This window comes from Curtobacterium sp. PhB191, from assembly GCF_004346515.1.
In the GTDB taxonomy this organism is placed as follows: domain Bacteria; phylum Actinomycetota; class Actinomycetes; order Actinomycetales; family Microbacteriaceae; genus Curtobacterium.
This window is the reverse complement of the sequence record NZ_SMBV01000002.1, coordinates 115344-169940: the sequence shown is the minus strand read 5'-3', so window position 1 is coordinate 169940 and position 54597 is coordinate 115344. Positions and strand designations below refer to the sequence as shown.

The 54597-nt window shown below is 69.5% G+C and carries 60 protein-coding genes (2 of these 60 running past the window's edge); 23 read left to right on the top strand and 37 right to left on the bottom strand.

Features of this window, described 5'->3' with window-relative positions:
- The 3 genes from EDF48_RS04015 to EDF48_RS04005 form a co-directional block, all read right to left on the bottom strand.
- Nucleotides 1–1028, bottom strand: the 5' portion of a protein-coding gene (locus EDF48_RS04015) for an aminotransferase class I/II-fold pyridoxal phosphate-dependent enzyme (protein WP_243648879.1). 160 nt of this gene lie to the left of the window's left edge; 1028 of the gene's 1188 nt are visible here — the first part of the coding sequence; its start codon is at nt 1026–1028; its stop codon lies off the left edge, out of view.
- 129 nt (nt 1029–1157) lie between these two features.
- Nucleotides 1158–2408, bottom strand: coding sequence for a DUF4041 domain-containing protein (locus EDF48_RS04010; protein WP_243692371.1), 1251 nt, complete (start codon nt 2406–2408; stop codon nt 1158–1160).
- Nucleotides 2409–2524: 116 nt separating this feature from the next.
- Nucleotides 2525–3793 carry a hypothetical protein gene (locus EDF48_RS04005; RefSeq protein WP_243698027.1) on the bottom strand — a complete coding sequence of 423 codons (1269 nt, stop codon included), beginning with the start codon at nt 3791–3793 and terminating at the stop codon, nt 2525–2527.
- Between the two features lie 161 nt (nt 3794–3954).
- On the opposite strand from EDF48_RS04005, the gene EDF48_RS04000 reads away from it, so the two are divergent.
- On the top strand, nt 3955–4731 hold the full coding sequence (locus EDF48_RS04000) for an isocitrate lyase/phosphoenolpyruvate mutase family protein (protein ID WP_131878300.1): 777 nt from the start codon (nt 3955–3957) through the stop codon (nt 4729–4731).
- An 83-nt stretch (nt 4732–4814) separates the two neighbouring features.
- On the opposite strand, the gene EDF48_RS03995 is transcribed toward EDF48_RS04000, so the two are convergent.
- Together EDF48_RS03995 and EDF48_RS03990 are read right to left on the bottom strand one after the other, a co-directional pair.
- Entirely contained in the window at nt 4815–6659 is a 1845-nt protein-coding gene (locus EDF48_RS03995; RefSeq protein WP_131878298.1) for an amidase family protein, read from the bottom strand.
- Nucleotides 6656–7483, bottom strand: a complete 828-nt coding sequence (locus EDF48_RS03990) for a hypothetical protein (RefSeq protein WP_131878296.1) — start codon at nt 7481–7483, stop codon at nt 6656–6658. The genes EDF48_RS03995 and EDF48_RS03990 overlap by 4 nt, the downstream gene beginning before the upstream one ends.
- A 137-nt stretch (nt 7484–7620) precedes the next feature.
- Between EDF48_RS03990 and EDF48_RS03985 the strand changes: the two genes are divergently transcribed.
- Nucleotides 7621–8232, top strand: coding sequence for an HD domain-containing protein (locus EDF48_RS03985; RefSeq protein WP_131878294.1), 612 nt, complete (start codon nt 7621–7623; stop codon nt 8230–8232).
- Nucleotides 8233–8505: 273 nt separating this feature from the next.
- A complete protein-coding gene (locus EDF48_RS03980) occupies nt 8506–8793 on the top strand; it encodes a hypothetical protein (RefSeq protein WP_131878292.1) in 288 nt (95 codons plus the stop codon).
- A 78-nt stretch (nt 8794–8871) separates the two neighbouring features.
- On the opposite strand, the gene EDF48_RS03975 is transcribed toward EDF48_RS03980, so the two are convergent.
- Together EDF48_RS03975 and EDF48_RS03970 are read right to left on the bottom strand one after the other, a co-directional pair.
- The gene (locus EDF48_RS03975; RefSeq protein WP_131878291.1) at nt 8872–9189 is read right to left on the bottom strand and encodes a hypothetical protein; all 318 of its coding nucleotides are present in this window, start codon (nt 9187–9189) and stop codon (nt 8872–8874) included.
- Nucleotides 9190–9467: 278 nt separating this feature from the next.
- Nucleotides 9468–9932 (bottom strand): phage tail protein, encoded by a 465-nt coding sequence (locus EDF48_RS03970; protein ID WP_123294134.1) that lies wholly within the window; start codon nt 9930–9932, stop codon nt 9468–9470.
- Between the two features lie 87 nt (nt 9933–10019).
- On the opposite strand from EDF48_RS03970, the gene EDF48_RS03965 reads away from it, so the two are divergent.
- Nucleotides 10020–10499 (top strand): XRE family transcriptional regulator, encoded by a 480-nt coding sequence (locus EDF48_RS03965; protein ID WP_243698026.1) that lies wholly within the window; start codon nt 10020–10022, stop codon nt 10497–10499.
- Nucleotides 10500–10529: 30 nt separating this feature from the next.
- On the opposite strand, the gene EDF48_RS03960 is transcribed toward EDF48_RS03965, so the two are convergent.
- Nucleotides 10530–10919, bottom strand: coding sequence for a DUF2510 domain-containing protein (locus EDF48_RS03960; RefSeq protein ID WP_131878289.1), 390 nt, complete (start codon nt 10917–10919; stop codon nt 10530–10532).
- 232 nt (nt 10920–11151) lie between these two features.
- Here EDF48_RS03960 and EDF48_RS03955 point away from each other — a divergent pair, with 232 nt between their 5' ends.
- Nucleotides 11152–11385: a helix-turn-helix transcriptional regulator gene (locus EDF48_RS03955; RefSeq protein ID WP_131878287.1), complete on the top strand. Its 234-nt coding sequence runs from the start codon at nt 11152–11154 to the stop codon at nt 11383–11385.
- The gene (locus tag EDF48_RS03950) at nt 11382–11591 is read left to right on the top strand and encodes a hypothetical protein (protein ID WP_131878285.1); all 210 of its coding nucleotides are present in this window, start codon (nt 11382–11384) and stop codon (nt 11589–11591) included. The genes EDF48_RS03955 and EDF48_RS03950 overlap by 4 nt, the downstream gene beginning before the upstream one ends.
- Here the strand turns inward: EDF48_RS03950 and EDF48_RS03945 are convergent.
- From EDF48_RS03945 to EDF48_RS03935, 3 genes are all read right to left on the bottom strand, one after another.
- Entirely contained in the window at nt 11588–12019 is a 432-nt protein-coding gene (locus EDF48_RS03945; RefSeq protein WP_131878283.1) for a hypothetical protein, read from the bottom strand. The two genes, EDF48_RS03950 and EDF48_RS03945, sit on opposite strands and share 4 nt — an antisense overlap.
- Before the next feature lie 32 nt (nt 12020–12051).
- A complete protein-coding gene (locus EDF48_RS03940) occupies nt 12052–12312 on the bottom strand; it encodes a TM2 domain-containing protein (protein WP_131878281.1) in 261 nt (86 codons plus the stop codon).
- A 123-nt stretch (nt 12313–12435) separates the two neighbouring features.
- Complete coding sequence (locus EDF48_RS03935) at nt 12436–12951, bottom strand: hypothetical protein (protein ID WP_131878279.1); 516 nt, start codon at nt 12949–12951, stop codon at nt 12436–12438.
- Between the two features lie 254 nt (nt 12952–13205).
- Here EDF48_RS03935 and EDF48_RS03930 point away from each other — a divergent pair, with 254 nt between their 5' ends.
- Both EDF48_RS03930 and EDF48_RS03925 read left to right on the top strand, forming a co-directional pair.
- Entirely contained in the window at nt 13206–14003 is a 798-nt protein-coding gene (locus EDF48_RS03930; RefSeq protein WP_131878277.1) for a GAF domain-containing protein, read from the top strand.
- Between the two features lie 387 nt (nt 14004–14390).
- On the top strand, nt 14391–14774 hold the full coding sequence (locus EDF48_RS03925) for a tyrosine-type recombinase/integrase (protein WP_131878275.1): 384 nt from the start codon (nt 14391–14393) through the stop codon (nt 14772–14774).
- Nucleotides 14775–14795: 21 nt separating this feature from the next.
- Here EDF48_RS03925 and ychF read toward each other — a convergent pair whose 3' ends face one another.
- Complete coding sequence (gene ychF / locus EDF48_RS03920; protein WP_131878272.1) at nt 14796–15869, bottom strand: redox-regulated ATPase YchF; 1074 nt, start codon at nt 15867–15869, stop codon at nt 14796–14798.
- Nucleotides 15870–16003: 134 nt separating this feature from the next.
- On the opposite strand from ychF, the gene EDF48_RS03915 reads away from it, so the two are divergent.
- From EDF48_RS03915 to EDF48_RS03900, 4 genes are all read left to right on the top strand, one after another.
- Complete coding sequence (locus tag EDF48_RS03915; RefSeq protein ID WP_131878270.1) at nt 16004–16468, top strand: hypothetical protein; 465 nt, start codon at nt 16004–16006, stop codon at nt 16466–16468.
- 64 nt (nt 16469–16532) lie between these two features.
- Nucleotides 16533–17171 carry an exonuclease domain-containing protein gene (locus EDF48_RS03910; RefSeq protein WP_123294211.1) on the top strand — a complete coding sequence of 213 codons (639 nt, stop codon included), beginning with the start codon at nt 16533–16535 and terminating at the stop codon, nt 17169–17171.
- Nucleotides 17172–17245: 74 nt separating this feature from the next.
- Nucleotides 17246–17704, top strand: coding sequence for an SRPBCC family protein (locus EDF48_RS03905; RefSeq protein ID WP_131878268.1), 459 nt, complete (start codon nt 17246–17248; stop codon nt 17702–17704).
- A 95-nt stretch (nt 17705–17799) separates the two neighbouring features.
- A complete protein-coding gene (locus EDF48_RS03900) occupies nt 17800–18558 on the top strand; it encodes a GntR family transcriptional regulator (protein ID WP_123294141.1) in 759 nt (252 codons plus the stop codon).
- Nucleotides 18559–18725: 167 nt separating this feature from the next.
- Here the strand turns inward: EDF48_RS03900 and EDF48_RS03895 are convergent, their stop codons facing one another.
- From EDF48_RS03895 to iolC, 11 genes are all read right to left on the bottom strand, one after another.
- The gene (locus tag EDF48_RS03895; RefSeq protein ID WP_131878266.1) at nt 18726–19133 is read right to left on the bottom strand and encodes a tautomerase family protein; all 408 of its coding nucleotides are present in this window, start codon (nt 19131–19133) and stop codon (nt 18726–18728) included.
- A 123-nt stretch (nt 19134–19256) separates the two neighbouring features.
- The gene (locus EDF48_RS03890) at nt 19257–20450 is read right to left on the bottom strand and encodes a Gfo/Idh/MocA family oxidoreductase (RefSeq protein ID WP_131878264.1); all 1194 of its coding nucleotides are present in this window, start codon (nt 20448–20450) and stop codon (nt 19257–19259) included.
- A gap of 146 nt (nt 20451–20596) precedes the next feature.
- On the bottom strand, nt 20597–21709 hold the full coding sequence (locus EDF48_RS03885; protein WP_123340670.1) for a transaldolase family protein: 1113 nt from the start codon (nt 21707–21709) through the stop codon (nt 20597–20599).
- Entirely contained in the window at nt 21706–22575 is an 870-nt protein-coding gene (locus tag EDF48_RS03880; protein ID WP_123938993.1) for a sugar phosphate isomerase/epimerase family protein, read from the bottom strand. Before EDF48_RS03880 ends, EDF48_RS03885 begins: the two co-directional genes overlap by 4 nt.
- Nucleotides 22576–22578: 3 nt before the next feature.
- A complete protein-coding gene (locus tag EDF48_RS03875; protein WP_131878262.1) occupies nt 22579–23610 on the bottom strand; it encodes a Gfo/Idh/MocA family oxidoreductase in 1032 nt (343 codons plus the stop codon).
- Nucleotides 23611–23660: 50 nt separating this feature from the next.
- Nucleotides 23661–24587 (bottom strand): sugar phosphate isomerase/epimerase, encoded by a 927-nt coding sequence (locus EDF48_RS03870; RefSeq protein WP_131878260.1) that lies wholly within the window; start codon nt 24585–24587, stop codon nt 23661–23663.
- Nucleotides 24588–24637: 50 nt separating this feature from the next.
- On the bottom strand, nt 24638–26545 hold the full coding sequence (gene iolD, locus EDF48_RS03865) for a 3D-(3,5/4)-trihydroxycyclohexane-1,2-dione acylhydrolase (decyclizing) (RefSeq protein ID WP_207913224.1): 1908 nt from the start codon (nt 26543–26545) through the stop codon (nt 24638–24640).
- A 17-nt stretch (nt 26546–26562) separates the two neighbouring features.
- A complete protein-coding gene (iolB, locus tag EDF48_RS03860; RefSeq protein WP_131878256.1) occupies nt 26563–27495 on the bottom strand; it encodes a 5-deoxy-glucuronate isomerase in 933 nt (310 codons plus the stop codon).
- A gap of 8 nt (nt 27496–27503) precedes the next feature.
- Complete coding sequence (locus EDF48_RS03855; RefSeq protein ID WP_173169470.1) at nt 27504–29015, bottom strand: CoA-acylating methylmalonate-semialdehyde dehydrogenase; 1512 nt, start codon at nt 29013–29015, stop codon at nt 27504–27506.
- Nucleotides 29012–29968, bottom strand: a complete 957-nt coding sequence (locus EDF48_RS03850) for a deoxyribose-phosphate aldolase (protein ID WP_207913216.1) — start codon at nt 29966–29968, stop codon at nt 29012–29014. The genes EDF48_RS03855 and EDF48_RS03850 overlap by 4 nt, the downstream gene beginning before the upstream one ends.
- Nucleotides 29961–30992: a 5-dehydro-2-deoxygluconokinase gene (iolC, locus tag EDF48_RS03845; RefSeq protein ID WP_131878254.1), complete on the bottom strand. Its 1032-nt coding sequence runs from the start codon at nt 30990–30992 to the stop codon at nt 29961–29963. The genes EDF48_RS03850 and iolC overlap by 8 nt, the downstream gene beginning before the upstream one ends.
- A 212-nt stretch (nt 30993–31204) precedes the next feature.
- On the opposite strand from iolC, the gene rmuC reads away from it, so the two are divergent.
- Nucleotides 31205–32467 (top strand): DNA recombination protein RmuC, encoded by a 1263-nt coding sequence (gene rmuC, locus EDF48_RS03840; RefSeq protein WP_131878252.1) that lies wholly within the window; start codon nt 31205–31207, stop codon nt 32465–32467.
- A gap of 88 nt (nt 32468–32555) precedes the next feature.
- On the opposite strand, the gene EDF48_RS03835 is transcribed toward rmuC, so the two are convergent.
- From EDF48_RS03835 to glpX, 5 genes are all read right to left on the bottom strand, one after another.
- Entirely contained in the window at nt 32556–33338 is a 783-nt protein-coding gene (locus EDF48_RS03835) for an ankyrin repeat domain-containing protein (RefSeq protein ID WP_165901091.1), read from the bottom strand.
- An 87-nt stretch (nt 33339–33425) separates the two neighbouring features.
- On the bottom strand, nt 33426–33965 hold the full coding sequence (locus tag EDF48_RS03830) for an RNA 2'-phosphotransferase (RefSeq protein WP_131878248.1): 540 nt from the start codon (nt 33963–33965) through the stop codon (nt 33426–33428).
- Nucleotides 33966–33968: 3 nt separating this feature from the next.
- Nucleotides 33969–34334 (bottom strand): SMI1/KNR4 family protein, encoded by a 366-nt coding sequence (locus EDF48_RS03825; protein WP_131878246.1) that lies wholly within the window; start codon nt 34332–34334, stop codon nt 33969–33971.
- 47 nt (nt 34335–34381) lie between these two features.
- Complete coding sequence (locus EDF48_RS03820; RefSeq protein WP_347812763.1) at nt 34382–35905, bottom strand: putative T7SS-secreted protein; 1524 nt, start codon at nt 35903–35905, stop codon at nt 34382–34384.
- A 204-nt stretch (nt 35906–36109) separates the two neighbouring features.
- On the bottom strand, nt 36110–37099 hold the full coding sequence (gene glpX / locus EDF48_RS03815; protein WP_111084799.1) for a class II fructose-bisphosphatase: 990 nt from the start codon (nt 37097–37099) through the stop codon (nt 36110–36112).
- Between the two features lie 159 nt (nt 37100–37258).
- Here glpX and fbaA point away from each other — a divergent pair, with 159 nt between their 5' ends.
- Both fbaA and EDF48_RS03805 read left to right on the top strand, forming a co-directional pair.
- Nucleotides 37259–38287, top strand: coding sequence for a class II fructose-bisphosphate aldolase (gene fbaA / locus EDF48_RS03810; protein WP_123294161.1), 1029 nt, complete (start codon nt 37259–37261; stop codon nt 38285–38287).
- A 93-nt stretch (nt 38288–38380) separates the two neighbouring features.
- A complete protein-coding gene (locus tag EDF48_RS03805) occupies nt 38381–39640 on the top strand; it encodes a M18 family aminopeptidase (RefSeq protein ID WP_131878241.1) in 1260 nt (419 codons plus the stop codon).
- Between the two features lie 224 nt (nt 39641–39864).
- Here the strand turns inward: EDF48_RS03805 and EDF48_RS03800 are convergent, their stop codons facing one another.
- Together EDF48_RS03800 and EDF48_RS03795 are read right to left on the bottom strand one after the other, a co-directional pair.
- Nucleotides 39865–40629 (bottom strand): DUF6264 family protein, encoded by a 765-nt coding sequence (locus EDF48_RS03800; protein WP_123294163.1) that lies wholly within the window; start codon nt 40627–40629, stop codon nt 39865–39867.
- Nucleotides 40626–41684 (bottom strand): 4-hydroxy-3-methylbut-2-enyl diphosphate reductase, encoded by a 1059-nt coding sequence (locus EDF48_RS03795; RefSeq protein WP_131845537.1) that lies wholly within the window; start codon nt 41682–41684, stop codon nt 40626–40628. Before EDF48_RS03795 ends, EDF48_RS03800 begins: the two co-directional genes overlap by 4 nt.
- A 131-nt stretch (nt 41685–41815) precedes the next feature.
- On the opposite strand from EDF48_RS03795, the gene xseA reads away from it, so the two are divergent.
- Entirely contained in the window at nt 41816–43093 is a 1278-nt protein-coding gene (gene xseA, locus EDF48_RS03790; RefSeq protein ID WP_131878239.1) for an exodeoxyribonuclease VII large subunit, read from the top strand.
- Nucleotides 43094–43118: 25 nt separating this feature from the next.
- On the opposite strand, the gene EDF48_RS03785 is transcribed toward xseA, so the two are convergent.
- Nucleotides 43119–43874, bottom strand: a complete 756-nt coding sequence (locus EDF48_RS03785; protein ID WP_131878237.1) for an alpha/beta hydrolase — start codon at nt 43872–43874, stop codon at nt 43119–43121.
- Nucleotides 43875–43955: 81 nt separating this feature from the next.
- Between EDF48_RS03785 and EDF48_RS03780 the strand changes: the two genes are divergently transcribed.
- From EDF48_RS03780 to EDF48_RS03765, 4 genes are all read left to right on the top strand, one after another.
- Entirely contained in the window at nt 43956–44201 is a 246-nt protein-coding gene (locus tag EDF48_RS03780) for an exodeoxyribonuclease VII small subunit (RefSeq protein WP_111084805.1), read from the top strand.
- On the top strand, nt 44198–44833 hold the full coding sequence (locus EDF48_RS03775) for a DUF4245 domain-containing protein (RefSeq protein WP_123340653.1): 636 nt from the start codon (nt 44198–44200) through the stop codon (nt 44831–44833). Before EDF48_RS03780 ends, EDF48_RS03775 begins: the two co-directional genes overlap by 4 nt.
- 76 nt (nt 44834–44909) lie before the next feature.
- Nucleotides 44910–45524: a carbonic anhydrase gene (locus tag EDF48_RS03770; RefSeq protein ID WP_111084807.1), complete on the top strand. Its 615-nt coding sequence runs from the start codon at nt 44910–44912 to the stop codon at nt 45522–45524.
- Between the two features lie 161 nt (nt 45525–45685).
- Complete coding sequence (locus EDF48_RS03765) at nt 45686–47089, top strand: class II fumarate hydratase (RefSeq protein ID WP_123294166.1); 1404 nt, start codon at nt 45686–45688, stop codon at nt 47087–47089.
- A gap of 107 nt (nt 47090–47196) precedes the next feature.
- Here EDF48_RS03765 and EDF48_RS03760 read toward each other — a convergent pair whose 3' ends face one another.
- The 3 genes from EDF48_RS03760 to EDF48_RS03750 form a co-directional block, all read right to left on the bottom strand.
- On the bottom strand, nt 47197–48558 hold the full coding sequence (locus EDF48_RS03760) for a PhoH family protein (protein ID WP_185021053.1): 1362 nt from the start codon (nt 48556–48558) through the stop codon (nt 47197–47199).
- A gap of 335 nt (nt 48559–48893) precedes the next feature.
- Nucleotides 48894–50003, bottom strand: coding sequence for an aminotransferase class V-fold PLP-dependent enzyme (locus EDF48_RS03755; protein ID WP_111084809.1), 1110 nt, complete (start codon nt 50001–50003; stop codon nt 48894–48896).
- Between the two features lie 95 nt (nt 50004–50098).
- Entirely contained in the window at nt 50099–50884 is a 786-nt protein-coding gene (locus EDF48_RS03750) for an isoprenyl transferase (protein WP_173170760.1), read from the bottom strand.
- A gap of 95 nt (nt 50885–50979) precedes the next feature.
- Here EDF48_RS03750 and EDF48_RS03745 point away from each other — a divergent pair, with 95 nt between their 5' ends.
- On the top strand, nt 50980–51687 hold the full coding sequence (locus tag EDF48_RS03745; RefSeq protein ID WP_123294746.1) for a hemolysin III family protein: 708 nt from the start codon (nt 50980–50982) through the stop codon (nt 51685–51687).
- Nucleotides 51688–51811: 124 nt separating this feature from the next.
- On the opposite strand, the gene EDF48_RS03740 is transcribed toward EDF48_RS03745, so the two are convergent.
- Both EDF48_RS03740 and mca read right to left on the bottom strand, forming a co-directional pair.
- Nucleotides 51812–52117, bottom strand: coding sequence for a hypothetical protein (locus tag EDF48_RS03740; protein WP_131878235.1), 306 nt, complete (start codon nt 52115–52117; stop codon nt 51812–51814).
- The gene (gene mca, locus EDF48_RS03735; protein WP_123294744.1) at nt 52114–53004 is read right to left on the bottom strand and encodes a mycothiol conjugate amidase Mca; all 891 of its coding nucleotides are present in this window, start codon (nt 53002–53004) and stop codon (nt 52114–52116) included. Before mca ends, EDF48_RS03740 begins: the two co-directional genes overlap by 4 nt.
- A 23-nt stretch (nt 53005–53027) precedes the next feature.
- Here mca and EDF48_RS03730 point away from each other — a divergent pair, with 23 nt between their 5' ends.
- Both EDF48_RS03730 and greA read left to right on the top strand, forming a co-directional pair.
- The gene (locus tag EDF48_RS03730; RefSeq protein WP_165918729.1) at nt 53028–53528 is read left to right on the top strand and encodes a DUF4307 domain-containing protein; all 501 of its coding nucleotides are present in this window, start codon (nt 53028–53030) and stop codon (nt 53526–53528) included.
- Nucleotides 53529–53599: 71 nt separating this feature from the next.
- Complete coding sequence (gene greA / locus EDF48_RS03725; RefSeq protein WP_111084815.1) at nt 53600–54088, top strand: transcription elongation factor GreA; 489 nt, start codon at nt 53600–53602, stop codon at nt 54086–54088.
- A gap of 146 nt (nt 54089–54234) precedes the next feature.
- Here greA and ilvA read toward each other — a convergent pair whose 3' ends face one another.
- On the bottom strand, nt 54235–54597 hold the 3' end of the coding sequence (gene ilvA / locus EDF48_RS03720) for a threonine ammonia-lyase (protein WP_123340649.1). Its footprint extends 897 nt past the window's final position; only the last 363 of its 1260 coding nucleotides appear in the window; its start codon lies off the right edge, out of view; its stop codon occupies nt 54235–54237.

Below are 54597 nucleotides of genomic sequence, written 5' to 3'. Positions count from 1 at the left end.
TAGGCGTTCTCACGCAGCGGCACGGCCGGGTCGTCGCCGAGCCCGATCCCGCGGAAGTCGAGCCAGGCCAGGTACCCGGCTCGGGGCCGCGTGTAGACGACACCGGGCAGGTGCTCGGCGAGGAGCTTCGCGAGCAGCCGGTCGTTGGCCACGATCCGGGACACCACGTCGTCGAGCCAGGTGGTCCCGACGGTGAACGCGGCGAGGTTCGCGTGCAGCCCGAGGATGCTCGTGCGGCAGGCGACCTCTTCCCACAGGGTGTCGAGGAGTGCGGCGGTCCGGTCGTCACCGGCGACGATGATCGAGCACTTCACGCCCGCGAGGTTCCAGCCCTTGCTCGCCGAGGTCACGCAGACGCTGCGGGCTCCGACGGGCTCGGCGACGGCCGCGAACGGGGTGAACTGCACGCCGGGGTGGGTCAGGGGTGCGTGGATCTCGTCGCTGATGACGAGGACGTCGTACTTCGCCGCGAGTTCGGCGATCGCGAGCAGGTCGGCGCGGTCGTGCACGAGCCCGACGGGGTTGTGCGGGTTGCAGAGCAGGAAGACGCCGACCCCGCTCGCGAACGCCCGCTCGAGTCCCTCGAGGTCGAGTCGGTACTGCCCCCACTGCTCGAGCAGCGGGACCTCTTCCACCTGACATCGGGCCTCGTCGACGAGCTCGAAGAACGGCGGGTACACCGGCGGCGTGATCGCGACGCGACCGCCGTCGGGCAGCGCGAGCCGCAGCGACTCGACGATGCCGACGCTGACGTCGGTGGCCAGGTGGATGCGGGACGGGTCGATCTCCCAGCCCCAGCGGTCGAGCGCGAACTGCGCGAACGCGGGCGCGAGTGGCCCGGGTCCGTCGAGGTAGCCGAGGTCGGACTGCGACACGCGCTCGATCAGGGCCTGCCGGATCTCCGGCGCGACGTCGTGGTCCATCTCGGCGACGAACAGGGGCAGCACGTCGGGCGCGTACCGCGTCCACTTGATGCTCGTACGGACCCCGCGGAGCGTGCCGACCGGGTCCTGCTCGTCGCTCGCCATGCGTCCCAGCATGCACCGACCGGGAGGCCCGGCGCGACTCCCGACGTCATCCCACGTCGTCTTCGGGTGGGCTCGCGGCCGGGAGCCGCCCCGCCTCGGGCCCCAGCGCCTAATGCGAGCCGGCTGGGTTCAGGGGCGAGACGGCCAAGCGCCTACTGACTGCAAGTACTCCGTGGCATCGGCATCCTCCCGGAATTCCAAGAGCGCCCCGACCTTCTGCAAGAGGACCTCGCGCACCTCTGCTGGAGTAGCGAAGAAGAACTCCTTGCGGGAATTGGCCTGATTCAGTGCCCGGGCCGCGAAGTGCCGGTGGAGCTGTGTCTCCAGGGTGACGGCGTCCTCGGAGAAGTAGATCGTGTGCACGTCGAATCGGAACGGCACTGAGGCTCCGCTCAGTTCGCTCACACGATCCAGAGGCTCAAGTCGTCGAGTCAAACCGATCTTGACGACGTCCGGACCGAATGCGCCCCTGTTCGAGATCACGTAGACGTAACCCGCCCGGATGTTGGCAGCACGGAAGTCGTTCTGAGCGATGGCGTCATCGATGGCGAGCAGGCGATGTTCGAGGTCCGCGTCACTCTGCCCACTGCGGTGTAGCTGCGCGAGAGTCTGTTGAATGAGCGCGCGTTCTTTGTCGAGTCGCTCACGCTCGGCGTCGAGCTCCTGCTGAACGCGCCGCTCCTCACGGAGCTGCGCTCGCTCGTCGCGCTCCCGTTCACGCTCTTCCTGCTTCTTCATCAGCCAGTCAGCCGTGAGTTCGATTTCTTCTTCGCGAAGTAAGTGGAACGCGGGAGCGATCCGCATCTCCATCATCGAACCGAGCTTCGCAATGGCATCGCGTGACTTCTCGAGTCGACGCTTCGCTGTCTCCGCATTTCCCGCACGAAGTGATCGGATTGAGTTGTCAGCTTCGGCGTTGTACGCGCGGAGCATCAGCTTTGACAGATCATCGGTCATCTTCCGTCCCTTCGCGAGGGAGTTGTCGAAGGTGAACATGTTCGAGCGTTCGATCGCCCGACCGGAGCGGACGAGACCGGCGATCCGTGCCTCGATGTCCTTCAACCGTTCTTTGTAGGCGGCCGCATCTTCGAGGGGATGATGGTAACGGTAGATACCGACCTCTTGGAGGACCCGCTCATCATCAAGCGGCACAACTTGTTCGTCGGGGCCCGAGTTGAGGGCAGCACGGAGGTCCCGAATCGTGGCTTCGAGCGAATGGATCTTCTCGTCGCGGGAGTCCCCGTCGGCTTTCAGGCGTGCCGAGCGGCGCTCGCGGACAACAGCCGTGCTCGCAGGTTCTGCAGGACTCGGAAGCGAGGGTTGACCGGACGGTGCATGAGCATCTGGCGACGGAGCCGGATCACCTTCTCCGAGCCACAATTCCCACCCCTCAGGAGGGGTGGGCCAGTCGGCGGGAGGGGTCCAAGACGGGGGCGGCGTCCATCCCACCGGCACCGCAGGCCAGCCCGGAGGCGGGTTGAACCGACGTCCAACGTTCACGAGCGGCGCACCCCGCCGGGGTCAACGACGACGAGTCCAGCAGGATTCTTCGAGGTAGCTGCTCCGAGGAGTTCCAGTGTCGCCGACGGCACAACCCCCGTGAGGTCAAACGCCGTGAACTGGTCCCGTGAGGCGCTCACGGCGACGAGCGGAAAGAAGCGATCCAGGCCGGTCGCAGGGTCTTTCGTCGCCGGTCCGACCTGCAGTGCCACCGTCTGGATGATGCCGCGGCGATCTGCTTCGAACACCTCGTGCAGCGTCCGCAGTGCGACCTGCGCCAACGCGTCGCCGTACCGCTCGTTGATGTCTTTCTTCGTTGCGGGGCTGCCGACGATCTCGTCGTTGGCCTTCACCCAGCGATAACTCTTGACGGCCGGGACCGCGTCCGGCGCCGGAGTCACCGCCCGGATGAGCGCCTCGGACGTACTTCCATCGAACTCAGCCTGGTGCGTCACTTCGAAGGCGTCCGGGTACACGGAGTTGGCCAGCACGATGTCGACGTACTCTTCGACAGCCTCGGTAACGCCGTAGCCGAGTCCGGCGATCAGCGCGTCGATCTCACCGTTGTGCTCCGCAACCTCAGCCTCGCCAAGTCGGCATTCAGCGTTGTAGCGCTCTCGCTCAGCGCCGAGGAGTTCCACCCGACGCTGTTCGATCTCGTTGTGCTGCCGGTCCGCTTGAGCCTGCCGTTCAGGCAAGGAGGCACGGAGTGCCTCCCACTCAGCAGACGCGGCCTGGAAACCGGCCCACCACTCTTGCTTCAGCTGATCGTGCTTCTTCTTCTTTCCGAACATCCCCTTCGGGGCCGGCGGTTCCTGCCACACCGGCTGCGGCGGCAGAACAAGGGGAAGCGGACGGGGGCGCGGAATCTCGAGATCTGGGTGCGGGAACGGCGGGTGGTTTGCCGTGCGCTTGAGCTCTTCGAGATCGACGTGGTCGTCAACGTCGAGCGTTGCAGCGAGGAGGCTCGCAATGGCTTCGTTGATCGCTTGGACCTCTGCGTTCAGCTCATCGGCCTCTGCCTTGCGCGCCTCACCGTAGGCAGCCTGCGCCTCGCGTTCGAGGCGCTTTCTTTCCGCGTCAGTGGCGCGAGCGGCAGCAGCATTCGCACGCTCCGCCTGCGCACGAGCGCGCTCCACCGCAGCGACGGCCGCCGCTTGCTGGCGCACTACCGCCGCTTGCTGTCGCTGCGCTCGAGCAGCGTTTGCTTCCGCGACCCGCTGTTGGTGTTGGATCTCCGCGAAGAATCCGCGCTTCCGTGCCACTGGTGGACCTCCCAAGGTGCTGACAACGGAAGCCTATCCATGACTGAAACTTCATCTACGGCATGACGCGAGCTCCTCTCGGTCTCCGCGTTGTCCGGCTGATCGGTCCAGCTTCGCTGACCGCTCGGCGCTGCCCGCCCCGTCGGCCTACTGTCGGTCCCATGAGCACGAGCACCGCCGACAAGGCCACCACCCTCAAACAGCTGCACGAAGCCCCGGAGATCCTCCGCGTCGTGAACGTGTGGGACGCGATCACCGCGAAGGTCGTCACGGACCTGCCGGGCACGAAGGCGATCGCCACCGCCGGGCACTCGATCGCTGCGTCGTACGGGTACGAGGACGGCGGGATGCCCCTCGACCTCGCGCTGTCGGGCGCCGCGGTCGTGGCCGCCGCGACCGACCTGCCGGTCACCGCGGACCTCGACGACGGTTACGAGGACCCCGCCGAGACCATCCGCCGCGCGATCGGCTCCGGCATCGTCGGTGCCAACGTCGAGGACCGCCTGCGCCCCTTCGACGAGGCCGTCGCCCGGGTCGCCGCGATCACGGCCGCTGCCCAGGCCGAGGGCGTCGACTTCCAGTTGAACGCCCGCACCGACGCGATCGCCCGCGGCGGCGACCGTCCGATCGACGAGAGCATCGCGGACGCCATCGCACGCGGCAAGGCCTTCCTCGACAACGGCGCCGCGCTCGTCTTCGTGCCCGGCGCGATCGACCGTGGCGTCGTGGAGCAGCTCGTCGCCGGCCTCGGTCGCGGCAAGCTGTCGGTCATCGGCCTGCCGGGGGCCCTGCCCGCCGCCGACTACGAGGCCCTCGGCGTCGCCCGCATCTCCTACGGTCCGCTCACGCAGCGCGTCGCGCTGCGCGCGCTCCGCGACCTGGCGACCGACCTGTACGCCGACGGCGTCGTGCCGGAGGACACCCCGACCCTGAACTGACGGAGCGAACGGACGGGAGGCCCGTGGCGCTGTCGCCACGGGTCTCCCGTCCGTCCTGCGGTCGCGATCGCGACCCGCTCAGCTCAGCCGAGCGCCGGGTACAGCGCGGGCGTGGTGCGCGCCTTCGTCTCCTGCTCGAAGGCGTAGCCGAGGCCGATCAGCGTGCTCTCGTCGAACGAGCGGCCGAGGAACTCGAGGTTCACGCCGGCGCCGGTGATCGTGCCGTCGGCCGCGGTCGCCTGCCCCATCGGGACGGTGATCGCCGGCATGCCGGTGTTCGGGCTCAGACGCATGTTCGTCGACTGCGTACCGTAGGGCGTGCCCGACGGGTAGATGAGCGAATCGAGGTCCTGGTCGTCGAGCATCTGCGTGACGAGCTGCTTGCCGGTGGCGAGCTGCGTCGTGTGCGACCCCGTCGGCCCGGCCCACGCCTGGTACTGCGCGTCGGTGATCAGGTCGCGGGACTCGTAGGTCGACTTGCGGCTCGGCACGTACTCGCCCGAGGCCAGGATGCCCTGCAACGACCGGGCGGTCACGTCGGGGTCGAGGTGCTTCGCGACGTACTCGTCCAGGTCGTGCTTGAACTCGTTCGTGCTGCCGCTGCCCTCGGACAGGACCCGGTTGAACGCCGTCGTCGCGGTGATCGGGACGACGGTCGCGCCGGCGGCCTCGAGCTTCGCGACGGACGCGTCGAACAGCCGCTTGGCCGTGGCGTTCGTGCCGACCATGCTCGTGACGTAGCCGATGCGAGCACCCTCGAGCGAGTCCGCGTCGAGTGACGACGTGTACGAGGTCGGCACCTTGCCGGACTGCGCGCTCGTGACGGGGTCGGCCGCGTCCACGCCGGTCACGGCGTCGAGCGCGACGGCTGCGTCGGTCACCGACCGGGCGATGGGCCCGCCGGTGTCCTGCGACAGTGCGAGCGGGATGATGCCGTCGCGGCTGGCCAGACCGACCGTCGGGCGGATGCCGACGAGCTGGTTGTACGTCGACGGGATGCGGATCGAGCCACCGGTGTCGGTGCCGAACCCGATGCCGGCGAGGTTCGCCGCGATCGCCGCACCGGTACCACCGCTGGAGCCACCGGCGGTCTGCGCCGTGTTGTACGGGCTGGCGACCAGGAGCGACGAGCCGGCGGGCTGGTTCGAGGAGAACTCCGAGACGAAGCCGTAGGCGAACTCGTCGAGGCTGGCCTTGGCGAGGATCACCGCACCGGCACCGCGCAGCCCGGCGACCATCGTGGCGTCGGTGTCGGTCTGGTTGTCGTCCCAGCAGCCGCAGCCGCCCGTGGTCGGCATGTCCTTGGTGTCGTAGTTGTCCTTCACCGCGATCGGCACGCCGAGCAGCATGCTCGTCATGCCGTGCTCGGCACGCTCGGTGTCCGCCGTCTTCGCCGCGGCGAGGGCCTCGGCGTTCGTCGTGACGATCGAGTTGAGCGCGCGGCCGGTCGACGCGGAGTCGACCGTGGTGCGGTCGTACGCGGCGATGCGGTCGAGGTAGTCCTGCGTGATGGCGACCGAGGTGGTCACCCCGGCGTTCATCGCGGCCTGCATGTCGATGGTGGACGCCTCGACGAGCGTGAACGGGCCGTCGTCGTAGATCATCCGCTGGGACAGCGCCGCGAGGTCCGCGACGGTGATCGTGCCGTCGGCGTCGGTGTCCGCGGCGCTGACCGTCGCCCAGTCACCGCTGGCGCTCGTGGCCCCGAGGTGCTCGGTGAGCACCGCGAGGTCGGCCTTCGTGACCTGGTCGTCGCCGGTCAGGTCGAGGTCCGTGTAGTACGGCGCGAGCATCGCAGCGGGGCTGGCGTCCACGGCTGCCGGTGCTGCTGCGGCCGTGATCGCGGGGGTCGCGGCGAGGACGGTGCCGACGAGGGCGATGAGCGAGGCGCCGGCGACGGCCGAGCGCTTCCGGCTGGTGGCGGTCATTCGGCTGCTCCGGTGCGCTCGCGGCGGGCGCGGCGCGCACGCAGGGTGATCAGGGTTCCGCCGGCGGCGAGGAGGGCCAGCGACGCGGCGATCCACGGGGCGACGTCGGCGCCGGTCCAGGCGAGTTCGCCGCCGGTCGGACGGTCACCACCCGCTGCGGCCACGGCGGTGGCGCCGCTGGTCGGGTCGGAGGGGTCGGTCGGGCCAGCGGTGGTCGTCGGGTCGGGGTCGCCCGTGCCAGCGCCCGGGTCGGCCGTGGCGGTGGCGCCCGGGGTGGGTGTGGCCGTCGGGGTGGGCGTCGGGGTGGCCGTCGCCGCTGCAGCGATCGAGATCGAGGTGCTCGCCGGGTCGGTGAGCGTCGTCGAGGTGCCGTCGGAGCCGACGAGCGTGATGCTCGTGACCGCCAGGTCGACGCTGCCCGGTGCGGTCGGCGTCAGGCCGATCGAGGCAGCGAGATCGCCGTCGAACGCCGGGGACGTCCCGAGGCGGGTGTGCACGATCGTCAGGGCGTCGCCGTCCTGCTCGACGCTGTCGAAGCCGCCGTCGGGACCGGTGACGCTGTCCTCCACGTACGACACGGAGTCCGCGTCGGCGTCGAGGGTGATCTCGTAGGCGTAGACGTCGGTCGTCGCCGGGATCGTCAGGTCGACGTCGAAGGCGGTGCCGACGGTCGCGGTGGTGGGGGCGTCGATGGTCGCGGTCGTCGCGGTCGGTGCTGCCTGGGCCGGCGAGGCGGTCAGGGCGGCGAGGCCGATCGCCCCGGCGGCGACGAGTGTCGAGGACACGATCGTCGCGCGGGGGCGCAGCCGGAGGCGGTGCTGCATGGGTGCAGGTCCTTCGGGAGGAGGTCGGGTGCTGAGCGGGTACTCAGTGATCCGAAAGCTAACGGTGCGCTGTTTCCGGCTCGGGCCCGGCACGTTTCCGCGTCGTTACGGCTCCGTCGCACCGCTACTGTCGTGCCATGTCGCTCGACGTCGAAGCTCTGCTCACCCCGCCCTCCCCCGTCGCCGCACGGGCGTTGGACGTCGTCCGCACCTGGTCCTCCCCCGCCCTGGTGAACCACTGCCTGCGCTCGTGGGCGTGGGCGGTCCTGCTCGCCCCGACCGTCGACCTCGACCCCGACCCCGAGCTGCTGTTCGTCGCGACGATGCTGCACGACCTCGGCGTCACACCGTCGTTCGATGCCCACGCCGTGCCGTTCGAAGACGCCGGCGGTGCCGTCGGCTCCGTCTTCGCCCTCGGCGCCGGGTGGGACGCAGCGCGCGCTCGACGCGTCGGCGAGGTCATCGAGCGGCACATGTGGACCTCCGTCGACCCCGCGGTCGACGTGGAGGGGCACCTGCTCGAGGTCGCCACCTCGCTCGACGTCTCCGGTGCCGGGTTCTCGCGGTGGTCCACCGACGACCTGCACGCCGTCGCCACAGCACTGCCCCGCCTCGGGTTCTCCGGCTCGTTCGACGAACTGATCCACGCGCAGGCTTCGCGCAAGCCGTCCTCGGCCGCTGCTCGGCTCGACGGCTCCGGCAACGTGGCTGCGGGTGGCTCGCGATGGGACGCGTTCCTGGCGTCCTGAACCGTCTTCCTGGTCTGCGCTGGACTTCTGCGCTTCGGGTGCGTATATTTCTTGGTTGGTGCACTGCAGCGAACCCATCTGACTCGCGCACACCAACGTCTCGAGACCGACTCACCCGAGTCGCATTCCAACCGAGACCACCGCTTGATCCGAACGGATCAGCAGCACGTTGAAACTCGACGTGCGCGCCCCGCACTCGATGCGTCGCGCCGGACTGAGACGTCCGCCGACACCGAGTCGCCCTGGCGCCGAATGACCAGGAAGTACAGCACCATGACCAGCAACGAACGAATCACCGTGTTCGGGACCGCACTCGCGGCCCCGACGATCACCCCCGACCGCATCGCCGAGTTCCCCGTGCGTGACGACCGCTCGCAGCGCGAGTACCTCGTCCGCATCGCGGCCGACGACCTGCAGACCTTCGTCACCCGCGGCACCCGTCTGGACGCCGTCGGCGAGGCCGGCTGGACCGTCCCGGGCCGCTCCTGGGCCGGCGAGGCCAGCCGAACCCTGCTGCAGGCACAGTCCGTGCAGGCGGGCGACATGGCCCTCGCGGCCTAGGCTCCACCAGTACGAACACGAAGCGCCGCCGGGCTCCCCGGCGGCGCTTCGTCGTCCGCGGGGCCGTCCGTGCGACGGTCACGCACCTCGACGGGCCGCAGCCACGACCTGTGACGCCGCCCCGAGTACTCCCGGCACGATCGCAGCGAAAGCCCCGACCGTGTGACCGGCCGAGATGAGGATCGCCCCCGCGATGAGCGCTCCGACGGTGAGCACCTGCGCGCCGATGGCACCCGTCAGGACGGCGACTGCCTCCGCTCTGCTCAGACGCTCGACGGCGTCAGCAGCGACCGCTTCGGAGCGGAGGTGGCAGCCGATCATCCGCTCGGCCGCTCCCGGAACGAGCCGCTCGTACTCGGCCAGGACGTGTGGAGACGCTACCGGTCCACTGAACATCTCCGTTGCAGCGATGTTGAGGACGTTGGCGTCCGCCTCTCCTCGGCTGCCGCCCGCTGTGCCGCTGACGCCCGCTTCTCGTTCAACAGCTCCCGCATCGCCCGCGCTCGGGAGCTGTCCCCCGTGAACCCGACGTACAGGCCGTGCATCACCGCAGTCTTCACCAGAGTCGCCGTCATAGCCCATGCCCTGCCCTTCATCACCGGTTCGTGGTGACCAGGGTCGATCAGCGTGGCCTGCCGTACCAAACCTTTTGCATGCACGGCTGCTTCGCGACGTCAGTACTCGCCCTTCACGACGAAGAACGAGCCACGGATCGTGCCGGCGAGCTTCGACTTCTGACGCGCGAACTTGAACTTGTCGGCGAGTTCCTCGGGCACGTCCATGCCGTCGGAGAGCTTGAAGCCGACCGCACGCTTGCCACCCGGTTCGAGCGTGTAGAGCACGTTGATCGCCAGGCCGGACTCGTAGAACACGTACGTCCAGCGCACGCCGTCGACGAGCGCTTCCGTGGCTTCGAGCGGTGGCGACGCGATGACCAGCCCGCGTTCTTCCTCGAGCACCCGCCGCACGTATGCGACCAGGTCCGGCACGTCAGCTGCGGCGTGGGTGGTGAACACGTGGTCGTACTTGTTCGCGAAGTACCGCGCCTCGTTGGCCCGGAGCCCGGCGAGTGCGTCGGCGACCGGCGAGGACTCCAGTCCCACCGTGGACACGTTCACGAAGTCGACGACGTACGACATGGGGGCCTCCTCGGGCGCTCGGACGGTCTGAATCTAGCCCCTCGACTCCCTCCCGAAGCCGACGCGATCCACCTACAGTCGATGATCGTGGTGGAAGCGACGACGCGAATCGACCGCGCCGCGGAACTCATCCGTGCTGCGCGCGAGGACATCGGGTTCTCGCGGGCCGACCTCGCCGAAGTCGCGGGAGTGGAGTTTCCGGAGCTTTCCGAATACGAGAGCGGACGGAGCCGACCCCGCCCGGAGTCTCTCCAGCGCATCCTCACCGCTGCTCGCACCCGACCGAGCATTCCGCTCGCGGTCTTCGCGGACACGATCCGCGACGAGGCGAAGCGCTTCCACATCGAGAACGTCCGCGTCTTCGGATCGATTGTCCGAGGTCACGACACCGAGTCCAGCGACATCGACCTCCTGGTCAGCCTCACGCCCGCGGCGTCGCTGTTCGACCTCGGCGGGTTCGCCCACGAGGTCGAGCGCCTCACCGGTTTCAAGGTCGACGTCCTCACCGATGACCTCGAAGACGACGAGCACTTCGCACACATCCTCGACGAAGCTGTGCCGCTCTGACCATGCGCGCCATCGGCCGGTCCTAGGTGCTCAGTTGATCCGCTCGAACACCATGGTCGCCTGCAGTCGGTCTCCGCCACCGAACCCCGTGCTGCCCGACGAGGCCGTCGTGATCGTGTGCAGCCGGTAGCCGAGCGCAGCCTGCGCATTGATCGCCTTCTCCAGCTCGGTGAGGTTGCCGGACCCCGTCCCGAAGAACTTCTCCCGCAGGACCACCTGCAGGACGACGTAGCTCATGCCGTTCTGCGCTGGCCGAGGCTGTCCGCCAGCCGCAGCTTCCGCTTGGATACGGTCGATCACTCCGCCGATGCCGGACGCCGCGGATGCTGGCGGCTGCACCTGCTCGGTCCACGCAGAACCGTCCCACCACCGCATGGTGCCGGAACCGTCGTCGTACCAACCTGCCTGCGGGTTCGTCATGCGCTAATCCTGGCGCACCCACGGCGAGGTCAGTTGTAGGAGCGGAACTGCTCACCCACTGAAGTGGACTCGAGTGCGAGGACGCGATCCCTGTTCCTACGCGGATTTCACTGGTGCTCGGTGGAGTCGGCCGGAGCACCATCGAGACAGTATCGCGGACTTCTTGCGGACCTGGGGATGCACCGAACGTTCTGATCCGAAATGACGTGGTGACGTAGGCACCATGAGTCTCATGATTCCGGAGAAGCACAGGACCATGCGGATGTACATCGCCGTCCGAATGAAGGTCGCGCTTGACGAAGCCGGCTACACAGTCGTTGAAGCAGCTCCGCACATCGGATGCTCGTCCGTCAGCCTGTATCGCAAGCTCCGTGGCGAGCGGCCGCTGAAGTTGGATGAGCTCGATCGCGTGGCGAAGCTCACTGGGCGGGACTTCTCGTTCTTCTTGCCCTCAGGCCCGGCGTGAACGAGCAGCCGCCCGTTGAGCAGCTCGCGTACTCGATCCCGAGCTTCGCGAAGGCCGTCGACCTGTCAGAGACGACGATCCGGGAAGCGATCAAGCGCAGCGAGTTGGTCCCCTCGTACCCGGCGAAGATGAAGCCGATCATCACGCGGGAAGAGGGCCATCGGTGGCTCCGCAGCCTGCCGGATGAGCCCCCGCAAGCTCACTAGCGCTGCGACGTGATCCAAGCAACCGCGGCTTCGGGGAGGCGGAACTCGTAGTCCTGCCCCTCCCACGATGTTCCGGGCACGATGCCCCCTGCTGCGATGACGCGATGGAGCAATTCAGTCGGGATCCGCTCCTCAGCGTGCTCGAGGAGCCATGTGCGGCTGCGCTCATCGAGCTTCGGCCACCAGTTCTGAACGTCGAAGGCGCCGCGATCGTGCCACTCGCCGTCGAAGAGCTCGGAGACCACGTTGCCGGCGAAGATGCTCACCTTGTCGCCCTCGTCACGGACCACGATGTTCGCGAGCCCGTCCTTCGCCGCAAGCCGGTCGCCGGCAGCCTTGGCTTCGGCAACTGTGTTGTACACGCCAGTCCGATAGGGGCCGTCTGCTTGGCCGTCACGGTTGTTGCCGTGCTCCACTGCGTAGCTCATGCTCGGAACCTAGTCGGAGGCACCGACGGGGGTCAGCGAAGCGTCGGCGTGACCGAGTTCTTCTCGTTGACGTCGATCACCTGGCCGTCAAGGGTGAAGACGTCGACGAGAACACCGATGCCGAAGAGACCTCCGGTGAACGTGTAGAGGATGCCGGTGCCGATCTTGCCCATGTAGTAGCGGTGCGCACCGACGATGCCGAAGAAGAAGATCCACTTGTACGCGGTACCAATGTGCTTCTGCGGGCGGGCGTTCGAGTAGGTCTGCTGGGGTGCGGGAGCAGTGCTGGTCATGTCGTTCTCCTGGTCGGCTCACTGGTGAGCGATCCCCACCTCCGGGAACGTACAGGCTGCATCGTCTCGGCTCCACGCCCCCAACAGGGGCACGCGAGGCTGCATCGGGAACGCGCCGAGCCCCTACTCCTTCGACATTCCGTCCTCGTGCTTCAAGAGGTCAGCACCTTGGAGCTTCAGGACATCATCATCGATGTGACTTGCTAGCCACCCGGAGAAGGTCTGCATCGTCGTGTTCGCCCAGGAACGGCCAGCGCTGAACGCTCCCAGGACGAACGCCTCTGAGTGGTCTCCGCTGCTGTCCATGGCCTGCATCGCCGACCACCAGAGGAGCATCCCTCGCTCGTGCTGCAGCGCAAGCCAGTCCCCGGACAGGGCGTCTTTAGTATCAAGCGTGGTTCGGTACACCGCGATGCGACCCCGCAAGTCCCGGAGATGCGCCTGTATCGGTTCGTGCACCGGGTCTAGGGAGATGAACTGCGCGAGGGAGAGGATGACCGGTTCCGCTGCGGTCGTCCGGCGTTCCAGGTACCGGCTCCGCTCGGCGCTCTTCCGTTCCGACCGAGCGAGCCAGATCGCGATCGCTGTCGGTACGAGGATCGCCGCGACCGGAATCGCGATGTCGCTGATCGGGTTCATGCGCCGAGCGTATGGCCAGTGCGGACGTCACTACGTCGGACGCGACCGAGACGATGAGCGCATGGCTCGGAGACAACGGGATCGGTGGTCTGTTGGACTAGCACTCAGCCTGACCTGCTGAAGCAGCATACGGGGCTCGGCCCACAGCCTTACAGAGCCGCCCCGCGACGGTAGTGATGGTACGCAGTCCGAGCGTCGCTTAGGAACGCGCGGCTGAGGTAACCTCGTCGATCGTGACTAATGATCGGGACCGCGTGCCTGCGCGCCCGATTTATTCGGCGATCGAATGGTGCGTGCAGAGACTCGCTTGGGTTCCCGCCTGGCTCAGCGGTATCGCCACCGTGTTCGGCGGCATCGCGTTTGTCGTCTCGGGCACGCCCGGCACAGCCGAGTACTCGGGCGGATGGTTCTGGACGGGCGTCGGCTCCACAGCGCTCGGCATCACCTTGTCCGGGTTCGTCGAGCGCGCGAGGCGGAGGACAACCGAGAACCTGAGCTCCGAGGGCGGTTCGTTCCAGATCGCTCTCGAGCAGGGATTCCTCCCGAGCCTTGAGGACCTGGCGAAGATGGCCGGCAAGCCACAGACCCATCGGCAGCGCGACTACCAACGAGTCCTTGACCGGGCCAGCCAGGTGCTCGTTATCAGCTTCACGGCCGACGTGCGAGTCGTCGTGTACCGCCTCACGGATGCGATCCTCGGTTCGCAGGAGCTGGCAGTCGAAAACAGCCACGGCCGTCGTGGCAAGCCGAAGCCGTTCATCGAAGGCGACGGCGGCCGTGGCGACGCCGTGTTCGACTGGATCGAAGGAGGAGCGTCACTGTTCGTCGACGACCTCGCCGTCCGGAAGCTTCCCGGTTGGCAGGGAAGCGGCAAGGGCTACAAGACGTTCATCTCTGCGCCGATCTTGATTGATGGCAAACCCAAAGGCATGCTCACAGTCGACGCCCCGACACCAGGCGATCTCGACGAAACCGACCGCAGCTTGGTCGAATCACTTGCTGCGCTCGTTGGTGTCGCGTTCGCACTGCACACGCCAAAGGATCGGGCGTAGACATGTCCCTAGGTAGAGCTACACTCAACCGCAGAGGAGGAACCGCTATGGCGAACACGAAAGCACCACGCCCCTCGAAGAAGCGCCCTGACCTATCCAATCCGGAGGTCGTGAAGGAACTGCGAGAGCAGGCCGAGCAGCTCGTCCGGACGGAATCAGCCCGACGACGCAGGCGCCGCCTTCACGCGCGGCTCTCCCACTAGACCTCGACCACGACACAAGACCCCCCTTGATACATCTCAAGGGGGGTCTTGTGTTCGGGCTACCCTGACGGCATTCGCGTTGAGGATCAGCAGCCCTGGACCAACACCTACTGGGTCGACGGTAGGTACGCCTGGCAGGACGAGTACTACCACTGGCCCGTTCAGAAGGGTGACGGAATGATCGTTGCTCAGCAGGGTTACAAGCGGTTCCGCGTCGTTGACGTCTGGTACAGCGACGACAGCCACGGTCACTTCGACCTCGGCCGGCACAACTTCCTCGAGGAAGTCACCGCCACGGCTCAAGACGATCGCCGCGGCCGGGGTCGAGCCGTTCAAGCTCCGCGACCTCCGACACTTCTACGCATCGAACCTCATCGCCGCGGGATGCGACGTCGTGACCGTGCAGCGTGCTCTCGAACATCGGTCCGCATTGGTGACGCTGAACACGTACAGCCACCTGTGGCCGAACGCTGAGGACCGCACCCGGTCCGCAACTGCGGGCCTCATGAGAGCCGTGACCGGAGGGCCTGCGGACTCACTACGGACTGAAGGCACCGACAGCCGCTAGATCCCCGTTGATCCGGGGCTGCTAGTTGTTGAAGCGGAACTCCACCACGTCGCCGTCCTGCATGACGTAGTCCTTTCCCTCGATGCGGGCCTTGCCTGCAGCGCGGGCCTCGGCGATGGAGCCGGTCTCGACCAGGTCGCCGAACGAGATGACCTCGGCCTTGATGAAGCCCTTCTCGAAGTCGGTGTGGATGACGCCGGCAGCCTGGGGTGCCTTCCACCCCTTGCCGATCGTCCACGCGCGGGCTTCCTTCGGACCGGCCGTCAGGTAGGTCTGCAGCCCGAGGGTGTCGAAGCCGATCCGTGCGAGCTGGTCGAGTCCGGATTCGGTCTGGCCGGTCGACTCGAGCAGTTCGGCGGCGTCGGCCGGGTCGAGGTCGATGAGCTCTGACTCGACCTGGGCGTCGAGGAACACGGCCTGCGCCGGGGCGACGAGCGCGGCCAGTTCGGCCTTGCGGGACTCGTCGGTCAGGATCGCCTCGTCGACGTTGAACACGAAGATGAAGGGCTTGGCGCTGAGCAGGCCGAGCTCGGCGATCGGCGCGAGTTCGATTTTGGTGGCCGAAAGCAGGGTGCCCTGCTCGAGCGCGGCACGGGCCTCGCGAGCGGTCTCGAGCACGATCGGCTCGGCCTGCTTCAGCTTCACGGTCTTCTCGTACCGCGGGAGCGCCTTGTCGATCGTCTCCATGTCGGCGAGGATCAGCTCGGTGTTGATGACCTCGAGGTCGTCCTTCGGGGAGACCTTGTTCGCGACGTGCACGACGTCGTCGTCGGTGAAGCCGCGGACGACCTGCGCGATGGCGTCGGCCTCGCGGATGTTGGCGAGGAACTTGTTGCCGAGCCCTTCACCCTCGCTTGCACCCTTGACGATGCCGGCGATGTCGACGAAGGACACCGGCGCGGGCACGGTCTTCTCCGAGTGGAAGAGTTCGGCGAGCTGGTCGAGCCGCGAGTCGGGCAGGTTCACCACCCCGACGTTCGGCTCGATCGTCGCGAACGGATAGTTCGCGGCGAGGACCTGGTTCTTGGTCAGGGCGTTGAACAGGGTCGACTTGCCGACGTTCGGGAGACCGACGATTCCGATGGTGAGAGCCACGGAAGAAGAGCCTACCGGCGGCGGCCCGCCGGAGCCGACCCGGGCCTCCAGTCCGTCCGTCAGAACCAGCGCGGGCCGGTCGTGGCAGCGTGGTCCCCGTCGTCCGGACCGGGCGACGGAACAGGAGGACGTCGATGTGGTTCGAACGCGACGAGCGCGGTGTGCACTCGGTGGGCATGGGAGCACCGGCGCTGCGGCAGCGCTTCGCACCGGAGACCCTCGCCGCCCTCGAGCAGGCCTCCCGCGCTGAGCTCGAGCAGCTGCACGACGCGATGGCCGAGCTCGAGGCGGACGTCCTGGTCGTCTACGACCCCGAGGACGACACGATCGACTACGCCGAGGAGGACCGCTTCCGCGGGATCCCCCTCCCCCGGGACTCCGGCTTCCCGGTCATCACCGGCGACCTGACCGCCGGACTCACCGAACACGTCGAGAGCCTGCCGCTGCGCTGGCGACTGGACGGCGTCGCGGTGGCGTTCGAGATGGTGGGGACCCTGCTCGCGCCGTACTGGAAGCGCGAACGAGCCCGTCGGACGGCGACCTGGCGCGCAACGGCGCGACGTCGGCGCAGCGGTTCCCGGTCGGCACGCCGCCGCTGAGCGTCCGGCCGCAACGCCGAGGCGGCTTCCGGCGATGTCGGCGCCCCGTGCGACGATCGGAACCGTGCCGTTGAACTTCACCGCGATCGACTTCGAGACCGCGAACAGCTCGCCCGCCAGTGCGTGCTCCGTCGGACTGGTCAAGGTCCGCGCGGGCCGGGTCGTCGACCGGGCGTCGTGGTTCATCCGCCCGCCGTTCGGACACGACGCGTTCCTCGAGTGGAACACCCGGATCCACGGGATCGTCGCCGAGGACGTCGTCCGCGCGAAGACGTGGGAGCAGCAGTACCCCGACCTCGTGGCTTTCGCCGAGGGTGACGTCCTGGTCGCACACAACGCCCGGTTCGACATGGGCGTCATCGCCGGTGGGTGCTCGGCAACGGGCATCGACCTCGCCGAGCACCACTCGATGTGCTCGCTCGCGGTGGCCCGCAAGACCTACACGCTCGACTCCTACCGACTGCCGGTCGCCGCGATGGCTGCCGGGTTCGAGGGCTTCCAGCACCACGATGCCGCCGCCGATGCAGAGGCGTGCGCCGCGATCGTCATCCACGCTGCCGGCCACCACGGCACCGACACGGTCGAGGCCCTGGGGGCAGCGACCCGTGTGACGATCGCCCCGGTCCGGGCCCGAGCCGAGAAGCCCAAGGCCTCGACGCCGCAGCCCCGGCTGTCGAACCGCCCGATGGTCTTCGCCGACTGAGCTGACCGAGCTGGCCGAGCCGGCCGAGCCGAAGGTCCCTGTCGCGGCCTCGACAGCAGCACTACGCTCAGCGCATGGCTGCGCCCACCACGATCGAACGCGAGACCGTCATCACGGCTCGCGCCGCGGACATCACCCCGTACCTGGCAGACCTGCACCGCTGGGTCGAGTGGTCGCCGTGGGAGGGGCAGGATCCCGCGCTGCAGCGGACGTACATCGGCCAACCGGGGACGGTCGGCTCGACGTACGCCTGGAAGGGCAACCGCAAGGCCGGCGCCGGGTCCATGGCGATCACACGGGTCGATGCCACCGAGGTCGACGTCGACCTGCAGTTCACCGCACCGTTCAAGTCGTCGAGCGCGGTGGCGTTCCGGTTGCACGAAGCGACCGACGGCACGCGGGTCGTCTGGTCGATGACGAGCCCGCAGAACCTGATGTCGCGCGTGATGGGGGTGTTCGTCAACATGGACAAGTTCCTCGGCGGCGACTTCGAGAAGGGCCTCGCCAAGCTGAAGGCCGCGGTCGAGCACTGACGGGAGTGGCACACCGGGGAGCAGGGTACCCGGTGGTATTGTCACGACAATCCCTCGGCATCGCTGCCGAACCCGCAATTCCCCGAAGGACCGCGATGACCAACGAAGGCCAGCTGCCGTCCGACCTGTTCATGGACCTGGACCGGTCGGGTCCCATGCCCCTCTACTTCCAGGTGGCCTCGCGCATCGAGGAGTCGATCCGCTCCGGTGTGATGCCTCCCGGCGCCCGTCTCGAGAACGAGATCGCGCTCGGCGAGCGCCTCGGGCTGTCCCGCCCGACGATCCGCCGGGCGATCCAGGACCTCGTCGACAAGGGCCTGCTCGTCCGCCGCCGCGGCATCGGCACACAGGTCGTGCACGGCCCGGTGACCCGCAAGGTCGAGCTCACGAGCCTGTACGACGACCTGGCCCAGGGGTCACAGGCACCGGCGACGAAGCTCCTCGAGCGCAACGACGTCCCTGCCTCGGACGAGGTCGCCGCAGCCCTCAGCATCGAGCCCGGCACGATCGTGGCGCACATCCGCCGCGTGCGGTTCGCCGAGGACGTCCCGATGGCGATCCTCGAGAACTACCTGCCGCCGGAGTTCCTCGAGATCACCGACCAGGACCTGCAGGACCACGGGCTCTACCAGCTGCTCCGCGGTCGCGGTGTGACGATGCGGGTGGCGAAGCAGCGGATCGGTGCCCGCGCAGTGACCGACGAAGAGGCCGGTCTGCTCGAGATCGAGGACGGCGACCCCGTGCTCACCATGAGCCGCACCGCGTACGACGCCTCGGGCCGCGCGGTCGAGTACGGCGTGCACTGCTACCGCCCCGACCGCTACTCGTTCGAGGTCACCCTCGTCGACAAGTAGGCAGTTCGCGCTGACCGCGTGACGTCCAGGTTCCACGAACTGCCGCACGCTTGACGCCGAGGTTCCACGGATGGCCGCTGGACGCCTCGAGATGCCGAGATTTCGGAACCTCGGGACCGGCAGACGGAGCAAGCGGGCGCAGGACCGGCAGACGGACGGACCCCCGCTCAGGCGAGCGCGGGCACGCCGAGCTCGCCGGTCACGTACTGGGCACGGCCGAAGCCGAACGACCAGTCCTGCGGGCCGTTCTCGACGTAGCCGATGAAGACGTCCTCGGACGCGACACCGATCGCGGCCAGGACGTCGTGGATGGCCGCGTACAGCGTCGTCTTCGCCTCGTCGGTGCGCCCGCGCTGCGTGAAGACCTGGATCACGACGACGCCATCGGTGCGCTCGAACCCCAGGCCGGCGTCCTCGGCGATGATCTGCTGCGCCGGGTGCTCGGTGATCACCTGGAACCGGTCGCGCACGGGGATCGCGTACACGTCGACGATCGCCTGGTGGATCGCGTCGGCGATGGCGCGCACCGCCTGCGGCGTGCGGCCGGTGGCGAGGTCGATACGGACGAGCGGCATGGTGCCTCCTGCAGTTCGGGACTTTGTCCTGACAAACTAACATGGATTGACAGTCAAGAACAGAGAGACGGGAGGCGCGGTGCCAGCTGGGCATCGCGCCTCCCGTCCGTCGTCCGCGACCGTCTAGAGCACGGGGGTCGCCGCTGCGTAGGTGAGCGGTCCGTCGACGCGCGCGACGTCGTGCCACGCACCGTCGGCGAGGGACGCCTCCGCCGCCTCGACGATGGACGCAGCAGCCAGCCCGTCGGCGACCGACGGGGCGAGCTGCTCCCCGCGGCGGACGCTCGCGATGAACTGAGCGGCCTCGATCGTCTTCAGGTCGTCGTAGCCCATGGCCGTGCCGGCGCCGGGTTGGAAGCGCGCGAACTCGCCGTCACCCGAGGCGACGTAGTGCGTGGCGTAGCCGTCCACCTCTTGCCCGTCGAGGTACACCTCGAGCTCGTTGAGACGCTGGAAGTCCCACCGCACCGACCCCCTGGTGCCGTAGATCTCGAGCGTGTACTCAGCGTGCGGCCCCCGCATGACACGGCTCGAGTCCATGGTGCCGACGGCGCCGTCCTCGAAGCGGAAGAGCAGGGCTGCGTAGTCCTCGTTCTCGACGCGGCCGAGGTCGCCGGTGGCGGCGGCGCTCCGGTCGACGATGCCCGCGGCCGGCTTCGGGCGCTCCTGGATGAAGGTCTCGGCGAGCGCGCTCACGCTGGCGATCCGGCCGACCACGTACTGCGCCAGGTCGAGGCCGTGCGACAGCAGGTCGCCGAGCACGCCCGAACCGGCACGCTCACGCTCGAAGCGCCAGGTCAGCGGCGCCGCGGGGTCGGACGAGTAGTCGGCGAGCAGCGACCCGCGCACGTTCGTGATCCGACCGAGGCGGCCGCTGCGGACGAGTTCGCGCGACCGCTCGATCGCGGGGGCGTGCCGGTAGTTGAACCCGACGCTCGTGATGACGCCCGCGCGCTGGACGGCCTCGTGGATCTGCCGCGAGTCGCTGGCGTAGCGGCCCATCGGCTTCTCGATCCAGAACGGCTTGCCGGCCTCGGCAGCGGCGACCGCCATCTCGCGGTGCAGGAAGTTCGGCGAGCAGATCGACACGACGTCGACGGCCGGGTCGGCGAGGACCTCGTGGTAGTCGGCGACCGCCCGCTCGTAGCCCAGGCGGGTGACGGCCTGGTCACGTGCGGCCTCGATCGGGTCCGCGGCGACGACGAGCCGGGGCTGCACGCCGAGCTCCGGGAAGTGGTCCGGCAGGGCGCGGTAGGCGCGGGAGTGCAGCCGCCCCATCCAGCCGACCGAGATGAGGCCGACACCGATGCTGTCCATGGGAACTCCTTCGTTCGTGGGCGCCGATTGGAGCGCGCCAACCATCGTACGGGATCGCTCGTGGTTTGTCAGTACAAAGACCGTGAGCAGAAGACGTCGGGTCACCTGGGGCGACCCGACGTCTTCTGCTCACGAAGTGGCTCGGCTCAGTTCGGCGGGAAGATGATGTCCCGCACCAGGGCGTCGAGCTGCGCGTCGGCGTCGAGGAACTGGCGCAGCGTCGTCACCGTGGCGCCGAACCGGTCGAACTCGTCGATCGTCATGCCGTCGACGTCGTACCCGCGCGCGAACTCGGGCGTCGCAGCGCGCAGAGCCGCGATGACGTCGGCCGGCACCTCGTCGTGGATGGCGTCCGGACGGAACGGGAACGCGTTCGCGTTGATGTCCTTCGTCCACTGGAACGGCGGCGAGACGACGAGGTCCCCGCCCTGGAACTCCGACCACTGCAAGGCGTTCCGGAAGGCGGCGACGAGCACGCGCGACCGGAAGCCACGCTCCTGGAACACCCGGTAGGCGTTCTTCACCGCGGCGACGCCGGCCCACTCGAGGATGCCGGGGTCGACCATGACGTGGTCCCGCTTGACGACGGTCTTCAGCCAGTCGTCGAACCGGCCGGCCATCAGCGTGACGACGTGGCCGAACTCCTGGTCGGGCAGCCCGTCGGCGGCACGACGGTCGAGCGCACGCTCGATGGCCTCACCGACGGCGACGACCTGCGGCACCGTGAACGACACCGTCGCGTTGATCGAGACCCCGCGGTAGGCGGCCTCCTCGATCGCGGCGATGCCGACCTTGGTGGCGGGGATCTTCACGATGATGTTCGGGGCGAGCTGCGAGAACCGCACGGCCTGCTCGACCAGGGCGTCGGCGTCGCGGTGGAACCGCGGGTCGGTCTGCATCGACAGGCGACCGTTGCGGCCGCCGGACGCCTCGAACGCGGGCAGCAGCTGCTCGGCCGCCGCGATGGAGAGCTCCTCGACGGCCTTCCAACCGATCCAGGACTCCCCCGCGGTCGGGTGCTCCGCGGCGATCTCGCGGATGCGCGGCACCCAGGTCTCCGGGTCCTGCTTGATGCAGGTGTACGCGATCACCGGGTTGCAGGTCGCCCCGACGGCGCCGTACTCGTGGATCGCGGTGGACAGTTCGCGCGGGTCGGCGGAGTCGTTCCACAGGGCGGTCACGGTCTGCGACGCGGCCTGCAGCGTGACGGGTCGGACGTCGGCGTCGGTGGTCGCCGGTGACGAGAGGGTGTCGGTCATCGTGTGAGTCCCTTCTTGATCGTGTCGAGCTGGAAGCGCGAGACCTCGTCGGCGTTCTCGTCCTCGGCGAAGACGCTCGACACCGCGACGGTGTCCTCGCGCGCCGTGAAGCCGACCCGGTCGAGGGCGGCCCAGAAGGCGTCGAAGTCGACGTCCGCCTGGCCGACCGGCAGGTGCTGGTGCACGCGGACCGGGTTGCCGGGCGGGTTGGTGATGTAGCGCAGGCCGTGCGACCGGTGGTGGTCGTAGGCGTCGGCGACGTGCACGAGCTGCAGCGAGTCGCCCGCGGCGTCGATGATCTCGTCCATGTTGCCGCCGTAGTGGAACGTGTGGCAGGCGACGTAGACGAAGCCGATGCTCTTCGAGTTCAGCCCGCGGATCACCCGGAGTGCCTCGAGCCCGTCCTCGACGAAGTCGTCGGGGTGCGGGTCGATGAGGACCCGGATGCCGGAGTCCTCGATGATCGGCAGGAGCTCCTCCATCGCCCAGTGGAACTGGTCCTCGGACTCCTCAGCGCGTTCGGGTCGGCCGGAGAACTCCGTGTTGATCGTGTCCACGCCCAGGCGCTTCGTGATCTCGATGACCCGCTTCCACTTCTTGACGGCGGCCTCGCGGGCCTCCTTGTCCGGGCCGGCCCAGCGCAGGACGGGCAGGACCGACGCGACCTGGACCCCGGCCGTCGTGCACGCCGCGGCGAACGCGTCGACGAGGTCGTCGTCGGCCGTGGGGTGCCGGTAGAACGGGATGAAGTCCTTGTGCGGGGTGAGCTGCAGGTACTCGTAGCCGAGGTCGGCCACCTTCTGCGGGAACTCCAGCAGCGACAGGTCGTGGTGGTACGGCGTGGGGTCGAGTGCGATCTTCGGCATCGATCAGGCCGTCTCGTAGAACGCGGGCTTCGCGGTGGCGTACGTGATCGGCTCGTGCGCACCGGACTGCTGCGCACGCACGGCGACCTCGGCGACGACCGACGCCGTGTAGCCGTCCCAGGCGCTCGGACCGTCGATGCCACCGGTGCGCGCGGCGTCGACCCAACGCTGCACCTCTTCGTCGTAGGCAGCACCGAAGCGCTCGACGAACGACGGGGTGACGCCCTGGCCGGAGACGCCCTGCGACACGAGGTTGAGCGAGGTCTCGCGACCGATGTACGCGACACCGGACTCGAACACCGCGTCGGTCGTGACCTGGTAGCCGAACTGGGCGTTCACGTTGATCTCGACGATCGCCATGGTGCCGGACTCGGTGGTGAACAGCACGAACTGCGGCTCGGGCAGGTCGGCCGGGGCGAGCGAGTTCTTCCGGGGCTTCTTGACCTCGACGCTCGTGATCGCCTCGCCCGTGATGAACGGGATGATGTCGATCTCGTGGATCACCGAGTCGTGGATGAGCATCGACTCGCTGAAGTTCGGCGGCGTGGTCGGGTTGCGGTGCGCGTGGTGCAGCGCGAGCAGGGCGCCGTTGGCCCCGGACTCGCGCAGCGCGCGCAGCTCCTGGTAGCCCTTGTCGAAGCGGCGCATGAAGCCAACCTGGATCTTCGGACGGTCGGACGTCGCCTGCTCGAGCTCGACGATCCGCAACGAGTCCTCGGCCGAGGTCGTGAGTGGCTTCTCGCACAGGACGGCGAGACCGCGCTCGATCGCCGGCACCAGGACCGGCTCGTGCAGGAAGCCGGGCGTCGCGACGATGACGGCGTCGATCGGGGTGGCGTCGAGCGCCTCCTCGAACGATGCCGCGGTGATCGCTCCGGGCGCCTTCGCCGCGGCGGCGGTCGCACGGCCGGAGTCGGGGTCGACGATGGCGACGACGTCGGCGCCGGCGATGGTCGAGGTGATGCGACGGATGTGGTCGCTGCCCATGGCGCCCGCGCCGACGACGGCGACGCGGAGGTTGTCAGTGGTGCTCATGGCGGTGCTCCTGGGGTAGATGACGCTGCGTGGACGGCTGCCGGGGCCGGTCAGGACACGCGGGCGGCGGACGTGGAACCGAAGATGTGCTGGAAGGTGCGCTCGGCGATCGGGCCGGGGGCATCGACCGAGCAGCCGTACATGTCCTGCTCGACGATGCCGAAGACGTCCGGGTTGATCTTCGCGACGGCCTCGATGATCGGGGCGAGCTCCGGGGTGCCGTGCGGCGGCTCGGTCATGATCCCCTGCGACACGGCGGTGGCGAACGGGACGTCGTTCTTCAGCACGTCGAAGAGCAGGTCGGTGTCCACCTGCTTGAGGTGCAGGTACCCGATGCGCTCCGGGTGCGCGGCGATGAGCTTGAGGTTGTCGCCGCCGTAGTACGCGAAGTGGCCGGTGTCGAGGCAGAGGTTCGTGTACGCCGGATCAGTCTCCGACAGGAACCGCACGGTCTCCTTGTAGGTGCCGACGTGGCTGTCCGCGTGGGTGTGGAACTGCTGGTGGACGCCGTACTCCTCGAGCAGCGCCTTGCCGAGCTGGTCGTGGCCCTTGCCGAGGCGGTCCCACTGCTCGTCGGTCAGGGTGCGCGACTCGAGGACCTCCTCGGTGGCGTCCGAGCGCCACAGGTCCGGGATCGTCACGAGGTGCTGGGCGCCGAGCTTCGCTGCCAGACCCGCGACCGCCACGGCCTGGTCCCAGGCACGCTGGAACTGGTCCTCACCCTTGTGGAACCCGGTGAACACCGTTCCGGCGGACAGCTTCAGCCCGCGCGACTCGAGCTCGTCCGACAGCTGCGACGGGTCGGTCGGCAGGTAGCCGTACGGTCCGAGCTCGATCCACTCGTACCCGGCGGCGGCCGCTTCGTCGAGGAAGCGCTTCCACGGCACCTGGTTGGGGTCGTCGGGGAACCAGACGCCCCACGAGTCGGGAGCGGTGCCGATCCGGATGGCGTCGGTGGCGGTGGCGGTGTCGGTCATGACGTCGTCGTCTGCTTTCTGGGTGTGGTGCCTGTGGTGGACGGTGGTGCTCAGCCGAGCAGCGGGCGCTGTGCGGCGACCTGCTGCTCGTACTCGGCGCGGGCGGTCTGCGTGCTCGACAGCGTCGAGGTCTGCGCCACCGGCACGTCCCACCAGCCGTCGCCCTCGGGGGCGTAGACCAGCGGGTCCGAGTTGATGTGCACGAGGGTGGTGTGGTCGTTCGCCTTCGCCTGGCGCACCGCGGCCTTGAGGTCCTCGATGCTGTCCGGGCCGGGCTGGACCTCGATCACGTCGACGCCGTACGACCGCGCGTTCGCCGCGAGGTCGACCGGCAGCGGGTCGCCGTTGTCGAACGACTGCGTCTCGTCCAGGTAGCGGTACTTCGTGCCGTAGCGCTCGGACCCGACGGTCTCGGACAGGTGCCCGATCGACGCGTACCCGTGGTTCTGGATGAGCACGACGATGATCTTGATGCCCTCGGCCACGGCGGTGACGAGCTCGGTGTGCAGCATGAGGTAGCTGCCGTCGCCGACCATGACGATCGCGTCGCGGTCCGGGGCGCCACGACGGACGCCGATGCCGCCGGCGATCTCGTAGCCCATGCACGAGAACGCGTACTCGACGTGGTAACCGAGGGCGTCCTGCACGCGCCAGAGCTTGTGCAGGTCGCCGGGCAGCGATCCGGCCGCCTGGATGACGACGTCGCGCGGGTCGGACACCGACTGCACGGCGCCGATGATCTCCGGCTGACCGGGCAGGTCGGCGCCGGACGGCGCGAACGCGCCGTCGACGGCTGCGTCCCACGCCGCCTTCAGCGACGCGATCTCCGCAGCGTAGGCGGCGTCGACGACGAACGCGGGCTCTGCGGGTGACGACCCGGACGACGCGAGCGCCGCGGTCAACGCGACCAGGGCCTCCCGGGCATCCGCGATCAGCGGCAGCTGCGAACCGTGCTTGTACGCGTCGAACGCGGCCACGTTGACGTTCACGAACGTGACGTCCGGGTTCTGGAACGCGGTCCGCGAGGCGGTCGTGAAGTCGCTGTAGCGCGTGCCGATCCCGATCACGACGTCCGCCTGCGCGGCGACCGCGTTCGCGGCGGCCGTGCCGGTCGCGCCGATGCCACCGAGGTACTGCGGGTGGTCCCAGACGAGCGAGCCGCCGCCAGCCTGCGAGGTACCGACCGGGATGCCGGTGGCCTCGACGAAGGCCGCGAGCTCGTGCTCCGCGCCGGAGTACAGCACGCCGCCGCCCGCGACGATCACCGGGCGCTGCGCGCCCCGGATCGCGGCGACCGCACGCGCCAGCGGCCCGTTCTCGGGCAGCGGACGACGGATGTGCCACTCGCGCGGCTGCAGGAACGCGACGGGGACGTCGAACTCCTCGGCCTGCACGTCCTCGGGCAGGGCGATGGTCACGGGACCGGTCTCGGCCGGGTCGGTGAGCACGCGCATCGCGGCGAGGGCGATCGAGAACAGCTGCTCGGGGCGCTCGACGCGGTCGAAGTAGCGCGACAGCGGACGGAACGCGTCCGTCACCTGGATCGAGGTGTCGTGCGGCAGCTCGATCTGCTGGAGCACCGGGTCGGTGGTCCGCGTCGCGAACGTGTCCGACGGCAGCAGCAGAGCGGGCAGGCGGTTCGTCGTCGCGAGCGCAGCGGCGGTGAGCATGTTCGCGGCGCCCGGGCCGACCGACGCCGTCGCGGCGAAGGTCGCACGGCGGCGGTGCATGCGGGCGAAGCCGACGGCCTCGTGCACCATCGCCTGCTCGTTGCGCGCCTGGTGGTACGGCAGCAGGCCGGGCTGTTCGACGTGGAGCTGCTTGATGGCCTGTCCGACGCCGGCGACGTTGCCGTGCCCGAAGATGCCGAAGATCCCCGGGATGGTGCGTTCGCGGACGTCGCCGTCGACGGTCCACTGGTTGGCCAGGAACTCGACGAGTGCCTGGCCGACGGTCATCCGGCGCGTGTTGGTGGTCACGCGTGCTTCCTTTCGTAGGGCAGGCGCGGGTCGAGCTGCTCGCTCGCCCAGGCCTGGCGGACCCAGCCGTGGGCCGGGTCGTCGGTGATGTTCCAGACGCGCTCCGGGTCGGGCCCGGCCATCACGTTGAGGTAGTACATGTCGTAGCCGGGGGCGGCGACGGCGGGACCGTGCCAACCGTGCGGCACCAGCGCGACGTCGCCGGTGCGCACTTCGCGGAACTCGTCGATCGGACGGTCGTCCGATGCGTACGTGCGGTGCAGTGCGAACGGGTCGGCGGTGGCCGGAGCGGAGAGGCCGCGTGCGACCGCGGACTCGTAGTAGTAGATCTCCTCGAGGTTCGACTCCTCGCCCGGCACGTTCGTGTCGTGCTTGTGCGGCGGGTACGACGACCAGTTGCCGGCCGGCGTGATCACCTCGCACACGATGAACTTGTCCGCGTCGAGGGCCGCAGGGGTGCCGAAGTTGTGCACCTGGCGGCTGGACTGCCCGGCACCGCGGAGCTCCACCGGCACGTCCTGCCGGGCCACGTACGTGGTCGCCTTGACGGTGTCGGTGGGCGCCTCGGCGACCGCGAACCGGCCCGCGCCGGTGATCGTCGCCGCGGTGCCGGACCCGAGGTACAGGACGTCGGTGGGGCCCTCGAAGACGTTCGCGCGCCCCTGCAGGGTCTGCTCGCCGTCCCCGGCGGCGCCCGCGTAGGTCACGTGGAACGACCCGGCGAGCGGCACGACGATGCGCTCCACGGCGTCGGCCGGGAGGCGCAACTCGCGCGCGCCGGTCGGGTCACCGTCCGTCAGGGTGCCGGTCCGGAGCCCGGTGTGCGCCCATCCTGCGATGCGGCCGTCGACGACGTCGGTCCAGCCGGCCTCCGGCCGGCTCCCCTTCGGGATGAACCACTGGTCGTGCTCGTGCTGTTCGTTCGCCATGCTGCGGCTCAGTTGTTCGACGGGAAGCCGAGGTTGATGCCGCCGTGCGACGGGTCGAGCCAGCGGCTCGTGATCGCCTTCTGGCGGGTGAAGAAGCTCACGCCGTCGGCGCCGTACGCCTTGTGGTCACCGAACAGCGAGTTCTTCCAGCCGCCGAACGAGAAGTACGCGACCGGCACGGGGATCGGGACGTTGATGCCGATCATGCCGACCTGCACGTCGCGCTGGAATCGACGGGCAGCGCCGCCGTCGTTGGTGAAGATGGCGGTCCCGTTGCCGTACGCACCGCTGTTGATGAGCTCGAGGCCCTCTTCGTACGTGGCGACGCGGACGACGCTCAGCACCGGGCCGAAGATCTCCTCGGTGTAGACGCGGCTCGTGGTGGGGACCTGGTCGATCAGCGTCGGGCCCAGCCAGAAGCCGTTCTCGTCGCCGTCGGGTCGGACGGTGCGGCCGTCCACCACAACCACCGCACCGTCCTGCTCTGCGACCTCGATGTACGAGGCGACCTTGTCACGGTGCTGCTTCGTGACGAGCGGGCCCATGTCGCATCCGCGACGACCGTCGCCGATGCGCAGGGTGGCCGCGCGGTCCTTGATCTTCTGGATGAGCTCGTCGGCCACCGGCTCGACGGCGACGACGACCGAGATCGCCATGCAGCGCTCACCGGCGGAGCCGAAGCCCGCGTTGATGGCGTTGTCCGCGACCAGGTCGAGGTCGGCGTCCGGCAGCACCAGCATGTGGTTCTTCGCGCCGCCCAGGGCCTGCACGCGCTTGCCGTGCTTCGTGCCCGTCTCGTAGACGTACTGCGCGATCGGCGTGGAACCGACGAACGAGATCGACTCGACGTCGGGGCTCGTGAGCAGGCCGTCGACGCTCAGCTTGTCGCCGTTGAGGACGTTGAAGACACCGTCGGGGAGACCGGCCTCGGAGAACTTCTCGGCAAGCCAGATGGCGGCGCTCGGGTCCTTCTCGGACGGCTTCAGCACGACGGTGTTGCCCGCGGCGATCGCGATCGGCAGGAACCACAGCGGCACCATCGCCGGGAAGTTGAAGGGGCTGATGATGCCCACGACGCCGAGCGGCTGCCGGATCGAGTACACGTCGATGCCGGTCGAGACCTGGTCGGAGAACTCGCCCTTGAGCAGGCTCGGGATGTTCGTCGCGAGCTCCACGACCTCCTGCCCACGGGCGATCTCACCCAGGGCGTCGTCGATGACCTTGCCGTGCTCGCTCGTGATGATCTCGGCGAGCTCGCCCTTGTCGCGGTTCAGGATCTCGCGGAACGAGAACAGGATCTGCTGGCGCTTGGTGAGCGACAGGTTGCTCCATGCCGGGAACGCCGCCTTGGCGCTCGCGATGGCGGCCTGGATCTCGTCCTCGTTCGCCAGGGCGACCTGCTTCGTCGCGACGCCCAGGGCCGGGTCGTACACGGGGGCGCTGTTGCCCGACGCGGACTCGACGTGCTTGCCGCCGATCCAGTGGCCGACGGTGGTGGTGGCGGTCTCCGTGGTGGTCATGCGTTGCTTCCTTCGAGTGTGGTGGCTTGGTCGTGCGTGGTGCCGGCGTTCGCGGTGCCGGCGCTCCCGGTGTGGACGAGGCCGGCGGCCACGTCGACCGCGGTGGCGACGTCGCCGTCCGGCGGGTAGAGCAGGGTGCGGCCGACGACCAGGCCGCGCACGCCGGGGAGCGCGAGGGCATCAGCCCACTTGGCGTACGTCTCGAGCGGCTTGCTCGACGGGTCGCCACCGAGCAGGAGCGTCGGCAGCGTCGTCGCCGCCATCACCCGCTCCATGTCGTCGACGACCGGGATCTTCAGCCAGCTGTAGGCGCTGGACTCCCCCAGGCCCGCGGCGATCGCCATCGAGGTGATGACGGCGTCGGCGGTCAGGTCGTTCACGACCCGGCCGTCCTGCCACGCGGACATGAACGGCTCGAGCATGATCGGCAGCTGGAGTGCGGCGGCTTCGCTGACCGCACGGGCCGTGGCCTCGAGCGTCGGGGCCGTGCCCGAGTCCTCGAGCGCGATGCGCACCAGGAGCTTGGCGAAGTCGAGCCCGGAGTCCTTGATGGCCTGCGCCGAGTACGCGGTGTAGCGGTCGTCCATCTCGAACGTCGCGCCGCGCAGCCCGCCGCGGTTCATCGACCCGACGACGACCTTGCCGTCGAGGGCGCCGAGCAGTGCCAGGTCCTCGAGGATGTCGGGCGTCCCGAGCACCCCGTCGACGCCGGGGCGACCGAGCGCCGTGACGAGCCGCTCGAGCAGGTCGTAGCGGTCGGCCATGGCGGACTCGTCGTTCCGGACCGCCAGGGCACCGCGTGCCGGGTGGTCGGCGGCGACGATGAAGAGCTTGCCGTCGTCGGCGAGCAGGGAGCGCTTGTGCCGAGCGTCGAGCACGGACCGCACCAGTTCGGGCTGTCCGGCGCGGATGTCCCGGAGGCGCTGGAAGTCAGCGGGGCTGATCTCAGGCATGGGTCTTCTCCTCGGTGTTGGTCGCACCCGTGCTCGTGTGGTTCGTGCCGTCGGCGGGGTTGCTGGCGATGAACGACTCGATCTCGTCGCTCGTGGGCATCGCCGTCGAGCACTCGAACCGGGTCGCGACGATGGCGCCGGCGGCGTTGCAGAAGGCGAGGATCCGTTCGAGACCCCAGCCCTGCAGCAGGCCGTGGGTCAGCGCGCCACCGAAGCCGTCGCCCGAGCCGAGCCCGTTGACGACGTCGATGTGGTGCGGGCGGAACTCGACGAACTCGTCGCGGGTCTTCGCCAGCACCCCCTTGGGTCCCTGCTTGACGATGGCGATCTCGACGCCGCGCTCGAGCAGGGCGTCGGCGGCACGGATCGGGTCGGTCTCACCGACGGCGACCTCGCACTCCTCGCGGTTGCCGACGGCGACCGTGGCGTGTTCGAGGGCGACGGCGACCTCGCGCGTCGCGGCCTCGGGGCTCGACCAGAACATCGAGCGGTAGTCCAGGTCCAAGACGGTGTGGCTCTTCGTGCTGTTCTGCGCGGCTGTGCGCGCTTCGTACGCGACGTGGTGTGCCTGCCGACTCGGCTCTTCGCTCAGGCCGGTCACCGTGGTCCAGAAGATCTTCGCCCGCTCGATCTCGTGCAGCGGCAGCGACTTCGCCGTGATCATCAGGTCCGGCGCCTTCGGGGCACGGTAGAAGTACAGCGGGAAGTCGTCCGGCGGGAAGATCTCGCAGAACGCGACGGGGGTGTTCAGCCCCTCGACCGTCTCGACGAAGGCGTTCGCGACGCCGAACTCCGGCAGGGTGCGGGCGATGTACCGGCCGAAGGGGTCGTTGCCGGTGCGGGTGATGACCGCGGCGTCGGCACCGTGGCGCGCTGCGGCGATGGCGACGTTGGTCGCGCTGCCGCCGACGGACTTCGAGAACGTCGTGACGTCTTCGAGTGGGCCGGTCTGCTGCGGGTAGATGTCGACGCTGACGCGTCCCATCGTGATCACGTCGTAGGCGTGGGGAGCGGGGTTCGTCATGCGACGTGGTGGACCTTCCGTGCGGCTTCATCGGCGGACGTTCACGACTGTACACCGTGTTTGCCCTAATGTCATGACATGGTTTTCGGGGCTGGTCCCGCCGGGCGCGTGGCCGCGTCGGTGTGCCGGGAGGCCCGATGTCGGTGTGCCGGGAGGCCCGGTGTCGGTGTGCCGGGAGGCCCGGTGTCGGTGGGTCCTGCCAAGGTCACGACATGCAGATCCTCGCCCTGGTCATCGGTCTCGTGATCGGCATCGCCGTCGGTGCGGTCGTCGCCTGGTCGCTCGCGCGGTCGCGCGCCGGCGTCGACGCCGCCGCGTCGCGCGCGAGCGCCGAGGCGCTCCGCACACGGCTCGACGAGGTCCGCCGCGACGCCGAGGAACGCCTCGACGCGCAGGACGCCCAGTACCGCCGACAGGTCGACTCCCTCGAACGGCGCTCGGCCGAGCTCGAGCACCTCGTGCAGCGCATGCACGGCGCGGACTCGGCCCGGAACCAGAACGAGTCGAAGGTGCTGTCCGCCCTCAGCCCCGTCGCGCAGACCCTCGACGTCATGCGCACGAAGATCGCCGAGCTCGAGCAGTCCCGCAGCGAGCAGTACGGCGCCCTGTCCGCCCAGCTCCGGTCGGCCGCCGAGTCCGAGGAACGCCTGCGCGCCACCGCCGACACCCTGGCCAGCGCCCTGTCGTCGAACAGCACCCGCGGGGTGTGGGGCGAGACGCAGCTGCGCAACGTGGTCGAGGCCGCCGGGTTGCTCGAACGGGTCGACTTCGACGTGCAGTCCTCGGTCACCACCTCGGCCGGCACCGCCCGCCCCGACATGGTCGTGCACCTGCCCGGGGGCAAGACCATCGCAGTCGACGCCAAGGTGCCGTTCAGTGCGTACCTGCAGGCCGTCGAGATCCCGGCGACCGCCACCGGTGCCGAGGGGGCTCGGCGCGACGCGCTCATCGGGCAGCACGTCAAGGCGCTCCGCGCGCACGTCGACGCCCTTGCCGCGCGCGAGTACTGGACCGGGTACGACGCCTCCCCCGAGCTCACCGTCGCCTTCATCCCGTCCGAGTCGCTCATCTCGAGCGCCCTCGCCGCCGACCCCGGGCTGCTCGACCACGCGTTCCGCAAGCGCATCGCCCTCGCCTCACCCGTGACCCTGTGGTCCGTGCTGAAGACGGTGGCGTTCTCGTGGCAGCAGGACGTCGTCTCGCAAGAGGCGCACGAGCTCTTCCGGATCTCGCGCGAACTCTACGGCCGACTGTCCACGATGGCGGGACACGTCGACAAGCTCGGGCGTTCGATCCGGGGCTCCGTCGTCGACTACAACCGGTTCGTGGGGTCGCTCGAGCGGCAGGTGCTGCCGAGTGCACGGCGGTTGTCGCTGCTCGACGAGTCGAAGGTCATCGCGGACCCGGCGTCGATCGAGGACGAGCCGCGGTTGCTCACGGCGCCGGAGCTGGTGGGGGCGGTCGACGAGGACTGACCGTCCGCTCGCGGCGTCGATCCGCGCCGGTCACCTCCGTTCGTGCAGCGATCCGGAGCCGTCGCAGCGACGTCTCAATGCCTTCCGATCATTGATTGCGTCTTCCCCGCTCCTCCTTCGCCGCTCGGTCGAGCACTTTGATCAACGGCTTCGGTGCCAGGAACGCTCGCGCCAGCCCCTGAGCGGTGAAGCCGTCTGCACCGACCAGCCGAGCTTTCGCTCCGGCGCTCAGCATGCCCTTCGCGCCAGCCACCGCGTCCTCCACCGCGAGCGGATGTGGATTCGATCGATTCGGTCGTACGGGGAGAGAACGTCGGACGAGCAGCCGGAGCGGAGTCTCTCCAGCTACCGCAGAGTTGAGCGCGCCCGGATCGGCTCGAATTGCCGATTGCATGTCGATGAGCGACCCACGCGACGCGGCCTCGAACACGACTGATGCGTCCGATTCATCGCTCTTGAGCATCCGATCCTGCTGCAGCACGATGATGAGTCCGGCGGGTGCGTCCGCGAGGATCCGAGCGTAGCTCAGCGGGGTCGCGCCCAGGTCGTTGACTGAGTAGGGATCCGCTCCGGCATCGAGCAAGAGATTCACCGGATCGAGTCCGCCCCCGCCCGAGTTCGCCACTGCGAGCTGCAGCGGCGTCGTCCCCCAACGGTCCGGCGCATCCACCTTCACCCCGAGGTCCAGGAGCGCCCGTATCGCATGCACCGCGCCGTGCTGAGCGGCGAAGTGGAGGGGCGTGAGGGCGTCGGTATGAGCGCGGGAGGCTGAGGACCCTTCGAAGCCTTCCGCAGCGATCCTCGCGATCGCCTGCGAATCGTCCGCAATGATCGCATCCCAGAAAGCAGAACTGTCCGTCGCGGTGCTCATAAGATGATGCTGTTCAGCCCTTCCACGTCCTCGCCGGGTCCCGAATCGGCCAACACCACGAGTGAGCATCTCGATCGCATCGACCTCTCATCTCTCCGAGAGGTACCGCGCGGGAACGAACAATGCCAGGGTCACTCGGTCGTGGCCTTCCGAGAACTCGACGCCTTCCCGGTGCGCGCGATCCGCATCGACCCGCAGCAGGACGGGAGCGGGAGACTTGCGTCGACCCGCTTGCATCGCCAGCTCTCGATCAGTCGTCAGATGCGCGTACTGGCGCCCCATGGGCAAGAGACCATCGCGCAGGATCGACTCAGCCGCCGCGGGAGAAGTCGCGTGCCAGAGCACCGGTCGCGGCACGATCGCTGGCTTCACGATGCGCTCGTCGGTCGAGTGGCCGTACTGTGCGCGGATCCGGTCACCCTCCACCGCGAAGCGCTGCTTGTCAGACTCGGCGACGATGCGGCGCAAGTCCTCCACCGTTGCGTCCACGCCCGACCGCGCCAAGGCCCCGGCGAGATCTGCGAGCGGGACGCTCCCGTCGGCGCCGAGCTCCAGCCCGTACGAACCCGGTTCGTGCCGCAACGCATGCGACATCGCCTTGCTGATCGACCTGTCCTTTCGGGGCATGCCTCAGTCCTCTTCCTGCTCCGCGAGCCACACTGCTCGGTGCTCCTCCATTTCCTCCCACCAGACGTCGAACGACGTCCACTGACCCCGGTACTCCGTCCCGGGCGAAGCGAACGTGTGGATGATCAGGACAGGAGGGTTGCCCGAACGGTCGCCACCGTCGAAACAGAACACGTCGTCCGTGTCCTGGTGCTTCGCGAAGGGCACGAGGGAACGGGTCGGATACTGCTCCCCAACGATGTCAGCCCAGTTCTCTGTCTGGCTCTCGTACTCAGACGTCCACATGAAGGGATCGATGTCGGGAAGCGGGTCTTGTGCAAGGGCACGTTGGAAGCGCTCGGGGTACTGGAATCCCTCGGGCGCGATCAAGCGCGCCTCGACTTGCCGTTCCTCGACGGTTGTTAGTCGACGTTCCCTCACTGTGGTGCTCCGGTGAGCTTCGGGAGGTCGTGAGACCCAGCTGGATTCGCTTTCGACCAATTCGTGCCTTGCGACTTCATCCGAACCTCAGCGGCCTCGCCCCACGTTCTGGGCTCGGCGTGGCCACGCTTCGTGAAGCGTTCAACCTCTCTTGCGGTCAACGGTTCGTGGTGTTCGTGTGCGCGCGCCTGCACTGGCGTTTCGGTCTCCCGCGCGGCTCTGATCCGAGTGTTGTCCATGCTGGTGCTCACGCCGTCCGGCATCTCCACCACGTCGACCGGGTCTCCGCGCCAACCGCCGTCGCGCATGCTGTTTGTGATGTCGTCGTAGGTGTACGGCTCACCGGTGGTGCGGTCGATCTTGTTGAAGGAGACAGACTTCTGCGAGAACCGAACAGCACCAGGTTCGAACGGCCGAACGACTCGCTGCAATGGCGTGAACAGCTTTCCCAGCTTGGACGTCGCACTGAAGGCATTGACCTGCTTCGCGATCACATCACGTCCACGTGCGAATCGACTACCGACGTGCAACAGCGAGGTCGCCCGTCCACCCTTACTCGCCATCCGCATCGCCCGAGCCGTCACCCCTAGGCCACCTGCCAGTGGGACGCAGTCGACGAGGGCCCACGCGAGGTCCCACCCGTCGGCGGTGCCCTTGCTCATCTTGTACAACGTGTCCGCCAACACCACGAGCGCGATCGCCGCGATGATCAACGTCCACGGCCCCGGGATGATCATCGCGATGATCCCGCCGACCGCGACGACGACCTTCGCGATGGAGACGATGGTCTCCCATGCCTCGGACCCGAAGATCTTGTCCCACGTGGACTGCTTCCCCAGCCCCGCGTCAGCCGCTTCACCGATCTTCGTCGCGGTCCGCTGCTCCGCGTCCTGCCAGTCACCCTTCGCATCCGCCACGAGCCGCTTCGCTGCGTCGATCCGGGACTGCGCCGCCGCGATGTCGCCCTGCGCGGACGACACGGACCCCTGCGCGACGGAAGCGTTGTCGGACGCCGCCCGCAACTGCGCCGGCGACGGCACGTCCACCCCGTCGGGCACCTCGGAGCCAGCCGGGTACTTCTCCGCGACCTTCGACAGGTCCGACGATGCCGACTGGTAGTGCGACAGGTTCGACTGCGCATCGGAGAGCCGGTCCTGCGCCGCGGCGAGGTCCCCGGACGCATCCTTCGCGTCCGCGAGCGCACCATCAGCCCGGTACTGGGTGTCATCGACCGTGTCCGCCCACCCCGACAACGCCGTCGCGGCGAGTTCGTACGAGTCGACGAGCTTGGTCAGGTCCGACGGGGTGTCCTCGATCGCGTCGACGAACACGTCCGCCGCTTCACCCTCCCAGTCGGTCAGCCACCCGGACCCCTTCACCGACTTCAGCCGGGTCGAGGCGTCATCCGCGGCGTCGGAGATGCGCTGGTACTCCCGCGACATCATCCGCAACGTCGACGGATCCCCCTTGACCGGATCATCACCCTGATCGACGACATCCCACCCCGACGGCCGCCCCATCATTCCTCCCCAGGTCCGATCTCCGCACACTTCTTCACAGATGTGCGGTTGTGACCATATCAGGGGTCACAGATGCCGATGATTCGAATCATCGTGTGCTCTCGTCCCGTGCACGGGAAAACCCGTCCGCGCCACGCGACGACGTGGTGCGGACGGGTCTCGACGGTTCAGCGATGACTCGCGCCGATCAGGATCTCGCAGGGATCAGAACCACTTCTCCGCACGGTGGTCCGCCTGGATGCGACGGATGGTGTTCGAGCGGGACCGCAGGACGAGCGAGTCGGTGTGGATGACGCCGCGCGAGCGACGGACACCGTCGACCAGGACACCGTCGGTGACGCCGGTGGCGACGAAGAACGTGTTGTCACCCGTGACCAGGTCGTCCTGGTCGAGGACCTTGTCCAGGTCGTGGCCGGCGGCGATGGCGCGCTCGCGCTCCTCGTCGTCCTTCGGCTGCAGCTTGCCGAGGATCACGCCGCCGAGCGCCTTGATCGCGCACGCCGTGATGATGCCCTCGGGGGTGCCGCCGACACCGACGCACATGTCGATCGTCGAGCCGGGCAGCGCGGCGGCGATGCCACCGGCGACGTCACCGTCGAGCAGCAGACGCGTCCCGGCGCCCGTCGCACGGATCGCACGGATCAACTCGTCGTGACGGGGACGGTCGAGCACGGCCACGACCATGTCCTCGAGGTCCTTGCCCTTGGCCTTCGCGAGCGCGCGGATGTTCTCGCCGATCGGCTTCTCGAGGTCCAGGACCCCGCGGCCCTCGGGCCCGGCGGCGATCTTGTCCATGTAGAACACGGCGGAGGGGTCGTACATCGAACCGCGGTCCGAGACGGCCATGACGGAGATGGCGTTCTGACGGCCGGCTGCGGTGAGCGAGGTGCCGTCGATCGGGTCGACCGCGATGTCGCAAGCCGGGCCGTGGCCGTTGCCGACGTGCTCGCCGTTGTAGAGCATCGGGGCGTTGTCCTTCTCGCCCTCACCGATGACGACGACGCCGTCGAAGTTCACGGTGCCGAGGAACTTGCGCATCGCGTCGACCGCGGCGCCGTCGGCGAGGTTCTTCTCACCACGCCCGACCCACGGCTGCGCACGGATCGCGGCGGCCTCCGTCGCACGCACGAGCTCGAGGGCCAGGTTGCGGTCGGGCTGGAGGAACAGGGAGCCGGTTTCCGTAGAGGGAGTCACGACCCGAGCCTACCGACCGGCGGCCGACCGGCGGTTCGGACACCGGGCCCGTGCACGCATGTGCACGGCGGACGCGAGCCGACCGTGTAACCCGCACCGCGCCTCCAGAGCTTCTGACTACGATCGGCGGGGACATCACCGAAGTCGAAGGAGATCCACGTGCCCATCGCAACGCCGGAACAGTACGCCGAGATGATCGAACGCGCGAAGGCGGGCAAGTTCGCGTACCCCGCGGTCAACGTGTCCTCGTCGCAGACCATCAACGCGGTCCTCCAGGGCCTGCAGGAGTCCGGCTCGGACGGCATCCTCCAGGTCACGACGGGCGGTGCCGACTACTTCGCCGGCCAGACGATCAAGAACCGTGCCGCCGGTGCCCTCGCGATGGCGAAGTTCGCCCACGAGGTCGCGAAGAACTACGACATCACGGTCGCGCTGCACACCGACCACTGCCCGAAGGACGCCCTCGACGGCTTCGTCCTGCCGCTCATCGCGGCGAGCGAGGAAGAGGTCCGCGCCGGCCGCAACCCGATCTTCCAGTCGCACATGTGGGACGGCTCGGCCGTGCCGCTCGACGAGAACATCGAGATCGCGAAGACCATGCTCGAGAAGACGCGGAACATCAACGCGATCCTCGAGGTCGAGATCGGTGTCGTCGGCGGCGAAGAGGACGGCGTCGAGCACGAGGGCACGAACGACGCCCTGTACACGACCCCGAACGACGTCGAGAAGGTCGTCGACGCGCTCGGCCTGGGCGACAAGGGTCGCTGGATCGCCGCGCTCACCTTCGGCAACGTGCACGGCGTCTACAAGCCGGGCAACGTCAAGCTCCGCCCCGAGCTCCTCGGCGAGATCCAGGCCTCGGTCGCGGCCAAGCACGGCACCGGCGAGAACCCCCTCGACCTCGTCTTCCACGGCGGCTCCGGCTCGACCGACGACGAGATCCACGAGGCCGTCCGCAACGGCGTCATCAAGATGAACATCGACACGGACACGCAGTACGCGTTCACCCGATCGATCGCGGACTCGATGTTCCGGAACTACGAGGGTGTCCTGAAGATCGACGGCGAGGTCGGCAACAAGAAGCAGTACGACCCCCGCGCCTGGGGCAAGGTCGCCGAGTCCGCCATGGCGGCTCGCGTGGGCGAGGCCGCGAAGGTGCTCGGCTCCGCCGGTCACACCAAGGGCTGACACCGGGAGCAACTGCCAGGAGGAACGGGGCGCGTCCGACGGACGTGCCCCGTTCTGCGTCCGGCCGCCTCCACCGCATGCCACGATGGGCAGGTGACCGTCGACGCCATCGCCTCCGAGTTCGCCCAGTTCGTCACCGAGTCGCCCACCGCGTTCCACGCGGCAGCGGCCGCCCGTGACCGCCTCGTCGCAGCCGGGTTCACCGAGCTGTCCGAGCTCGACGCGTGGCCGACCGAACCCGGCGCGTACGTCGTGGTCCGCGACGGTGCGGTCATCGCGTGGCGCCTGCCGGAGGGTGCAACGGCGACGACCCCGTTCCGGATCCTCGGCGCCCACACCGACTCCCCCGGGTTCCGGATCAAGCCGAACCCCGGAGTCCGCACCGGCGGGTGGGAGCAGCTGAACGTCGAGGTCTACGGCGGCGCGCTCCTGTCGACGTGGTTCGACCGCGACCTGCGCATCGCCGGCCGGGTCGTCGACGCCGACGGCAGCGTGCGGCTCGTCAGCACCGACGCGGTCGCCCGCATCCCGAACCTCGCGATCCACCTCGACCGCGGGGTGAACGACGGCAAGGAGATCGACCGCCAACGCCACACGCTGCCGATCGTCGGCGTGGACGGCGACGCCGGAGGGACCTCGGTCGTGGAGTGGCTGCGCGCTCGCCTCGGAGACGATGCAGTCTCGTGGGACCTCTTCCTCGCCGACACCCAGGCCCCCGCCCGCATCGGCATCGAGCGCGAGTTCCTGGCGTCGGGCCGGATGGACAACCTGACGAGCGTGCACGCCGGGCTCCGCGGCATCGTGGACGCCCCGGTCGACGGCGACCACATCCCCGTGTTCGCGGCGTTCGACCACGAGGAGATCGGTTCCTCGACCCCGTCCGGTGCCGGTGGCCCGTTCCTCGAGGACGTCCTCGGCCGCGTGCAGGAGGGTCTCGGCGCCACCCGCTCCGAGGCCGCTCGGGCGTTCCGCGCCTCGTGGCTGTTGTCGAGCGACGCCGGGCACCTGGTGCACCCGAACCAGCCGGAGAAGCACGACCCGACGAACCGTCCGCGCCCCGGTGCCGGTCCGCTGCTGAAGATCAGCGCGAACCAGCGCTACATGACCGAGGCCAAGGGCGAGGCCGTCTGGGCCGCCGCATGCGACACCGCCGGGGTGCCGTGGCAGCCGTTCGTCAACGTCAACACGATCCCCGGTGGCTCGACCATCGGCCCGATCGCGGCGACCCGGCTCGGGATCCCGACGATCGACATCGGCGTCGGGCTGCTGTCGATGCACTCGATCCGCGAGCTCGTGCACGTCGAGGACCTGGCGTCACTCCACGGCGCCGTCGCGGCGTTCCTGGCAGGCTGAGCCCTGGCCGGCTGGACCCGGCCGGCTGAGCCCCGCCCGGCGTCTGCGGGCCGGGGTGGTCGCGACTCCCCGCGCACGCAGGACCGAGTGGTCACGAACTGTCGGGGGCCCCGGCGCCGGACGACACTTCGTGACCGCTCGACGGCGGGCATGCGGCGTGTTGCGACCACTCGACGCGCGGATGCCAGCGCCGCGAGCAGCCTGGCGGTCAGGCGGTCCGAGGGTCAGGCGCCGGCCTGGCGCATCATGAACTCGACGAACTGCGGGTCCTGGAACACCACGACGACGAACGCGATGGTGCTCACGAAGGTGGCCACGACCGCGCCGACGATCGGCACCCAGAACGTGCGCTTGCGTGCCCGGAGCCGGCGGATCGACCACCACGCCACGAGCGCGAAGACCACGACGTTCGTGATCGCCCCGATGATCGCGGCACCGCTCAGTGCACTCGGGTCGTTCAGCGCCGTGTACTGCGTCTCGAGGGTCCGACGCACCGTCGACGCGACGTTGGTCACCGCGAGGGACTGCACCACGGAGATGAGTCCGAAGGCGAGCAGACCGACCGTCAGGACGAAGTCGGCGGGCGTGCGTCCGAACCGGCTCGTCGACGCGGACCGCTGCGACCCGCCCGTGGTCGGGTCGCCGGCTGCGCCGGGTCGTCCTGGAGGCACGGTGCCGGTCGGCGCACCGGCACCGGACCGGTACGCGGTCGCGCCGTCCTGCCCGGCCTGGCTCGCCGCCTGCTGGCGGCGGTCGCGCTCCTGCTGCTCGCGCTCCTGACGTTCCTGTTCGACCAGGACCGGGTTGACCCATCCCTCTGGCGCGTACTCGCCGTACGCGGGGGCGGGTCGGCCGTGGACCCGGCCGCTGACGGCACCGGCGGCCGTCGTCGGGGACGTGCCCCGGGCCTCCTGGCCGGCTGCCGCCGTGTCGTCGACGTGACCCGGCTCGCGCTGCGGCACCGAGCCCCAGCCGTCCGCGCCGCTCATGCCCGACGCCCGCCGAGCGCGCGCGTCGGGTTGCCCGACGCGTCGGTGCGGAGCTCCTTGGGGAGCGAGAACATCAGGTCTTCGTGTGCGGTCACGACTTCTTCCACGGCGCCGTACCCGGCGTCGGCGAGTTGTTCGAGGACTTCGGCGACGAGCTCTTCGGGGACGGACGCGCCGCTCGTGACGCCGACGGTGGCGACGCCGTCGAGCCACTCCTGGCGGATCTCCTCCGCGTAGTCGACACGGTGCGCGGCCTTCGCCCCGTGCTCCAGGGCGACCTCGACCAGACGGACGCTGTTCGACGAGTTCGCGGAGCCGACGACGATCACCAGGTCGGTGCCCGGGGCGACCTTCTTGATCGCGACCTGGCGGTTCTGGGTGGCGTAGCAGATGTCGTCGGACGGCGGATCCTGGATGGTCGGGTACTTCTCGCGCAGCAGGCGGACGGTCTCCATCGTCTCGTCGACGCTCAGCGTGGTCTGCGACAACCAGACGAGGTTGTCGGGATCGGGGACGTCGAGCGCGGCGACGTCGTCCGGGCCGTTGACCAGGATCGTGCGCTCGGGGGCGTGGCCCATCGTGCCCTCGACCTCTTCGTGGCCGGTGTGCCCGATCAGGATGATGGTCCGCTCGGCCTTGGCGAACCGGGTGGCCTCGCGGTGGACCTTGGTGACCAGGGGGCAGGTGGCGTCGATGGCGTGCAGGTCGCGGTCGGCGGCACCGGCCACGACGGCGGGTGAGACGCCGTGGGCGCTGAACACCACGTGCGAACCGCGCGGGACCTCGGCGACGTCGTCGACGAACACCGCACCGCGCTGCTCGAGGGTCGACACGACGTGGACGTTGTGGACGATCTGCTTGCGGACGTAGACGGGCTCGCCGTACTGCTCGAGCGCCTTCTCGACCGCCACCACCGCCCGGTCGACCCCGGCGCAGTAGCCGCGGGGTGCCGCGAGCAGCACCTTCTTCGGACCGGCGACCGGCTCGTCACGCAGTCGCCCACGCGCCGCGTGCACACGCGGAGGGGCGAGCGGGACCGTGTGGCCGTTGGTGATCGTCACGTCCCCGATGATAGGTGAGCGGGACGCACGCGACCTGGGCGCGGGGGCCGGCTGTGGAGAACCCGCCGCTCGCCCGCTGTCACCGGTGTCGGGCACGATGGACGTCCAGCACGAGAAGGAGCGACATGGCGATCGAACAGGGCCCGCCGACGGCCGACAACCCGTGGCCGGTCGCGCTCCTCGGCGCGAAGCTCCGCGACTGGATCGACCGGCTCGGCACCGCGTGGATCGAGGGCGAGATCACGCAGTGGAACGTCGCGGGCGGCAACGTCTACGGCAAGCTCAAGGACGTCGAGGTCGATGCGACGGTGTCGTTCTCGATCTGGTCGAGCGTGCGGTCCCGGGTGCCGGCGGACATCAAGCAGGGCGACCGGGTCGTCGCAGCGGTCAAGCCGAACTACTGGGTCAAGGGCGGCTCGCTGACCATGCAGGTCGTCGAGATGAAGCACGTCGGCCTCGGTGACCTGCTCGAACGACTCGAACGCCTGCGTCGGACCCTGGGCGAAGAGGGGCTGTTCGACCCCGCACGCAAGAAGCGTCTGCCGTTCCTGCCGCACCGGATCGGCCTGATCACCGGCAAGGACTCCGACGCCGAGAAGGACGTCAAGCGCAACGCGCAGCTCCGGTGGCCGCAGGTCGAGTTCCGCACCGTCCACACCGCCGTGCAGGGCGAGCGGACCGTGGGCGAGGTCACGGCGGCGATCCTCGAGCTCGACGCCGACCCGACGGTGGACGTCATCATCATCGCCCGTGGTGGCGGCGACTTCCAGAACCTGCTCGGCTTCAGCGACGAAGGACTCGTCCGCGCAGCAGCAGCGGCGAGCACACCGATCGTGTCGGCCATCGGGCACGAGGCCGACCGTCCCATCCTCGACGAGGTCGCGGACCTCCGCGCCTCGACCCCGACCGACGCCGCCAAGCGCGTCGTGCCCGACGTCGCGGAGGAGCTCGCGAACGTCCGGCAGGCCCGCGCCCGCATCGGCCTGCGGTTGTCGCAGACGCTCGCGGTCGAGGCCGACCGGATCGCCGCCCTCCGGTCACGCCCGGCGCTCGCGTCGACGGCGTGGCTCGTCGACACCCGTGCGGAGGAAGTGGCCCGTGACCTGTCCCGGTCGCGGGAGCTGCTCGACCGTCGGCTCGAGCGGGGCCACTCGGAGGTCGGGCACCTGACCGCCAGGCTCCGTGCGCTGTCGCCGCGCGACACCCTGCGCCGCGGCTACGCGATCGTGCAGCGGGCCGACGGCGGCGTGGTGCGGTCGTCCGACGACCTGACCGGGCAGACGCCGGTGCACGTCACGCTCGGCGCGGGGACGGCGACCGGAACGCTCGAGCCGGACGGGCCGGGTCCGGACGGGTCGGGTTCGGCCGGGCCGGGTCCGGACGGGTCGGGTCCGGCTGCCTGACGCGTCGGGGTCGCCGACGGCCTGGTCACCAGCCGCGGTCGCGCAGCCAGGTCGTCGCCAGCGTGCTCCACGCCTCGGCCGGCCCGAGGCCCTCGGCGAGCCCGATGCCGTGCACACCGCGCTCGAACACGTGCAGGTCGAACGGCACCCCGTGCCGCGCCAGCGCGTGTGCGTAGGACAGCGAGTGCGTCACCGGCACGTGCTCGTCCTCGGCCGTGTGCCACAGGAAGGTCGGCGGAGTCCGGTCGTCGACGAGCAGGTCCGCGTCCACCGCGGACCGCTCGCGGACGCTCGCGCCCGGTCCGAGCAGGTTGTCGGCGCTGCCGACGTGCGGGTGGTCCGTCATCGACGTCACCGGGTAGCAGAGCACCGTCAGGTCGGGCCGGTCGTCGACGTCCGACACGGCGCGCTCGGCCGGCGTCGGTGCGTTCGACACGAGGGCCGCCAGGTGCCCGCCTGCCGACGAACCGATCACGACGATCCGCGGATCGGACGGGAGGCCCGCCCAGCGTCCGGCACGCAGGTCACGGACGAGCGCTCGGGTCGCCACCACGGCGTCCGGGTGGCGGTGCGGGGCGAGCGGGTACGCGAACACGACCGCGTCGATGCCGATCCCGTTCAGCCAGCGGGCGTACCCCTCCCCCTCGTGCGGGGCGTGCATGCCGTACCCGCCGCCGGGCAGGACGACCGCGAGCGAGGGGCGGCCCGGCAGCCCGTCGCGCCCAGCGCTCGGTCCGTCCGGTGCCGGGTACCAGTCCACGCCCTCGGGGAGATCTGTCATGGCGCGACCCTACCGGCCGGTGTTCTCCCCAGGCGCAGCGGGCACGTCGGTCAGTCGGTGGACCCTCGGTAGGATCGAGTCGTGCCATCCCAGCAGGAACCCGAGCAGACCGACGTCCAGTCGCTGAGCTACGAAGCAGCCCGCGACGAACTCGTGCGTGTCGTGAGCGAGCTCGAACAGGGCTCCGCGACCCTCGAGCGCTCGCTGTCGCTCTGGGAGCGCGGCGAGGCCCTGGCCGCCCGCTGCGAAGAGTGGCTCGTCGGTGCTCGTGCCCGGCTCGACGCGGCCCGCGCGGCCAGCAGCGCCGAGGACGGCTCCGCCCGATGACCGACGCGAACGGTCGCCCGATCGTCGCCGAGCTCGGCCGACCCGAGACGGCAGAGGAGACCTGGGCCCGCAAGGACGCCGCACGGACCGCTCGCCGCCAGCACCAGACGGCCTTCAACCTCGTGATCGCGCTCATCGCGTCGCTCGGCATCGTGCTGTTCCTCGTCGCCGTGGTCGTGCGGCCGAACACCACGGTCGACCGCACCGTCGACTACCAGCAGATCGCGGCCGATGCCCACGTCGGCGACATCACCCTCGCCGCCCCCGACCTGCCGAGCGGCTTCACGTCGAACCGGGCCGACTTCTCCGACAAGACCTCGGACGACGTCGACGTCTGGACCGTCGGGTTCGTGACGCCGGACAAGCAGTACCTCAGCCTGCAGCAGGGCGTGGACGCGAACGGCTCGTGGGTCTCGAACCAGCTCGACCAGCGACCGTCGACCGGCACCCGCGTCATCGACGGCACCAAGTGGACCGTGTACGACCGACGGGCCGAGGGCTCGGATGCCGGCAACCACGCGTACTCGCTCGTGTCCACGTTCGGCACCAACACGATCGTGCTCTCCGGCACCGCCGACGACTCGTCGTACCGCACCGTGGCCACGGCCGTGACGAAGCAGTTCTCCCAGTAGCGACCGCCGGACGAATCCTGCCGGACACCCCGGCGCCCGACCACTCGACCTCATCCGACCCGATCCGAGGAGCCCCATGCCCGACCGCGCCGCCTCCACCCCGTCCGACGCCCTGCGCCTGCTCGTCGACGGCAACGCCCGCTTCGCCGCCGACAAGCGCCGCATGGGCCGCACGGACCCCGACCGCCGCACCGAGCTCCAGGGGTCGCAGGCGCCGTTCGCGACCGTCCTCGGCTGCTCCGACTCGCGCGTGCCGTTCGAGCACGTGTTCGACGCGGGCATCGGTGACCTCTTCGCCATCCGCAACGCCGGGCAGATCGTCGACGACGTCGTGCTCGGGTCGATCGAGTTCGCGGTCGTCGCGCTCGGCACCCCGCTCGTCGTCGTCCTGCGCCACACCCGGTGCGGTGCCGTCGCCGCGGCCCGCTCGGGTGAGCCGGTCCCCGCGCCGCACCTGCAGGCCCTGGTCGACGCCATCGCCCCGAGCGTCGAGAAGGTCCGTGCCACCGACGCCGAGCTCCCACAAGAAGCGATCGGCGCCGCCCACCTCGAGGCCACGCTCCGCCAGGTGCTCGAGCGCTCCGGTGCCGTCTCCGACGCGATCGCCGAGGGCCGGCTGGCCGTCGTCGGCGCGACCTACGACCTCGGCACGGGCGAGGTCACGATCGACACGGTGGTCGGCAACGCCTGACGGCCCCTCGGCGCCGCACCCGCACGTCCCACATCCGTCGCACCGGTACAGTCGAACGAGACGCCCGGCGCCGGTTCCGTGACCCACGGAGACCTCGTGCGCCGGCGCAGTCCCCCGACGCGACCGCGTCCGGCGAGCACCCCAGGAAGGACCACGACGACGTGACCGACACCACCGAGACCGAGTTCCGCATCGAGCACGACACCATGGGCGAGGTGCGGGTGCCGAAGTCGGCGTTGTACCGCGCCCAGACCCAGCGCGCGGTCGAGAACTTCCCCATCTCGGGCACCGGGCTCGAGTCGGCCCAGATCGTGGCGCTCGCCCGCATCAAGCGCGCTGCGGCCATCGTGAACGGCGAGCTCGGCATCGTCGAGCCCGCCGTCGCCGACGCCATCGCGGGCGCGGCGGACCTGATCATCGGTGGGCAGCACCACGACCAGTTCCCCGTCGACGTGTACCAGACCGGCAGCGGCACCTCGTCGAACATGAACATGAACGAGGTCCTGGCCACGCTGGCGTCGGACATCGGCGGCACCGCGGTGCACCCGAACGACCACGTCAACGCCTCGCAGTCGTCGAACGACGTGTTCCCGACCTCGGTGCACGTCGCCGTGACCGAAGCCCTGCTGCGCTCGCTCGTCCCGGCGCTCGAGCACCTCGCCGAGTCGCTCGAGGCCAAAGCCACGTTGTGGGCCGACGCCGTGAAGTCCGGCCGCACGCACCTGATGGACGCCACCCCGGTCACCCTCGGCCAGGAGTTCGGCGGCTACGCACGCCAGATCCGCCTGGGCATCGAACGGGTCACCGCGACGCTCCCCCGCGTCGCCGAGGTCCCGCTCGGCGGCACCGCCGTCGGCACCGGCATCAACACCCCGAAGGGCTTCCCGCAGCGGGTGATCGCCCAGCTCGCGAGCGACACCGACCTGCCGATCACCGAGGCCGTCGACCACTTCGAGGCCCAGGGCGCGCGCGACGCCCTGGTCGAGGCCTCCGGGGCGCTCAAGGTGCTCGCGGTCAGCCTGACGAAGATCAACAACGACCTGCGCTGGATGGGGTCGGGCCCGAACACCGGGCTCGGCGAACTGCACATCCCCGACCTGCAGCCGGGCTCGTCGATCATGCCCGGCAAGGTCAACCCGGTGATCCCCGAGGCCACCCTGATGGTGGGCGCGCGGGTCATCGGCAACGACGCCACCATCGCCTGGGCGGGTGCGTCCGGTGCGTTCGAGCTCAACGTCGCGATCCCCGTGATGGGGACGGCGCTGCTCGAGTCGATCCGTCTGCTGGCGAACAGCTCGCGGGTGCTGGCCGACAAGACCATCGACGGGCTGCAGGCGAACCTCGAGCGGGCCCGGGCGTTCGCCGAGTCGTCGCCGTCGATCGTCACCCCGCTCAACCGGGTCATCGGCTACGAGGCCGCGGCGAAGGTCGCGAAGTACGCCGTCGCCGAGGGCATCACCGTCCGCCAGGCCGTCGTGGCGCTCGGCCACGTCGAGCGTGGCGAGGTCACCGAGGAGCAGCTCGACGCGGCACTGGACGTCCTGTCCATGACCCACCCGAACTGAGCTCCTGCCGCGCGACCCCTCCGCGCTGACCCCTCCGCCAAAGCGACAGATCTCCGCGAACTGTTCGCGGAGATCTGTCGCTTTCGTGTGTGGGGAACAGCCGGGCGCTACACCAGGTCGGGCGAGTCCAGCAGGTCCGTCACGAGGGCGGCGATCGCGGAGCGCTCCGACCGGGTCAGCGTGACGTGGGCGAACAGCGGGTGGCCCTTGAGCCGCTCGATGACGCTCGCGATGCCGTCGTGCCGTCCGACCCGCAGGTTGTCGCGCTGCGCGACGTCGTGGGTGAGCACCACGCGGGAGTTCTGCCCGATGCGGGAGAGCATGGTGAGCAGCACGTTCCGTTCGAGCGACTGCGCCTCGTCGACGATCACGAACGCGTCGTGCAGGGACCGACCGCGGATGTGCGTGAGCGGCAGGACCTCGATCAAGCCGCGCTCGATCACCTCGTCGAGGACGTTGTCGGACACCACCGACCCGAGGGTGTCGTAGACCGCCTGCGCCCACGGGTTCATCTTCTCGCCGGCGTCACCGGGCAGGAACCCGAGGTCCTGGCCACCCACGGCGTACAGCGGCCGGAACACCATGATCTTCTTGTGCTGCTGCCGCTCGAGCACTGCTTCGAGCCCGGCGCACAGGGCCAACGCTGACTTGCCCGTGCCGGCGCTGCCGCCCAGGGACACGATGCCGATCTCGGAGTCGAGCAGGGCGTCGATCGCGAGCCGCTGCTCGGCGGACCGGCCGCGCAGCCCGAAGACCTCGCGGTCGCCACGGACCAGGGCGACGGAACCGGCGGTGTGCACGCGACCGAGGGCCGAACCGCGCTCGGAGTGGATGACGACTCCGGTGTTGACCGGCACGCCGTCGAGCTGGACGGAGCGGATCTCCTCCTTCTCGTACAGGTCGGCCATCTGCTCGCCCGAGACCTGCAGGTCGGCGATGCCGGTGTAGCCGGAGTCGACCGCGAGCTCGGCGCGGTACTCCTCGGCCGCCATGCCGATCGACGACGCCTTGACGCGCAGGGGCAGGTCCTTCGACACGACGACCACGTCGAGCCCGTCGTTCTGCAGGTTCGAGGCGACGGCGAGGATGCGGGAGTCGTTGTCGCCGAGCTGCAGCCCGGACGGCAGGACGGACTGGTTGGAGTGGTTCAGCTCGACGCGGAAGGAACCGCCGTCACCGAGCGCGATCGGGAAGTCGAGCCGTTCGTGTTCGATGCGCATCTCGTCCAGCAGCCGCAGGGCCTGCCGCGCGAAGTACCCGATCTCCGGGTCGTTGCGCTTCGACTCGAGTTCGCTGACGACCACGACGGGCAGGACCACCGCGTGCTCGGCGAAGCGGAACAAGGCCCGCGGATCGCTGAGGAGCACCGATGTGTCGAGCACGTACGTGCGCTGGGCGACCGACGTGGACGAGTCCGCGGTGGGCTGGTGCTGGGTTCCGCGAGAGACGTTCTGAGAGGTCACGACCACTCCATCCCCGGGCCGCGAGCAGCCCGGTCCATGTCCTCGAACGCGGCCGTGGAGCGGGTCCCGAAGCACCGACTGTGGCCGCTTCGATCGGGCGCGGTGCCCGATGGGGACAACGTACGTCCGCCCTCCGACACCCCGCCAGCGACACGCGGTTTCCGGCGTTACGGTCACGTGAACAACGTGACACCGGCAGTCGACGTGGCCGTCCGCCGGACGGGAGGCCCGTGGCGGCGCCGCCCCGCGCCTCCCGTCCGCCCTTCCGCACGTCCAGATCCGCGAAAGCGACAGATCTCCGCGAACCGTTCCCGGAGATCTGTCGCTTTCGCGGAACCGCGCTACTGAAGCGTCGCGTACGAGACGCAGGCGTCGCGGAACATGTCGAGCGTCTCGTCCGTCGTCGAGGCGAACACCGACACCCGCGCGACGCCGAGCCGCGTCGTCGCGGTCACGCCGTGGTTGTGCAGCGCCGCGGACAGCGCGGTCAGGCGCCCCTCGGCCGGCCGCAGCACGACGATGCCGGCGCGCTCGCGCGGGTCGCGGCTGGACTCGACCTCGAGCCCGAACTCGTCCGCGATCGCGAACACGCGCTCGACGCGCTCGGTGACGCGCTCCTGCACGGCGGCGACACCGACGGCGGTCAGCCGGTCCAGCGACACCGCGAGGCGGGCCTGCGCGATGGGGTCGATGCGGGTCATCTGGTAGCCGGCGGCACCCGGGCGCACGGCGGGGACGTCCACGGGCCAGCCGGTGGTGCCGTGCGGGCCGGACAGCGCCGGACGCAGGCGGTTCAGGGCGCGGTCGCTGAAGGCGGTGAAGCCCGTGCCCCAGCCGGCGTGCAGCCACTTCTGGCCGCCGGTCGCGACGACGTCCGCGATCTCGTAGGGGGCGTCGACGACTCCGAAGCCCTGGATCGCGTCGAGGATCAGCAGGCGGTCACCGATGACCTCGCGGATGCCGGCGAGGTCGGCCAGGTAGCCGGTGCGCCAGTCGACCAGCGACACCGCCACGGCCGTCACGTCGTCGGTCAGGCGCTCCTGGATGAGCGAGGGGGTCATCCACCCGGCACCGGACTCGATGACGACCGGCTGGACCCGGCCGCCGGTCGCCGAGGCGGCGCTCGCCAGCGCGAGCGGCAGCGAGGGGTACTCGTCGGCCGACACCAGCACGCCGCCGGTCAGGCCGAAGGCCGTGTGCAGCAGGCCGGGCGTCGTCGCGGTCTGCGAGACGACCTGGTCCTCGCGGCGACCGACCAAGCGGGCGGCGACCGTGCGGACGCGGGCGTCCTGCTCGTCGAGGGTCTCCATGGCGCCGAAGCGCATGTGCTCCTGGATCGTGCCGAGCACGCGCTGCTCTTCGAGCACGGCGGTCTGCACGGGGCCGAACGCAGCGTGGTCGAGGTAGCCGGGGTCCTCGGAGAAGCCCGCGGCGTACTCGTCGATGTTCACAGGGGTGCACCTTTCACAGTGTCGAACCCTGAGAGCCTACTGGGATCACTGAACGTCAGCGAACCCAGGCCGATCCGCGCAGTAGCGAGGAAGCGTCAGCCGCCGAAGCGTCGCGACCGCAGCCCGAAGTCGCGGACGGCGCGCAGGAAGTCGACCTCGCGCAGGTCGGGGTAGAGCGCCTCCACGAAGTAGAACTCGCTGTGCGCGCTCTGCCACAGCATGAAGTCGGACAGCCGCTGCTCACCCGAGGTCCGGATCACCAGGTCGGGGTCGGGCTGTCCCTGCGTGTACAGGTGGTCGCCGATGAGCTCCGGCGTAAGGACCTCGGCCAGGGTGTCGATCGTGCCGCCACCCGCGCCGTGCGACTCCACGATGCTGCGCATGGCGTCGGCGATCTCGCGGCGCCCGCCGTACCCGACGGCCAGGTTGATGTGGAGTCCGGTCCGGCCGGCGGTGCGCTCCTCGGCCTGCGCGAGCGCGGACACGAGCGAGTCGGGCAGGCCCTCGTTCGACCCGACGTGCTGCACGCGCCAGTCCGTGGTGTCGGCGAGCACCCCGGCCAGGTCGCCGATGATGCCGACGAGCTCGCTGAGTTCCGCTCCGGCACGTCCGGTCAGGTTGTCGGCGGAGAGCAGGTAGAGCGTCACGACCTCGATGCCGAGCTCGTCGCACCAGGTCAGGAACTCCGGGATCTTCGCGGCGCCGGCGCGGTGGCCGTGCGCGGCGGACTCGAGCCCGAGCTGCTTCGCCCACCGACGGTTGCCGTCGACGATCATGGCGACGTGCTTCGGCTTCGCGCTGCCCTCGATCTGGCGGCGGATGCGGCTCTGGTAGGCGCGGTAGAGGATCCCTCGTCCTGCCCATCCCACCCTGCCGGTCACGCACCGAGCGTAGTGCACCGTCGGTCGGAGCGTCCCGAGTGCGGCTCCCCCAGAACTCGTGGCATCCGTTCGGGCACGGGGCTTACAGTCGGCACATGCAGGACGAGCACGAGACCGCCACCCTCCCCCACGTCCCGTTCACCGAAGAGGCCGCGACGACCACGGAGGACACCCGCCCCGCCTGGCGCGGGTGGATCCACCTCGGCGCGTTCCCGTTCGCGATCGCGATGGGCATCGTCCTCATCGCCCTGGCCGACAGCACCGCGGCGAAGGTCGGCAGCGCGGTGTTCATGGCCACGTCGCTGGCCATGTTCGGGGTCTCCGCGACGTACCACCGGTTCCCGTGGGGGCCGACCGTCAAGGCGGTGCTCAAGCGCATCGACCACACGAACATCCTGCTGCTCATCGCCGGCACCTACACGCCGATCGCGATCTGCGCCCTGCCGCACACGCTGATGGTGGTCGTGCTCTGGGTGATGTGGTCCGGCGCCGCCCTCGGCATCGCCTTCCGGGTGCTGTGGATCAACGCGCCCCGGTGGCTGTACGTGCCGATCTACCTGGTGCTCGGCTGCGCGGCGCTCGGGCTGCTGCCGCAGTTCTTCGCGGCGAGCGTCCCGATGACCGTGCTCATCCTGTCCGGCGGTGTCGCCTACATCATCGGCGCGCTGGTCTACGGCTTCAAGCGGCCGAACCCGGTGCCCACCCAGTTCGGCTTCCACGAGGTGTTCCACGCCCTGACGGTCGTGGCCTTCGGCGCGCAGTGGGTCGGTGTGCTCATCGTCGCCCTGGACCCGGTGCGCTGACGGTCGCACGTTCCTTCCCGGAACGCGCGCGATGCCTGGTCGTTCCGGGCGTACTCACCCGGAACTTTCGACCAGGTACGCCCGATCCGCCCAGGTACGCCCGGTTCCGTCAGGCGCTAGCGCGTCAACCGCGCTCGGTGTCGTCCCCGACGTCGGCTCGGCCGTCCTCGGCCGCACGCCGCTCCGACTCGTCCGTCGCGGGACCGTCGAACGCGGTGCCGTTCGCTTCCGCCTCGAGACGCTCGCGGATCTCCGACCGGTAGCGCGTCCGGCGGATGCGCCGGGTCATGTCCACGACCAGGACGATCGTCGCGATCGCCACCAGCGCGATGGCGATGAACCCGACGACACCGGGGGTGACGTTCACGTCCGGCACGACGCTGGGGCTGGGACTGGGGGTGGCGGCGAGTGCCGCCGCGATGGAGCTCACGGGGTCGGTTCCTTGTCGGCAGGGATCCCGGCGAACAGATCGGTCTCCGGGAGCTCGGTCGGCACGCGGGCCTCCACGAGCTGGTAGTCCTCGGTCGGCCACACCGTGGCCAGGAGGTCGTTCGGCCAGTAGAAGAACGCACTGTCCGGCGCCACCTGGCTGGCGTGGGCACGGAGCGCGGCGTCGCGCTGGTCGAAGTACTCGTGCACGTCGACGTGCGTGGTCGCGAGGTCGGGCCGGTCGGCGAACCGCTCCACCCACTCGCGCAGCTGCTCGATCGCGGGGCTGTCCGGGTCGCGGTCCTGCAGTGCCTCGAAGATCGTCCGGAAGCGGCGCGGGTTCATCGTGCGCTCGTAGTAGAGCTTCGCGATCGACCACGGTTCGCCGGCCGCGGGGTACGCAGCGGGGTCGGCCGCGGCTGCCCAGGCGGCGACGGACACCTCGTGCGTGCGGATGTGGTCGGGGTGCGGGTAGCCGCCGTTCTCGTCGTAGGTGACGAGCACGTGCGGACGGAACCGGCGGATCACACGCACGAGCGCCTCGGTGCTGTACTCGAGCGGCACGGTCGAGAACGTGCCGGGTCGGACGGTCTCGCCCTTCTCGGCGTCGGGCAACCCGGAGTCGTGGTAACCGAGCCACAGGTGGTCGATGCCGAGGGCTGCCTGCGCGGCGGCCATCTCACCGCGGCGGTACCCGGCCATGTCGCGGTGCGCACGGCTCGTCGCGGGCTCGCCGAGCTGGTCGTTGAGGATGTCGCCGGCCTCGCCCCCGGTGCAGGAGACGACCAGCACCTCGTGCCCCTCGGCCACGTACTTCGCCGCGGTCGCCGCCCCCTTGCTCGACTCGTCGTCGGGGTGGGCGTGGACGGCCAGCAAGCGGTACGGCACGGGACTTCCTCACGTGGGTGAGCGTGGGCGAGCGGAGGACGAGCGGGGACGGGAAGTGCACAGCGACGCGTGAACTACCCTGGGATCAGGATAATCACCCCGGGAGCCCCGAACTGTCCGAACAGCACCACACCGCCACCCTCGACGACCGCTACGGCCGCACCCCGGCCCGCGCGCGCCGCAGCAAGGCCGTCGCGATCACCGCCGCCATCGCCGTGGTCGTGGTCTTCGCCGCCTGGGTGATCTGGGCGGGTCTCGACCAGTCCGACCGCGGCCTCACCGACGACGTCGTGGGGTACGAGGTCCTCTCCCAGCACAGCACGGTCGTGCACTCGCAGGTCTCCGTCGACCCGGGTGTCCGGGCGAAGTGCGCCGTCCAGGTCCTCGACAAGAGCTACTCGATCGTGGGCTGGAAGGAGATCACCCTCGCCCCGTCCGAGCAGCGCACCCGCAGTGTCAGCACCGAGGTGACGACCACGACCCGTGGCGTCACCGGCTTGATCCACGACTGCTGGATTCCCTAGACTGTCCTGATTCGCCTCTCGAGACCGACCACTCGGCCGGTCTCGTTTTTTCATGGTCGAAGGGACAGAAGATGAGCAACGACACGCAGGTCACCTGGCTGACCCAGGAGGCGCACGACCGTCTCCAGGCGGAGCTCGACGAGCTGAGCGGCGAGGGCCGTGCCGAGATCGCGCGCCGCATCGAGGCCGCTCGCGAAGAGGGCGACCTCAAGGAGAACGGCGGCTACCACGCCGCCAAGGACGAGCAGGGCAAGATCGAGGCGCGCATCCGCGTCCTCACGAACCTCCTCAAGCACGCGACCGTCAGCGAAGCGGTCTTCGACGGCACGGTCGAGCCCGGCACCGTCGTCACCGCGGTCATCGCGGGCGACGAGTCGACGTTCCTGGTCGGCAGCCGCGAGATCGTCGCCGAGGGCTCCGACCTGACGGTCTACAGCCCGGTCAGCCCCGTCGGCGCGGCGATCGTCGGCCTCAAGGCCGGCGACAAGGCCACCTACACGGCGCCGAACGGCAAGGAGATCGCGGTCGAGGTCGTCAAGATCGAGCGCTACGAGCCGTAGGCAGCACCACAGACGGACAGGAGGCCCGGGGCGACACCGCCACGGGCCTCCCGTCTGTCCGCTGGTCGCCTCCACGGCCCCGCCCGCCGGGGCGCACCACGGATCCGACAGGACACGCGTCGAACGACCCGTGGATCGTCGCAGGGCTAGTGCTCGAGGAGCTCCGGGCGGAAGCCGACCTCGTGCAGGCGCTGGATGACCTCCTGCGCGTGCTCGGGGCCGCGCGCCTCGATCGACAGGTCGAGGGCCACCTCGTTGATGACCAGGCCCTGTCCGTGGCGGGTGTGCAGGACCTCGACCACGTTCGCGCCGGCGTCCGAGATCACCTGGGCGACCCGGGCGAGCTGGCCGGGACGGTCCGGCAGCATGATGCGGATGCCGATGTAGCGCGACGCGGCGACGAGACCGCGGGTGATCACGCGCTCCATCATGAGCGGGTCGATGTTGCCGCCGCTCAACAGCACGACGGTGCGCCCGGTGTCGCGGACCGCGCCGGACATGATCGCGGC

What these genes read in the sequence shown, in the direction of transcription:
- greA (WP_111084815.1), top strand. Translation starts at nt 53,600, where the DNA reads ATGAGCAACGACACGCAGGTCACCTGGCTGACCCAGGAGGCGCACGAC.
- EDF48_RS03820 (WP_347812763.1), bottom strand. Translation starts at nt 35,905, where the DNA reads ATGGGGCGGCCGTCGGGGTGGGATGTCGTCGATCAGGGTGATGATCCG.
- EDF48_RS03945 (WP_131878283.1), bottom strand. Translation starts at nt 12,019, where the DNA reads ATGAGCTACGCAGTGGAGCACGGCAACAACCGTGACGGCCAAGCAGAC.
- EDF48_RS03870 (WP_131878260.1), bottom strand. Translation starts at nt 24,587, where the DNA reads ATGACCGACACCGCCACCGCCACCGACGCCATCCGGATCGGCACCGCT.
- EDF48_RS03775 (WP_123340653.1), top strand. Translation starts at nt 44,198, where the DNA reads ATGACCGACGCGAACGGTCGCCCGATCGTCGCCGAGCTCGGCCGACCC.
- EDF48_RS03940 (WP_131878281.1), bottom strand. Translation starts at nt 12,312, where the DNA reads ATGACCAGCACTGCTCCCGCACCCCAGCAGACCTACTCGAACGCCCGC.
- EDF48_RS03955 (WP_131878287.1), top strand. Translation starts at nt 11,152, where the DNA reads ATGATTCCGGAGAAGCACAGGACCATGCGGATGTACATCGCCGTCCGA.
- EDF48_RS03890 (WP_131878264.1), bottom strand. Translation starts at nt 20,450, where the DNA reads ATGGACAGCATCGGTGTCGGCCTCATCTCGGTCGGCTGGATGGGGCGG.
- EDF48_RS03895 (WP_131878266.1), bottom strand. Translation starts at nt 19,133, where the DNA reads ATGCCGCTCGTCCGTATCGACCTCGCCACCGGCCGCACGCCGCAGGCG.
- EDF48_RS03855 (WP_173169470.1), bottom strand. Translation starts at nt 29,015, where the DNA reads ATGACCACCACGGAGACCGCCACCACCACCGTCGGCCACTGGATCGGC.
- EDF48_RS03905 (WP_131878268.1), top strand. Translation starts at nt 17,246, where the DNA reads ATGGCTGCGCCCACCACGATCGAACGCGAGACCGTCATCACGGCTCGC.
- iolC (WP_131878254.1), bottom strand. Translation starts at nt 30,992, where the DNA reads ATGACGAACCCCGCTCCCCACGCCTACGACGTGATCACGATGGGACGC.
- EDF48_RS03900 (WP_123294141.1), top strand. Translation starts at nt 17,800, where the DNA reads ATGACCAACGAAGGCCAGCTGCCGTCCGACCTGTTCATGGACCTGGAC.
- iolD (WP_207913224.1), bottom strand. Translation starts at nt 26,545, where the DNA reads ATGACCGTCGGCCAGGCACTCGTCGAGTTCCTGGCCAACCAGTGGACC.
- EDF48_RS03990 (WP_131878296.1), bottom strand. Translation starts at nt 7,483, where the DNA reads ATGCAGCACCGCCTCCGGCTGCGCCCCCGCGCGACGATCGTGTCCTCG.
- EDF48_RS03770 (WP_111084807.1), top strand. Translation starts at nt 44,910, where the DNA reads ATGCCCGACCGCGCCGCCTCCACCCCGTCCGACGCCCTGCGCCTGCTC.
- EDF48_RS03850 (WP_207913216.1), bottom strand. Translation starts at nt 29,968, where the DNA reads ATGCCTGAGATCAGCCCCGCTGACTTCCAGCGCCTCCGGGACATCCGC.
- EDF48_RS03970 (WP_123294134.1), bottom strand. Translation starts at nt 9,932, where the DNA reads ATGTCGTACGTCGTCGACTTCGTGAACGTGTCCACGGTGGGACTGGAG.
- EDF48_RS03975 (WP_131878291.1), bottom strand. Translation starts at nt 9,189, where the DNA reads ATGTTCAGTGGACCGGTAGCGTCTCCACACGTCCTGGCCGAGTACGAG.
- EDF48_RS03745 (WP_123294746.1), top strand. Translation starts at nt 50,980, where the DNA reads ATGCAGGACGAGCACGAGACCGCCACCCTCCCCCACGTCCCGTTCACC.
- iolB (WP_131878256.1), bottom strand. Translation starts at nt 27,495, where the DNA reads ATGGCGAACGAACAGCACGAGCACGACCAGTGGTTCATCCCGAAGGGG.
- EDF48_RS03785 (WP_131878237.1), bottom strand. Translation starts at nt 43,874, where the DNA reads ATGACAGATCTCCCCGAGGGCGTGGACTGGTACCCGGCACCGGACGGA.
- EDF48_RS03960 (WP_131878289.1), bottom strand. Translation starts at nt 10,919, where the DNA reads ATGACGAACCCGCAGGCAGGTTGGTACGACGACGGTTCCGGCACCATG.
- EDF48_RS03835 (WP_165901091.1), bottom strand. Translation starts at nt 33,338, where the DNA reads ATGAGCACCGCGACGGACAGTTCTGCTTTCTGGGATGCGATCATTGCG.
- EDF48_RS03915 (WP_131878270.1), top strand. Translation starts at nt 16,004, where the DNA reads ATGTGGTTCGAACGCGACGAGCGCGGTGTGCACTCGGTGGGCATGGGA.
- EDF48_RS04000 (WP_131878300.1), top strand. Translation starts at nt 3,955, where the DNA reads ATGAGCACGAGCACCGCCGACAAGGCCACCACCCTCAAACAGCTGCAC.
- EDF48_RS03980 (WP_131878292.1), top strand. Translation starts at nt 8,506, where the DNA reads ATGACCAGCAACGAACGAATCACCGTGTTCGGGACCGCACTCGCGGCC.
- EDF48_RS03885 (WP_123340670.1), bottom strand. Translation starts at nt 21,709, where the DNA reads ATGACCGACACCCTCTCGTCACCGGCGACCACCGACGCCGACGTCCGA.
- xseA (WP_131878239.1), top strand. Translation starts at nt 41,816, where the DNA reads ATGGCGATCGAACAGGGCCCGCCGACGGCCGACAACCCGTGGCCGGTC.
- EDF48_RS03875 (WP_131878262.1), bottom strand. Translation starts at nt 23,610, where the DNA reads ATGAGCACCACTGACAACCTCCGCGTCGCCGTCGTCGGCGCGGGCGCC.
- rmuC (WP_131878252.1), top strand. Translation starts at nt 31,205, where the DNA reads ATGCAGATCCTCGCCCTGGTCATCGGTCTCGTGATCGGCATCGCCGTC.
- EDF48_RS03985 (WP_131878294.1), top strand. Translation starts at nt 7,621, where the DNA reads ATGTCGCTCGACGTCGAAGCTCTGCTCACCCCGCCCTCCCCCGTCGCC.
- EDF48_RS03830 (WP_131878248.1), bottom strand. Translation starts at nt 33,965, where the DNA reads ATGCCCCGAAAGGACAGGTCGATCAGCAAGGCGATGTCGCATGCGTTG.
- EDF48_RS03935 (WP_131878279.1), bottom strand. Translation starts at nt 12,951, where the DNA reads ATGAACCCGATCAGCGACATCGCGATTCCGGTCGCGGCGATCCTCGTA.
- EDF48_RS03880 (WP_123938993.1), bottom strand. Translation starts at nt 22,575, where the DNA reads ATGCCGAAGATCGCACTCGACCCCACGCCGTACCACCACGACCTGTCG.
- EDF48_RS03800 (WP_123294163.1), bottom strand. Translation starts at nt 40,629, where the DNA reads ATGAGCGGCGCGGACGGCTGGGGCTCGGTGCCGCAGCGCGAGCCGGGT.
- EDF48_RS03995 (WP_131878298.1), bottom strand. Translation starts at nt 6,659, where the DNA reads ATGACCGCCACCAGCCGGAAGCGCTCGGCCGTCGCCGGCGCCTCGCTC.